This is a genomic window from Deferrisoma sp., assembly GCF_054681715.1.
On record NZ_BAAHFQ010000009.1, the window covers coordinates 1 to 56,396 of the forward strand.

At 69.5% G+C, this 56,396-nt stretch carries 51 protein-coding genes and 1 pseudogene; 2 read left to right on the plus strand and 50 right to left on the minus strand.

The genetic code is table 11. The features are described from left to right. The 3 genes from ACY0I8_RS02580 to ACY0I8_RS02590 all read right to left on the minus strand — a co-directional run. A partial coding sequence (locus tag ACY0I8_RS02580; protein ID WP_461393464.1) for an amino acid ABC transporter permease occupies positions 1-891 on the minus strand: 891 nt, incomplete at its 3' end. Between the two features lie 67 nt (positions 892-958). Beyond that, positions 959-1,762 carry a transporter substrate-binding domain-containing protein gene (locus tag ACY0I8_RS02585; protein WP_461393465.1) on the minus strand — a complete coding sequence of 268 codons (804 nt, stop codon included), beginning with the start codon at positions 1,760-1,762 and terminating at the stop codon, positions 959-961. A 53-nt stretch (positions 1,763-1,815) separates the two neighbouring features. Then, positions 1,816-1,971: a hypothetical protein gene (locus ACY0I8_RS02590; protein ID WP_461393466.1), complete on the minus strand. Its 156-nt coding sequence runs from the start codon at positions 1,969-1,971 to the stop codon at positions 1,816-1,818. A 138-nt stretch (positions 1,972-2,109) separates the two neighbouring features. On the opposite strand from ACY0I8_RS02590, the gene ACY0I8_RS02595 reads away from it, so the two are divergent. Further along, positions 2,110-3,024 carry a DMT family transporter gene (locus ACY0I8_RS02595; RefSeq protein WP_461393467.1) on the plus strand — a complete coding sequence of 305 codons (915 nt, stop codon included), beginning with the start codon at positions 2,110-2,112 and terminating at the stop codon, positions 3,022-3,024. Positions 3,025-3,049: 25 nt separating this feature from the next. Here the strand turns inward: ACY0I8_RS02595 and ACY0I8_RS02600 are convergent, their stop codons facing one another. The 36 genes and pseudogenes from ACY0I8_RS02600 to typA form a co-directional block, all read right to left on the minus strand. After that, positions 3,050-3,451, minus strand: coding sequence for a hypothetical protein (locus ACY0I8_RS02600; RefSeq protein WP_461393468.1), 402 nt, complete (start codon positions 3,449-3,451; stop codon positions 3,050-3,052). Positions 3,452-3,454: 3 nt separating this feature from the next. After that, a complete protein-coding gene (locus ACY0I8_RS02605; protein WP_461393469.1) occupies positions 3,455-4,150 on the minus strand; it encodes a zinc metallopeptidase in 696 nt (231 codons plus the stop codon). Positions 4,151-4,426: 276 nt separating this feature from the next. Continuing rightward, positions 4,427-5,035, minus strand: a complete 609-nt coding sequence (locus tag ACY0I8_RS02610) for a hypothetical protein (RefSeq protein ID WP_459939865.1) — start codon at positions 5,033-5,035, stop codon at positions 4,427-4,429. Positions 5,036-5,048: 13 nt separating this feature from the next. Beyond that, the gene (locus ACY0I8_RS02615; protein WP_459939864.1) at positions 5,049-6,002 is read right to left on the minus strand and encodes an ABC transporter ATP-binding protein; all 954 of its coding nucleotides are present in this window, start codon (positions 6,000-6,002) and stop codon (positions 5,049-5,051) included. Beyond that, positions 5,995-6,972: an ABC transporter ATP-binding protein gene (locus ACY0I8_RS02620; protein ID WP_459939863.1), complete on the minus strand. Its 978-nt coding sequence runs from the start codon at positions 6,970-6,972 to the stop codon at positions 5,995-5,997. The genes ACY0I8_RS02615 and ACY0I8_RS02620 overlap by 8 nt, the downstream gene beginning before the upstream one ends. A gap of 30 nt (positions 6,973-7,002) precedes the next feature. Next, positions 7,003-7,860 (minus strand): ABC transporter permease, encoded by an 858-nt coding sequence (opp4C, locus tag ACY0I8_RS02625; RefSeq protein WP_459939862.1) that lies wholly within the window; start codon positions 7,858-7,860, stop codon positions 7,003-7,005. Beyond that, entirely contained in the window at positions 7,860-8,543 is a 684-nt protein-coding gene (locus ACY0I8_RS02630; protein WP_459939861.1) for a GspE/PulE/PilB domain-containing protein, read from the minus strand. The genes opp4C and ACY0I8_RS02630 overlap by 1 nt, the downstream gene beginning before the upstream one ends. A 13-nt stretch (positions 8,544-8,556) precedes the next feature. Continuing rightward, a complete protein-coding gene (locus ACY0I8_RS02635) occupies positions 8,557-9,537 on the minus strand; it encodes an ABC transporter permease (RefSeq protein WP_461393470.1) in 981 nt (326 codons plus the stop codon). A gap of 3 nt (positions 9,538-9,540) precedes the next feature. Continuing rightward, complete coding sequence (locus ACY0I8_RS02640; RefSeq protein ID WP_459939859.1) at positions 9,541-11,208, minus strand: peptide-binding protein; 1,668 nt, start codon at positions 11,206-11,208, stop codon at positions 9,541-9,543. An 822-nt stretch (positions 11,209-12,030) separates the two neighbouring features. Further along, entirely contained in the window at positions 12,031-12,252 is a 222-nt protein-coding gene (locus tag ACY0I8_RS02645) for a hypothetical protein (RefSeq protein ID WP_459940687.1), read from the minus strand. Positions 12,253-12,433: 181 nt separating this feature from the next. Next, positions 12,434-12,880 carry a DMT family transporter gene (locus ACY0I8_RS02650; RefSeq protein WP_459940688.1) on the minus strand — a complete coding sequence of 149 codons (447 nt, stop codon included), beginning with the start codon at positions 12,878-12,880 and terminating at the stop codon, positions 12,434-12,436. 149 nt (positions 12,881-13,029) lie between these two features. Beyond that, positions 13,030-13,983, minus strand: coding sequence for a ketopantoate reductase family protein (locus ACY0I8_RS02655; RefSeq protein ID WP_461393471.1), 954 nt, complete (start codon positions 13,981-13,983; stop codon positions 13,030-13,032). Between the two features lie 21 nt (positions 13,984-14,004). Next, positions 14,005-14,448 carry an ACT domain-containing protein gene (locus ACY0I8_RS02660; protein ID WP_459940690.1) on the minus strand — a complete coding sequence of 148 codons (444 nt, stop codon included), beginning with the start codon at positions 14,446-14,448 and terminating at the stop codon, positions 14,005-14,007. Positions 14,449-14,529: 81 nt separating this feature from the next. Beyond that, positions 14,530-17,199, minus strand: a complete 2,670-nt coding sequence (locus tag ACY0I8_RS02665; RefSeq protein WP_461393472.1) for a CBS domain-containing protein — start codon at positions 17,197-17,199, stop codon at positions 14,530-14,532. A 21-nt stretch (positions 17,200-17,220) separates the two neighbouring features. Further along, entirely contained in the window at positions 17,221-18,126 is a 906-nt protein-coding gene (gene xerD / locus ACY0I8_RS02670) for a site-specific tyrosine recombinase XerD (RefSeq protein ID WP_461393473.1), read from the minus strand. Positions 18,127-18,140: 14 nt separating this feature from the next. Continuing rightward, positions 18,141-19,211: an ATP-binding response regulator gene (locus ACY0I8_RS02675; protein ID WP_459940693.1), complete on the minus strand. Its 1,071-nt coding sequence runs from the start codon at positions 19,209-19,211 to the stop codon at positions 18,141-18,143. A gap of 114 nt (positions 19,212-19,325) precedes the next feature. Beyond that, on the minus strand, positions 19,326-19,706 hold the full coding sequence (locus ACY0I8_RS02680; protein ID WP_461393474.1) for a response regulator: 381 nt from the start codon (positions 19,704-19,706) through the stop codon (positions 19,326-19,328). A 384-nt stretch (positions 19,707-20,090) separates the two neighbouring features. Next, positions 20,091-23,396 carry an ATP-binding protein gene (locus ACY0I8_RS02685; RefSeq protein WP_461393475.1) on the minus strand — a complete coding sequence of 1,102 codons (3,306 nt, stop codon included), beginning with the start codon at positions 23,394-23,396 and terminating at the stop codon, positions 20,091-20,093. A gap of 1 nt (position 23,397) precedes the next feature. Then, the gene (locus ACY0I8_RS02690) at positions 23,398-23,631 is read right to left on the minus strand and encodes a hypothetical protein (RefSeq protein WP_459940696.1); all 234 of its coding nucleotides are present in this window, start codon (positions 23,629-23,631) and stop codon (positions 23,398-23,400) included. Positions 23,632-23,677: 46 nt separating this feature from the next. Continuing rightward, positions 23,678-24,868 (minus strand): M24 family metallopeptidase, encoded by a 1,191-nt coding sequence (locus ACY0I8_RS02695; RefSeq protein ID WP_461393476.1) that lies wholly within the window; start codon positions 24,866-24,868, stop codon positions 23,678-23,680. Beyond that, a complete protein-coding gene (gene der / locus ACY0I8_RS02700; protein ID WP_461393477.1) occupies positions 24,865-26,199 on the minus strand; it encodes a ribosome biogenesis GTPase Der in 1,335 nt (444 codons plus the stop codon). The genes ACY0I8_RS02695 and der overlap by 4 nt, the downstream gene beginning before the upstream one ends. Then, positions 26,196-27,128: a GTPase Era gene (gene era, locus ACY0I8_RS02705; RefSeq protein ID WP_459940699.1), complete on the minus strand. Its 933-nt coding sequence runs from the start codon at positions 27,126-27,128 to the stop codon at positions 26,196-26,198. Before era ends, der begins: the two co-directional genes overlap by 4 nt. A 20-nt stretch (positions 27,129-27,148) precedes the next feature. Then, positions 27,149-29,845, minus strand: coding sequence for an MXAN_5808 family serine peptidase (locus ACY0I8_RS02710; protein ID WP_461393478.1), 2,697 nt, complete (start codon positions 29,843-29,845; stop codon positions 27,149-27,151). 147 nt (positions 29,846-29,992) lie between these two features. After that, positions 29,993-30,310 (minus strand): HNH endonuclease, encoded by a 318-nt coding sequence (locus ACY0I8_RS02715; protein WP_461393479.1) that lies wholly within the window; start codon positions 30,308-30,310, stop codon positions 29,993-29,995. Positions 30,311-30,374: 64 nt separating this feature from the next. Beyond that, positions 30,375-30,725 (minus strand): cytochrome c3 family protein, encoded by a 351-nt coding sequence (locus ACY0I8_RS02720; RefSeq protein WP_461393480.1) that lies wholly within the window; start codon positions 30,723-30,725, stop codon positions 30,375-30,377. A 156-nt stretch (positions 30,726-30,881) separates the two neighbouring features. Then, the gene (gene purE, locus ACY0I8_RS02725) at positions 30,882-31,409 is read right to left on the minus strand and encodes a 5-(carboxyamino)imidazole ribonucleotide mutase (RefSeq protein ID WP_461393481.1); all 528 of its coding nucleotides are present in this window, start codon (positions 31,407-31,409) and stop codon (positions 30,882-30,884) included. Positions 31,410-31,412: 3 nt separating this feature from the next. Then, complete coding sequence (gene purD, locus ACY0I8_RS02730) at positions 31,413-32,696, minus strand: phosphoribosylamine--glycine ligase (RefSeq protein ID WP_461393482.1); 1,284 nt, start codon at positions 32,694-32,696, stop codon at positions 31,413-31,415. A gap of 11 nt (positions 32,697-32,707) precedes the next feature. Next, positions 32,708-33,295, minus strand: a pseudogene (purH, locus tag ACY0I8_RS02735) (bifunctional phosphoribosylaminoimidazolecarboxamide formyltransferase/IMP cyclohydrolase); the annotation flags it as partial. Between the two features lie 99 nt (positions 33,296-33,394). After that, a complete protein-coding gene (locus ACY0I8_RS02740) occupies positions 33,395-35,131 on the minus strand; it encodes an MlaD family protein (protein WP_461393483.1) in 1,737 nt (578 codons plus the stop codon). A 27-nt stretch (positions 35,132-35,158) separates the two neighbouring features. Continuing rightward, complete coding sequence (locus ACY0I8_RS02745; RefSeq protein ID WP_461393484.1) at positions 35,159-35,917, minus strand: ABC transporter ATP-binding protein; 759 nt, start codon at positions 35,915-35,917, stop codon at positions 35,159-35,161. Positions 35,918-35,924: 7 nt separating this feature from the next. Next, complete coding sequence (locus ACY0I8_RS02750) at positions 35,925-36,695, minus strand: MlaE family ABC transporter permease (RefSeq protein ID WP_459940706.1); 771 nt, start codon at positions 36,693-36,695, stop codon at positions 35,925-35,927. Positions 36,696-36,735: 40 nt separating this feature from the next. Continuing rightward, on the minus strand, positions 36,736-37,236 hold the full coding sequence (locus tag ACY0I8_RS02755; RefSeq protein ID WP_459940707.1) for a hypothetical protein: 501 nt from the start codon (positions 37,234-37,236) through the stop codon (positions 36,736-36,738). Positions 37,237-37,394: 158 nt separating this feature from the next. Next, the gene (gene dsrP / locus ACY0I8_RS02760) at positions 37,395-38,633 is read right to left on the minus strand and encodes a sulfate reduction electron transfer complex DsrMKJOP subunit DsrP (protein ID WP_459940708.1); all 1,239 of its coding nucleotides are present in this window, start codon (positions 38,631-38,633) and stop codon (positions 37,395-37,397) included. Positions 38,634-38,645: 12 nt separating this feature from the next. Next, complete coding sequence (locus ACY0I8_RS02765) at positions 38,646-39,584, minus strand: 4Fe-4S dicluster domain-containing protein (protein ID WP_459940709.1); 939 nt, start codon at positions 39,582-39,584, stop codon at positions 38,646-38,648. Between the two features lie 39 nt (positions 39,585-39,623). After that, a complete protein-coding gene (locus tag ACY0I8_RS02770) occupies positions 39,624-40,184 on the minus strand; it encodes a hypothetical protein (protein ID WP_459940710.1) in 561 nt (186 codons plus the stop codon). 225 nt (positions 40,185-40,409) lie between these two features. Beyond that, a complete protein-coding gene (typA, locus tag ACY0I8_RS02775) occupies positions 40,410-42,221 on the minus strand; it encodes a GTP-binding protein TypA/BipA (RefSeq protein ID WP_459940711.1) in 1,812 nt (603 codons plus the stop codon). A gap of 177 nt (positions 42,222-42,398) precedes the next feature. On the opposite strand from typA, the gene ACY0I8_RS02780 reads away from it, so the two are divergent. Beyond that, positions 42,399-43,562 (plus strand): NAD(P)/FAD-dependent oxidoreductase, encoded by a 1,164-nt coding sequence (locus ACY0I8_RS02780; protein ID WP_459940712.1) that lies wholly within the window; start codon positions 42,399-42,401, stop codon positions 43,560-43,562. On the opposite strand, the gene ACY0I8_RS02785 is transcribed toward ACY0I8_RS02780, so the two are convergent. The 11 genes from ACY0I8_RS02785 to rfaE1 all read right to left on the minus strand — a co-directional run bounded on the left by ACY0I8_RS02785 (position 43,557) and on the right by rfaE1 (position 56,294). Beyond that, positions 43,557-44,081: a thioredoxin family protein gene (locus tag ACY0I8_RS02785; protein ID WP_461393485.1), complete on the minus strand. Its 525-nt coding sequence runs from the start codon at positions 44,079-44,081 to the stop codon at positions 43,557-43,559. The two genes, ACY0I8_RS02780 and ACY0I8_RS02785, sit on opposite strands and share 6 nt — an antisense overlap. A gap of 337 nt (positions 44,082-44,418) precedes the next feature. Further along, a complete protein-coding gene (gene rnc, locus ACY0I8_RS02790) occupies positions 44,419-45,117 on the minus strand; it encodes a ribonuclease III family protein (protein WP_459940714.1) in 699 nt (232 codons plus the stop codon). 12 nt (positions 45,118-45,129) lie between these two features. Continuing rightward, entirely contained in the window at positions 45,130-46,440 is a 1,311-nt protein-coding gene (gene mtaB / locus ACY0I8_RS02795; protein WP_461393486.1) for a tRNA (N(6)-L-threonylcarbamoyladenosine(37)-C(2))-methylthiotransferase MtaB, read from the minus strand. Continuing rightward, positions 46,433-47,482 (minus strand): tRNA 2-thiouridine(34) synthase MnmA, encoded by a 1,050-nt coding sequence (gene mnmA / locus ACY0I8_RS02800; RefSeq protein ID WP_461393487.1) that lies wholly within the window; start codon positions 47,480-47,482, stop codon positions 46,433-46,435. The genes mtaB and mnmA overlap by 8 nt, the downstream gene beginning before the upstream one ends. A gap of 188 nt (positions 47,483-47,670) precedes the next feature. Then, a complete protein-coding gene (locus ACY0I8_RS02805) occupies positions 47,671-48,810 on the minus strand; it encodes a cysteine desulfurase family protein (RefSeq protein ID WP_461393488.1) in 1,140 nt (379 codons plus the stop codon). Positions 48,811-48,835: 25 nt separating this feature from the next. Next, entirely contained in the window at positions 48,836-49,165 is a 330-nt protein-coding gene (locus ACY0I8_RS02810; RefSeq protein ID WP_461393489.1) for a hypothetical protein, read from the minus strand. 43 nt (positions 49,166-49,208) lie between these two features. Next, positions 49,209-52,703, minus strand: coding sequence for a DNA polymerase III subunit alpha (gene dnaE / locus ACY0I8_RS02815; RefSeq protein ID WP_461393490.1), 3,495 nt, complete (start codon positions 52,701-52,703; stop codon positions 49,209-49,211). A gap of 406 nt (positions 52,704-53,109) precedes the next feature. Further along, positions 53,110-53,994, minus strand: a complete 885-nt coding sequence (locus ACY0I8_RS02820; RefSeq protein ID WP_461393491.1) for a YicC/YloC family endoribonuclease — start codon at positions 53,992-53,994, stop codon at positions 53,110-53,112. Continuing rightward, positions 53,991-54,548 carry a DUF4416 family protein gene (locus tag ACY0I8_RS02825; RefSeq protein ID WP_461393492.1) on the minus strand — a complete coding sequence of 186 codons (558 nt, stop codon included), beginning with the start codon at positions 54,546-54,548 and terminating at the stop codon, positions 53,991-53,993. The genes ACY0I8_RS02820 and ACY0I8_RS02825 overlap by 4 nt, the downstream gene beginning before the upstream one ends. Next, positions 54,545-55,309: a lipopolysaccharide kinase InaA family protein gene (locus ACY0I8_RS02830; RefSeq protein ID WP_461393493.1), complete on the minus strand. Its 765-nt coding sequence runs from the start codon at positions 55,307-55,309 to the stop codon at positions 54,545-54,547. Before ACY0I8_RS02830 ends, ACY0I8_RS02825 begins: the two co-directional genes overlap by 4 nt. Further along, positions 55,284-56,294: a D-glycero-beta-D-manno-heptose-7-phosphate kinase gene (rfaE1, locus tag ACY0I8_RS02835; protein ID WP_461393494.1), complete on the minus strand. Its 1,011-nt coding sequence runs from the start codon at positions 56,292-56,294 to the stop codon at positions 55,284-55,286. Before rfaE1 ends, ACY0I8_RS02830 begins: the two co-directional genes overlap by 26 nt. Positions 56,295-56,396: the final 102 nt, after the last annotated feature.

The following is a 56,396-nucleotide window of genomic DNA, read 5'->3' on the forward strand; positions in this document are numbered from 1 at the left end:
ATACAGGGCCGCCACCGTGAACCAGATCTCGAAGGTGGCGAAGGTGGAGGTGATGACCTCCCGGCCGGCCTTCGTGAGATCGGTGATGGCGATGACCGACACGAGCGACGAGTCCTTGATCAGGCTGATGAACTGCCCGGCGAGCGGGGGCAAGATCCGCTTGAAGGCCTGGGGCAGGATGATGTAGCGCATGGCCTGGAACAGGGTCATCCCCAGTGACCGGGCCGCCTCCATCTGGCCCCGGGGGATCGACTGGATCCCGGCCCGGACGATCTCGGCCGTGTAGGCCCCCGCGAACACGGCCAGGGCCAGGATGCCCGCCACGATCCGGTCGAGGCTCAGCACGGTGCCGATGAAGAAGTAAAAGATGAAGATCTGAACCAGCAGCGGGGTGCCCCGGATGAGCTCGACGTAGAACACCGCGAGCCCCTTGAGGGTCGGGTTCTTGGAGATCCGGGCGAGCCCCGTGACAAGCCCCAGGACGAGACCGAGCACCCCCGAGAAGAACGAGATCCACAGGGTGGTCCAGAGCCCCTTCGTGAGCGGCCCCACCTTCCACTGGTGACGCGAGCCCACGATATCGCCCTCGAACAACTCCTCGCCCTCCGATACCCGAACGGTGTCGGTCTCTACCCGGATCTCCGATCGGTCGCCGGTGTCGCTCTCGAACACGATCACCGCGTCTGAGCCGGTGTTGCGGATCTCCACCACCCGGCCGTCGGCCGGGGCGTGCTCGTTGATCTCCGCGTGGTAGGCGAAATACTGGGGCACCCGGTTCCACCGCCAGGTGTAGTCCACCCGTTTGGTGGCCACCCAGATCCCGGCGGCGAGGCCGAGCAGGATGAGCCCGAGCAACAGGTTCCAGGGCCAGGTACGGGTTGTCTGTTTCACGGCGTCCTTCCGCCTTCGCACGAAGGGCCCCGGGGTACGGGGCCCTTCGGCGAGATTCGAGGTCGGGTTACTGCTGCAGATCCTTCAACCAGGCGTCGTCCTTGAACCACTTCTCGTAGATCTTGTCGTAGGTACCGTCGTTCTTGATCTGCCGCAGGAAGTTGTTGAGCCAGTTGATAAAATCGTAATCGCCCTTCCGGACGCCCCAGGCCAGCGGCTCGTAGGTGAAGGGCTCGTCGAGCCACACCACCTTGCCCTCGCCCTTCTGCTTCACGGCCAGGGCGCAGTAGGGGTGGTCGTACACGAAAGCGTCGGCCTTGCCCCGTACCACCTCCATCAACCCCTCGTCCTCGCGCTCGAAGGAGATATAGGTGGCCTTGGGGATCAGCCGCTTCACGGCCTGCTCGCCCGTGGTGCCGAGCTTCGACACCACCTTATACTTGGGGTCGTTGAGGTCCTTGTACGACTTGACCTTCCCCGCGAGTTCTTTGCGGATCACGATGGTCTGCCCCACCACGATGTAGGGGTCGGCGAAGTTGATCTGGAGGTTCCGCTGCTGGGTCACGGTCATGCCGCTCATGATGATGTCGAACTTCTTCGTCATGAGCGAGGGGATGATACCGTCCCAGGCGGTGCTCACCAACTCCAGCTTCACCCCCATGGCCTTGGCCATGCGCTTCGCGATGTCCACGTCGAAGCCGACGATCTCGCCCTTGCGGTTGGTGAGCTCGAAGGGCATGTAGCCAGGCTCCATGCCGACCCGGAGCGAACCCCGCTCCAGGATCTCGTCCAGCGTGCCCGCGGAGGCCGCCGGAACCAGGGTGGCAACGGCAAGGGCCACAACCGTCAGGATGGACAGAAGTCGTTTCATGGGACTCTCCTTTCGCGTAACGTGGGGGAAGAGAGAAGGAGAAGACAGGGCTCTCAGTACGACTTGCCCTCGTCCAGGAGTTCCTCGATCACCATCCGGGTGCCGCACTCCGGGCACCGGGGAAGGTCCTCCACCGGAAGGTAGATGATCTGGGTAAACCGGCACCTCGGGCAGAGGATCTGGACCGGTTCTTTCTCCCCGCGCTCCATCGGTACCCCTCGTGAAGGTGTGGCACGGCGAAACTGGATTTGGTAAAAGGGAAAGCGCTTATACCACACGCACTCCGCCCCGGCAAGAACGGGGCGGCTTTTCTTTGGGCTCGAAGGGCGCGAGCGTCAGGAGGAGGGGTGAACGGAATCAACCGTACACGCCAGCTCTGGGCCGAGTTCCTGCTGGCCACGGTGACCGTGTTCTGGGGGGGCACCTTCCCGGTGGTCAAGGACGCCATCGGCGAGGTGCCCGTGCTGTGCTTCCTGTGGATTCGCTTTGCCCTGGCCGCGGCGCTCCTCGCCGGGATGGCCCGGGGCCAGATCCTGCGGCTCGGCCGCCGGGGCTGGGGCCGGGGGATGTTTCTGGGTACTCTGCTCTTCCTGGCCTACCTGTTTCAAACTTTCGGCCTCGCACGCACCACCGCCGCCAACGCGGGCTTCTTGACCGGGCTCAACGTGGTGTGGGTGCCCCTGCTGGCGGGCCCCCTCCTGGGGAAACGTCCGGGCCCGGGGGCCAAGCTGGGCACGGTGCTTGCGGTGGTGGGCCTGTGGCTGCTTACGGGAAGCGCCCCTTGGAACCTCGGGACCGGGGATCTCCTGGTGCTCCTGTGTTCCGTGTTCGTGGCGCTTCACGTGCTGGGGCTCGACGCCCTCACGGCCGGGGTGGACGCCCGGGCGCTCACGTTCGTGCAGGTGGCCACTATGGCGGTTCTGGCCGGGGCCGGAAGCCTGGCCTTCGAGCCGGTCACCTGGCCTCGGGCGTGGTCGGCCGGCCTGGCGGGGGCGGTGGTGATCACCGCGGTGTTCGCCACGGTCTACGCCTTCTGGATCATGACCACCTACCAGCGCTACACCACCCCGGCCCGGGCGGCGCTGATCTACACCCTGGAGCCGGTGTTCGCCGCCCTTTTCTCGGTGTGGCTCGCGGGGGAGCGGCTCACGCCGGCGGCATGGGCCGGCGGCCTCTTGATCGTGGCGGGCACCCTGGCGGCCGAGCTCTGGCCGGCGGCCGCGAACGGGACAGCAGCGCCAGCGGAACCCGAAGCCGGCTGAGGGCACGGCGGCGGCCGGGGCGGCCCTACGCCCTCGGACGCCTGGGCGGGGGGATCGGGTAGAATTCGTCCAGGATCCGGTGGTTCCGAAACCCCAAGGCCTCCCGGTGGATCACGAGCTCCCAGAGCCGCTGCCGGGCCTCCCGGCGCTTGGCGTTGAACCGAAGGACCGCCTCCGCGAGGTCCTCCGCCCCTTCCGCCTCGAGCCGGTCCACCTGCCGGCCCAGGAGTTCCAGCTCCAGGAGGGCCACCAGCACCTTCTCCTCGGCCCGACCCAGGGCCGCCGCCATCTCCTGGAGGATCTCCTTCTCGAGCTCCCGCTGGGCCTGGTACACGCCGAGCCGCCGGCGCAGCCGGTCGAGATACGGGCTCTCGTAGCCCTCGTCGGTCAGCTGGTCGACCAGCCGTTTCCAGGCCGGAGCCCTCACGGCCTACTCGTCCCTCCCCCCCAGGAGTCCCGAACGAAGGAGGAAGTAGAGGAGCTGCATCACCGCCGTGACCGCGGCCGCCACGTAGGTGAGGGCCGCGGCCGTGAGCACCTGGCGGGCCCCCGGGAGCTCGTCGGGCCCCAGGATCCCCACGCTCTCCACGGCCGCCAACGCCCGGCGGCTCGCGTTGAACTCCACCGGGAGGGTCACGAGCTGGAACGCCACCGCTGCGGCGAAGAGGACCACCCCGAGCTTCACCAGGGCCATGGTCTGCAGGAGGAACCCGAAAATGAGAAGCGGCCACGCGAGTTGCGAGCCGATGGAGGCCACCGGCACCAGGGCCGAGCGGAGTTGGAGCGGCGCGTACCCTGCCGCGTGCTGGAGCGCGTGGCCGGCCTCGTGGGCCGCCACTCCCACGGCGGCGAGGCTGGGCTTCGCGTACACATCGGGGCTCAACCGCAGCACCCGGGATCGCGGGTCGTAATGGTCCGACAGAAACCCCTGGGCCATCTCGATCCGCACGTCGTGGAGCCCCGACCGGGCGAGGATCATCTCGGCCGCCTGGGCGCCGGTGATCCCCCTGCGGTTCATCCGCTCCCCGTAGCGGTGGAACGCGGACTGGACCCACATCTGGGCAGCGAGCGACAGCAAAAACGCCGGCGCGATGAGCAGGAAATAGAGGGGATCGAAGTAGAACATGGCCAGTTCTCCGCAGTGTTAGGGTGAATCAACGCTCCCCGGATACATGAGCGCCGGGATCGCCGGCCCGGTCCCGGTGCCGTCGATCCCGGCGAATCGCCCCTATCGTAACCACGCCCCCCCGGGGTGCCAAGGCCCCTTGCCCCGGCCGGCGGCGTGCTCACCGGTCGGTGCGCCGGACCGCGCCTCCTGTAGACGGACACGGGCCTCCCTGCTTTCTGGCCTCTCGGCCTCCCAGCCTTCTAGCCTTCCAGCCTCCCAGCCTCCTCGCTGGCGTCACCCGTCGAACCACCGGGCCCGGTGCAGCAGGTCCGCGGCCGAGAGTTTCCCCGCCCGGAACAGCCGGCAATCCATCGTTTCCAGGGCCACCCGGCCGGCGCCCTCGGGGGCCTCGACGTGGATCCAGAGGCGGTGGGACCCGAAATCGCTCTTCAAGGTCCCCTCCCCCACGAGGTAGGCAAGCCGAAGGAACGGCTCGGCGCCCGCTCCGGCCTCCCACCGCACCCACGCCCGGATGTCCCACCGGCCCTCCCGGGCCCGCTCGGCGTCGAGGGCCCGCACCAGGTCGCAGTCCGAGAGCGGCACCCCGACCTCCTGGGCCACCCACTGGAGGGTCTCGGCCATCTCCACCCGCTGCCACCCGGCGCGTTTCACCCTGGCCAACGAGGCTTCCAGCTTGGCCCGATCCGCGGCGTCGAGGTCGGTGGCCGCGTTGACCGCCGCGGCGAACCGTTCGGCCAGGGGCGCCGGGGTCTCCTTCGAGGGGCGGGCGCCCCCGGGCGCGGCCAGCCACACGGCCAGGGCGTGGACCACGAGGCTCACCCCGACACACAGGGCAAGCAGCCGCAGTTCCTTTGCATCCATCGGCCGCAGGACGCTTTGCATGGCTTCCCTCGGCTCAGGCGTGAAGGTGGCACCGGACCCGGTGGCCCGGTTCGGGCTCGGAGACGACCGGCACCTCCCGGTCGCAGGGCCCGAACCGCCGGGGGCACCGGGGGTGAAACGGGCAGCCCGGCGGCGGGTCGATCGGGTTCGGCACGTCCCCTTCCGGGACCCGGGGCTCCCGGCGTCGTTCGGGGTCGGGCACGGGCACCGCCGTGAGCAGGGCCTCGGTGTAGGGGTGCAGGGGGCGGGCGAACACGGCCTCGCTCGGGCCCTCCTCCACCACCCGGCCGAGGTACATCACGGCCACCCGGTCCGAGATGTGCTCCACGACCCGCAGGTCGTGGCTGATAAAAAGGTACGTAAGTCCGTGTTGTTCCTTCAGATCTTGGAGCAGGTTCAGGATCTGCGCCTGCACCGACACGTCCAGGGCCGAGACCGGCTCGTCGGCCACCACGACCCGGGGCTCCACGGCCAGGGCCCGGGCGATGCCGATTCGCTGGCGCTGCCCCCCGCTGAACTCGTGGGGATAGGCCTCGGCCGCCTCGGGGGGCAGCCCCACCTGCTCCAGAAGCCGCGCCACCCGTTCCCGAAGCTCCACGCCCCGGGCGAGCCGGTGAATCACCATGCCCTCCCCCACGATCTGGCCCACCCGCATCCTGGGGTTGAGCGAGGCCTGGGGGTCCTGGAACACCATCTGGACCTGCCGCCGGAACCTCCGGATTTCCTCCCGGTCCATGGCCCAGAGGTCCCGGCCGGCGTACCGGATCTCCCCGGCCGTGGGGGGCTCGAGCCGCAGGAGGAGCCGCGCCAGGGTGCTCTTCCCGCACCCCGACTCCCCCACCAGGGCCAGGGTCTCCCCCTGGGTCAGGGTCAGGTCCACCCCGTCCACCGCCCGAAGCCACCGGCGCTTCCCGAAGGCCCCCCGCTTCACCGGGTAGCGCCGCTCCACCGCCCGTACCTCAAACATCTCGGTCCACCCGGATGCAACGGGCCCGGTGCCCGGGCCGCTTCTCCTCGAGGGCCGGCACGGCGTCCCCGCAGGCCTCGATGGCCAGGTCGCACCGGTCCCGGAACGGGCACCCCGACGGAACCCGGCTGGGGTGGGGGACGTTTCCGGGGATGGCCCGCAACCGCTCGCCCCTGCGGATCCCGCTCGCCCCGGGGATGGAGCCCAGGAGGCCCCGGGTGTAGGGGTGCAGGGGGTCGCGGAAGAGCTCTCGGGTGCTCGCCTCCTCCACCGCGTACCCGGCGTACATCACCACCACCCGGTCCACATTTTGGGCCACGAGCCCCAGATCGTGGGTGATGAGGAGGAGGGCCATGCCCCGCTCCCGCCGCAGCCGGCCCAGGAGCCCCATGATCTGGGCCTGGATCGTGACGTCCAGGGCGGTGGTGGGCTCGTCGGCGATCACCAACTGGGGCCGGCAGGCCACCGCGATCGCGATCATCACCCGCTGGCGCAGCCCCCCCGAAAGCTGGGCCGGGTAAGCGCGGAGCCGGTCCTCGGGAGCGGGGATGCCCACCTCGGTAAGAAGTTCCACGCACCGGCGCCGCACCTCGTCGCGCGGCAGGTCGAAATGGGTCGTCAGGGCCTCGGCCACCTGGAACCCCACGGTGAACACCGGGTTCAGGCTGGTCATGGGCTCCTGGAACACCATGCCGATTTGCCGGCCTCGGATTCTGCGGTACTCCTCGTCCGGAAGCCCCACCAGTTCCCTTCCCTCCAGCCGGATGGAACCCGCCTCGATCCGGCCGGGATCCGGCACGAGGCCCATGAGGCTCAGCGCGGTCACGCTCTTGCCACACCCCGACTCGCCCACGAGCCCCACGGCCTCGCCGTGGCCCACGGTCAGGTCCAGGCCCCGCACGGCCGGCACCTCGCCGGCGCGGGTGTGGAACGAAACCCGTAAGTTCTCCACCTCGAGAAGATGGGGCAACGAACGCTCCTATGGCTCTGCCGGCGCGGGTCAGTCGTTGATCTTCGGGTCCAGGGCGTCGCGCAGGCCCTCGCCCAGAAGGTTATAGCCCAGCACCGTCAAGAAAATCGCCATCCCGGGAAACACGGTGACCCACCACCCCCCCTCCAGGTTGTCCCGGGCCTGGGCCAGCATGTTTCCCCAGGAGGGCTGGGGCGGCTGCACCCCGAGGCCCAGGAACGACAGGCTCGACTCCACCAGGATCGCCCCGGCGATGCCCAGGGTCGCGGACACGAGCACCGGCACCATGGCGTTGGGGAGCAGGTGCCGGAACAGGATCCGGGCATCCCCCGCGCCCTGCACCCGGGCCGCCAGCACGAACTCCCGGTTCTTGAGGCTCAGCACCTCGGCCCGCACCAACCGGCACACGCCCATCCAGCCGGTGGCCCCGATGATCACCATGATGAGCCAGATCGAGGGCTTCAAAAACGCGATGGCCGAAAGGATCAGGAAAAACGTGGGGATCGACTGCATGAGGTCCACGAAGCGCATCACCAGGCTGTCCCACCACCCGCCGTAGTAGCCGGCGGTGCAGCCCAGCACGGTGCCGATGGCCACGGCGATGCCCACGGCCACGAACCCCACGAGGAGGCTGATGGGGGCGCCGTAGAGAAGCCGCGAGAGCACGTCGCGTCCGAGTTCGTCGGTGCCGAACCAGTGGCGGCTGCTCGGGGGCTCCAGGATGTGCCGGATGTCCACCTGGGCGGGGTCGTAGGGGGCGAGCCACGGGTGGAGCACGGCCACCACGGCCAGGGCCGAAACGATGACAAGCCCCGCCATGGCCTGGCGGTTCCGCCGGAGGCGGAGCCATAGGGTCCGCCACGGGCCCACGTGGGTCGGCTTCCCCATCACTCCGAGCGCAGGGCGGCCAGGAGTTCCTCCCGGGTGACGACGCCCTTCTTCTCGAGCACCCGAAGGAGGAGTTCGAGGAGGTCCTTCGCGTCCAAACCGTCGAGCGAACCGACCCGCCGTTCCTCCCCCTTCTGGAGGATCACCATCTCCTCCTCGGGTTCGGCGGCGGGCGGGGCCGCGGTGGGGGTCACGGGCCCCGGCCTCGGTGGGCCTCCTCCGGCCGGGTCGGGCCCCTGCTTGCGGTAGTAGTAGTTGATGGCCCGGGTGATGCCCGACTCGGTGGCCACCACCGGCCGCACGTTCACCCCGGTCTGGAACTCGATCTCGCTGATGGCGTCCAGGTTCGTGGGATCGGCCATGGCCAGGATCACCGACTTCTTCCCCGACTCCTCCTTCAGGGCCACCGGGATCACGTGGTACTTCTCGGCGATCCGCAGGGGTACGGCGGCCAGGGCCCGGGGGGAGATGCGGACCTTGCGGAAGTCCACGGCCGGAAGCCGAAGCTGCGCCGAGAGGCACCGCAGGATGTCCTCCTCCTTTACGAACCCCATGCGCACCAAGGTGGAGCCCAGCTTCCCGCCCCAGGTTTTCTGGCTGCTCAGGGCCGCCTGGAGCTGGGTCTCGGTGATGAGGCCGGCGTCCATCAGGATCTCGCCGAGGCGTCTGCGTCGAGGAGGCACCGTCTTCCCCTTTCTACCCCCGGCCGAACCGGATGCGGGGATCCACCAGGGCGTAGGTCAGGTCGGCCACGAGGTTCCCCACCAGGGTGAGCCCGCTTCCCAGGAGCAAAATCCCCTGGATCACGGGGTAGTCCCGGGCCATCACGCTTTGATAGAAGAGCTGTCCCATCCCCGGAATGGCGAAGATGGTCTCGAAAATCACACTCCCCCCGATCAGCGCCGGGATCCAGAACCCCATCAGGGTCACGATGGGCAGAAGGCTGTTCCGGAGGGCGTGCAGGTAGATCACGCGCCACTCGGGCAGCCCCTTGGCCCGGGCGGCGGTGATGTAATCCTGCCGTACCACCTCCAGCATGGACCCGCGCATGTACCGGCTGATCCCGGCAAGCCCCCCCACGGCCGAGACGAACACCGGCAGGATGAGGTGCTGCACCCGGTCCCAGAACCGCGCCAAAGGCGGCAGCCGGTCGGCCCCCAAGGACTCGAGCCCCGAGATGGGCAGCCACCCCAAATCCACCCCCAGCCATTTCATGAGGAGGAGCGCGAGCCAGAAACTCGGGATCGAAAACCCGGCAAACACCAGAACCGTTGTCGTCCGGTCGAACCGGCTCCCCCTTCGCACCGCCGAAAGCACCCCGAGGGGCACGGCCGAGGCCAGGATCACCACGAGGCTCAGGAGGTTGATCAGGATCGTGATCGGCAGACGCTCCCGGATCTTGTCCCACACGGGCCGCTTGTCGGGGCTGAAACTCACCCCGAGGTCCAGCCGCACCACCCGGCTGAGCCAGGTCACATACTGCACGGGAAGCGGCTTGTCGAGCCCGTAATATCGCTCGAACCGCTCCCGAAACTCGGCCCCCACCTTCGGGTTGAGCTCGGTGTAGAGTTCGGTCGGGGACCCCGGGGCCATGTGCATCAGCGCAAACGAGATCACCGTGATCCCCAGGAGCATGGGGACCATGAACGCGACCCGCTTGGCCACGTACGCGAGCATGGATCAGGGCGTCTCCGTGTGGCGCTGGAGGGCCTTGGGCACGTACCAGCGCTCGAAGTTATAGGTGATGCCCGCCGGGGCCGGTCGGATGCCGTGCACCCGGTTCGACACGGCCACCAGGGCGTAGGGCACGTACAGAAACGTGTACGGCTGATCCTCGGCCAGGATCTCCTGGAACCGGTCGTAGAGCCGCTTTCGCTCCTCCCGATCGAAGGTCTTGCGGGCCCGCACCAACAGGTCGTCCACCTCCGGGTTGCGGTAGTGGGTGTGGTTGAGCCCGCCCGGCACCGCCTTCGACGAGTGCCACACGTCGTAGAGATCCGGGTCCTGGGTGATCGTCCACCCCAAGATCACGGCGTCGAACTTCCCGGGCTTCACGAACTCGTTGATGAACGCGGCCCACTCGAGCACCCGGATCTCGATCTCCACCCCCACGGCCTTGAGCCGCTGCTGGATGATCTCGGCCGTTTTGAGCCGTTGGTCGTTCCCCTGGTTTGTCAGCACGGTGAACCGAAACGGCCGCCCGTCCTTGTCGAGCACCCCGTCGCCGTCGGTGTCGGTCCAGCCGGCCTCGGCCAGCAGCGCCTTGGCTCTCTCCGGATCGTAGGGGTACTTGGGAACGTCCGGATTGTACACCCAGGTGCCCGGCTTGTAGGGGCCGGTGGCCGGCACCCCGAGGCCCAGGAGCACGCCCTCCACGATCTCGTTCTTGTCGATCGCGTGGGTGAGCGCCCGGCGCACCCGTACGTCCTGAAACATCGGCTTTTCGAGGTTGTAACCTAAATACGTGTACGCGTTGGCCAGGTATTTGTACTTGTTGTACTGCGACCGGAACCGCTCCGAATCGGTTTGGCGCACCCACTGGAGGGGCTTCAACCCCATCATGTCGATCTTCCCGGCCAGAAGCTCGTTGAACTGCACCCCGAGGTCCGGGATGATCCGGAACACGTACCGATCGAAATAGGGAAGGCGCATCCCGGTGTCGGGATCCACGTCGAAGTAGTCGGGGTTGCGCTCCAGCACGATGCGCTGGCCCGTGGTCCACTCCACGAACCGGAACGGGCCCGTCCCCACGGGATGCCGCCCCAGTTCCGAGGTGTTGATGTCCTTCCCTTCCAGGAGGTGCCGCGGCAGCACGGCCGCGCCCCAGGAGATCAGGGCCGGGGCGAAGGGCTCCTTGTAGCGCACCCGCAGGGTGTGGTCGTCCAGCACCTCCACCGAGTCCACCGGTTCGAAATCGCCCCGGTAGGCCGTGAGCGTATTCGGGTCCATGGTGACCCGGTAGGTGAACTCCACGTCCCGGGCCGTGAGGGGGGCGCCGTCGTGGAATCGCACCCCCTTCTTGAGATAGAAGGTGATCGTGAGGTTGTCCTCGCTCACCTCCCAGGACTCGGCGAGGTCCCCCACCACGTTGTACTCCCCGTCGTATTTCACGAGCCCGTTGTAGATGAGGCCCGCCACGGAATGGGAGGCGGAGTCGGTGGCGAGGATCGGGATCAGGGTGGAGGCGTCGCCGATCGAGGCGTCCACGAAGGTGTCGCCGTAGGCGGGCGAGAGATCGACCTGGGCCTGCGGCTCCTTGGGGGCTTCAGGTTTCTCGGATTCCTGGGATCCCTGGGTGCAGGCCGCCAGGGCGGCGAGAAGAACGGCCAGCCAGATTCGCTTCGACACGGTTTCCCCTTCGAGTTCCAGGATGGTTTCGGCGCACGGCGGGTGCCGCGGAGAATCGCCCGGAACCGGCGGCGGCGTCAAGCCGGCTGGAACGCTGGGACGGGATTCCCCCGGCGCCAAGAGAGGCGCGCGAGGAGATCACGCGGGCATGGGGCCCGCTTCCGGGCGTGCCGATTGAGCCGCCGGAGCATTAGGAGGCTCGAAAGCTATTGGAACCAACGGAAGTATTGTCAGATTCCCGGCGGTTTAGCGGAAACCCGCGGGCGGGGGGCTGGTGGAGAGCCGGGTGCGGCCCCTTGCCTCGCCGCGCCCCCACCGCGCCCGGATCGCTTTGGAAGCTCCCGTAGGCCGCGGCCCGTTTGCAAAAACAATAACTTCCGCCACGGCCACACGGTGCGCCGCGGCCGTCTGGACCACGGCACCGACGACCGTGCCAGGGGCCAGAAGACAGACGACAGAGGCCAGGCGGGTCTCTGACCTCCGACTTCTGAATTCCGGCCCCTGATACGGCAGCCGCTCCCACGGGTTGGCCGACGCGATGACGCCGGATTCCCGAAGGTTCTTAGCCGCCTAGCTGCCGAGCCGCCCAGCCGCCTAGCCGAAGTTACTTGGAAGCTCCCGTAAGCCGCGCGGGGCGCGGCCTGTTTGCAAAACAATAACTTCCGCCTCGGCCACACGGTGCGCCGCGGCCGTCTGGACCACGGCACCGACGACCGCGAGACCGGAGACGGTGGACCGAAGTTAAAAAGGTCTTCGGCCGGGACCGTCGCCCAAGGGCCGCTCCCGCCCGTCGTGGGAGGCGGACCGCCACGGAGCTCCCCGCTACCCGTCCCGCCGGGGCCACTCCGCGTCCGGGCGCTCCTCCACGAAGCAGGCGAACCGGTCCCACTCCACCTCCTTGCCCGACACGGGGCAGCGAAGCCTCATTTTCCGGTCGCCCACCTCCACCACCTCCCAGTCCCCCGACCGGGGTCCCCCCTCGATCCGGATCTTCTGACCCGGTACCAGGGGGTACGGTTTGAACACGGTGACCCGGTGCCCCATGGGTCGATCCTCTACTATCACTCCGGGGGTCAAATAGAAGCGCTTCGGGGCGTGGGGCCTGCCGGAGCGCTGGGCGTGGCTCCTACAGTGGCCGGATGCCGCACTCACGCACCGCCGGAAGCCGGCCCCCCACCCGCCTCAGTCAATACTTTCGAAGGTATTCGTATCTCTCGGTTTCGTTTCAGCCCTTCCGCAGAACCAGCACGGTGCCCAGGATCAGGAGCCCCACCCCCACGAGCCGGGAGGGCCCCAGGGGGATCCGCTCGAACCCGAACGCCCCGGCCCGGTCGAGGAGCAACCCGGCCACGAGTTGGGCGGCGATCACCGAGGCCATGCCCGCCGCGGTCCCCAGCCGGGGGAACACCACGATGGTGCTCGCCACGTACACGGCGCCGATCAGCCCTCCGGTGAGCTCCCACCACCGGGCGTCGGCAAGGCCCCAGAGCCGGGGCAGCCGGCCCGACGCCGTCACCAGGGCCAACAGCGCCAGAGCCCCCACCGAAAACGACACCAGCGCGCTCGGCAGAAACCCGCCGACCCGGTCGGCCAGCCGGGCGTTCACCGAGGGCTGGAGCGCCGAGAGCCCGCCCACAAGCGCCATCCATAGGGCGAGAAGCGCGCGCGACATGGTTCAATCCTCGCATGTAGGCTCAAACCCCGAACCCGGCCCATCATCGCGAACCGGGGCCCCCGGCGCAAGGGTGCCGACGCAGTGCGGCCCCGCCCTCCGTCTCGGAAAGCGGGGCCGCCGACGCCTCGCCGCGGAGGCCGATCCCCCTACCGGAGCGTCTCCTCCCTGCCCTTTACGAGGGCCTGGATCATTTGGTTGTACGGGGTGGGGATGCCCGCCATCTCACCGTACTCCACGATCTTCCCGTTGATGTAGTCGATCTCGGTGCGGCGCTTGGCCTCCACGTCCATTAGCATCGAGGGCTTGTGGTTGCCCGCGGAGCGCAGGTAGTTCATGCAGTACCGGTAGTAGTCCCAGCCCAGGGAGATCTCGTTGGCCCGGGCCACCTGGATCCCCTCCTTCACGAGTTGGTCCACGATGCCGGCCACGAACGGGTCCTGCATGGCCTGGGCCATGGTCATGCCGGTCAGCGCGCACACGGGGTTCATCGAGGCGTTCATGATCGTCTTTCGCCACACCATGCTGACGAGCTGGTCCGTGTGCTCCGTGGGAAGCCCCGCCGCCGTCAGCGCTTGGGCGACCCCCTCGGCCGCCGCCCGGCCCGCCGGGTCGAGCTCCTGCACGTAGTGGGGCGGGTGGTGAAAGGCCATGTGCACCCTTCCGGGGCCCGCGAGTCCCACCCCCATGTTCACCACCGCCCGCATGACCCAGGGCCGGCCCAGGGCCTCGGCCAGCACGAGCTCCGTGTCGATCCCGTTTTGCCAGCTCACCACGTACATGCCCTCCCGGTGGAACCCCTGGATCGCCGAGGCCAGGAGCGGAAGGGCCGTGGCCTTCGTGGTCACGAAGATCACCTCGGGGTCGAAGTCCCCCAGTTCGTCCACGTGGGTCGTGACCCGGGTCACCTTGGCGCCCGAAAGCGAGTCGGCCCCCTCGATCTCGATCCCCGGATCCAGGGCCGGACGGAGAAGGTCCTCGACGATGTCGCACAGGGTCACCTCGAAGCCCTTGGCCGCCAGGTGCCCGGCCACCACGCTCCCCACCGGGCCGGCGCCGATCACGGCAAAACGGGTCGGGCTAAAGTCCGCAGATCCTCCCATGGCTTCCTCCTTTCGCGCGGCCTACGCGCCCTCGAGCATGCCGAAGGCCTCGGCGTCGAGAACCCTCACGCCCTGTTCGTTCAGAACCCGGATGGCTTTGTCGTTGTCGCTGAACCGGAACACCATGACGGCGTTCTCCGAGGAGAACCCGGTAAACGCGTACATGTACTCCACGTTGATGCCGGCCTGGTTGATGGGGGCCAGGACGGCCGCGAGGCTCCCGGGTTTGTCCGGGATCTCCACGGCCACCACCTCGTCCACCCGGGCCGGGAGGTGGAGCCCCATGACCACCCGGCGGGCCTTGGCCACGTCGGACACCAGGAGCCGCAGAACCCCGAACCCCGCCGTGTCCACGAGGCTCAGGGCCCGCAGGTTGATGCCGGCGTCCCCGAGGGCTTTGGTGACGGCGTAGAGCCGCCCGGGCGAGTTCTCCAGGAATACCGAGATCTGCTTGAGCTTAGGCATCGTTTCTCCTCCTCCTTTCCCCCTGGTTCCCCAACCTGTCCGCCGACTCTCAACCGTCCGGTCGGTAGATTGCTGTTTACCCTATCGGCCGCGTCTCCCGGCGTCAACCCCCGAGGGCGGTCCCCGGTCCGTCCAGCGCCGCCGGACCCAGGCCTCTTCGTCGGCTCGGGTGCGGACCTCGCCGTCCAGCCGGGCCCGCAGGAGTCCGTCCAGGATCTCCCGGTACACAGGCCCCGGCGGGATCCCCATGCGCTGGAGGTCGCGCCCCTGGAGAACGGGTCGAACGTCCGCGAGCCGGGTGTAGTACCGGCTGATCAGCCTGCGCTTCCGGTCGTCCTCGGTCTTGGCCATCATGAACAGGCGCGCCTCGTCCCCGCAGGGGTGGAGGATCGCGTGGACCCGGCTGTCGGGAACCGCGCCGCTTCCCTGGTCCAGGGCCTTTCGCAACTCCCCCAGGGCCCTGTATGCGGCCTCCCTCGCCGCCAGGAGCCGCCGGCCCTCGCCCTGGGCGATGCCCATGGCCAACACCCACTGCTCGGCCTGCCCCTCCTTGAGCGGGTCCAGAAGCGCCAATTGGTAGACCCGCCAGTCGTCCAACTCCGATTCCCGGTAGAGGAGCCGGAACCACGTCAGGACCCCCCGCACCCTCTCCACCAGCGCCTCGAGCCGTGGGTCGTACCGGACCCCGGGGAGGAGGGCCTCGAGCACCCCGTGCTCCTCGGCCAGCGCCAGGCTTTCGGCCCCGTCCCCCTCCGAGAGAAGGGCGACCCACTCCTGGAACATCCGTTTCCCGCGGGCCTCGGTGAGGAACCCCTCCCGGACCGCGGTCCGCAGCAGCTTCTCCGTCTGGCGGCCCAGCCGGAACCCGAACCGCCGCTGAAACCGTAAGGCCCGGAGGATGCGGGTGGGGTCCTCCACGAACGACAGGTTGTGGAGGACGCGGATGGTGCCCTCCTTGAGATCCCGGAGGCCGCCGAAGAAGTCCACCACCTCGCCGAACCGGGCGGGGGAGAGCCGAACGGCCAGGGTGTTGATGCTGAAATCCCGGCGGTAGAGGTCCAGCTTGAGGCTCGACCACTCCACGGTGGGCAGGGCCCCGGGTCGCGCGTAATACTCGGTGCGGGCCGTGGCCACGTCGAGGCGCACCCCGTCGGGGCACACGAGCTTGGCCGTGCCGAACGGCCGGTGGGGCCGCACCCGGGCCCCCCACCGCTCCGCCGCCTCTTCGGCCAGGGCCACGCCGTCGCCCTCGACCACCAGATCGAGATCCTCCACCGGCCGCCGGAGCAGGAGATCCCGGACCCCTCCCCCCACCAGGTACGCCTCCATCCCCCGCTCCCGCGCCAGGGCCCCGAACTCCCGGAGCCGATCGAGCACGTCCGGCGACAACCGCTCCCGGAGCATGCGGGACACGTCGCGCTCCTGGGGGTCCCGGGCGCCGGAGTCCACCGGCCCGAACTCGGCCGTCAGGGAGCGCAGGAGGTCCGTGCGGGTGATCACCCCGGCGAGGGCTCCCCTCTCCACCACCGGCACCAGCCGGTGGTTCTCCCGGACCACGAGGCGCCGCACCTCGTCCAGGGGAGCGTCGGGCCCCACGGTTTCCACCTCGGTTGTCATGTAGTCGCCCACCGGCGCCTCGGCCAACCCGTGCCGGATGGCGCGCTCCACGATCATCCGGGTCACCACCCCCACGACCCGCCCCCCGTCGTCGAGCACGGGCATGGCGTTCAGGTGGTACCGGTTCAGGGCCTCCTGGACCTCCCGGAGCTTCGCGCCCGAGCGCACGAACTTCACGGGGGCGCTCGCGATGTCCCGCGCCGTGACCGGCGGGCGCACGATCTTGGGCAGGAGCCCCAGGATCCGTTCCCGCACCTGCACCAGGGTTTCGTCCCGGATCGAGGCCGAGGCCGCCTCGGGATGGCCCCCTCCCCCCAAAGCCCGGGCCAGGGCGCCCACGTCCACCTGGGTGGGGATGCGGCTCCGGGCCACCACCTGCACCTGGTCCCCCAGCCGCACCGCGGCCACGACCACGTCCAGGTTCTCCATGTCCCGGACCTTGTGGATGAGGAAGGCGACGTCCCCCACGTAGTGATCGGCGCTCGCCTCGGTCACGGTGACGTCCACGCCGTAGATGCGGTGAACGGTCTGGTTTCGAAGGAGCGCCTCCAAGAGCCGCACCTGCTCCAGGCTGAGGTCCGGGGTCAGAAACGAGGACACGATGTTCAGGTCGCCCCCCTGCCCCAGGAGATAGGCCGCCGCCTCCAGGTCCCGGGGGGTCGTGGTGGCGAACACGAGCCCGCCCGTGTCTTCGTAGATCCCCAGCAGCATGGCCGTGGCCTCCTCGGGGGTGATCGGTAGACGTCGCTCCCGCAGGATCTCCACGAGGAGGGTCGTGGCCGCGCCCACCGGCTCGATGTGCCGCACCCGGGCCCGGATGGCCCTGTCCGGGTCCGGGTGGTGGTCGTACACGTGGACCTCCACGTCGGGGCGGTCCAGCAGCTCGGCGAACCGCCCGATCCGGTCGGGCTGGGACACGTCCACGAGCACGAGCCGGCGAACGGCGGAGAGGTCCACATGGCGGGCCTTCCGGAGGTCCATGGCGTACAGGGCGCTCTCCAGGAGGAACTGCCGGAGGCTTCGCTCCTGGCTCCCCGAAAAGGCCAACACGGCGTCGGGGTACAGGCGTTTCGCCGCCACCATGGCCCCGAGGCTGTCGAAATCGGCGTTGATGTGGGTGGTGATGAGGTCCACGGGCTCCGGCGCTCCCGGCGCTCAGCGCCGCGGATGGTGGCGGCGCACGAGATCGGCCAGCCGCTTGCGGGTGACGTGGGTGTAGATCTGGGTGGTGGAGAGGTCGGCGTGGCCGAGCATCATCTGGACGCTCCGCAGGTCCGCACCGCCCTCCAGGAGATGGGTGGCGAACGAGTGCCGCAGGGTATGGGGGCTCGTGGAGGCGGGAAGCCCCAGTTCCCGGCACCGCCGCTTCACCAGCGACCACACCGACTGGCGCGAGATCCGCCGGCCGAATCGGTTCAGGAACACGTGGTTCGTGCGAACGCCGGGCTTGGCGAGCCGAGGCCGCCCCCGCTCCAGGTACGCCCCCAGGGCCTCGGCCGCCCGCTCGCCCAGGGGGACGACCCGCTCCTTGCTGCCCTTCCCCAGGAGGCGCACGTATCCCACGGAGAGGTCGATCTGGTCGAAGGTGAGATCGCACAACTCCGAAACCCGTAGCCCGGAGCCGTACAGGAGTTCCAGGATCGCGCGGTCCCGCAGGGCCTGGGCCGAGTCCCCGGGGGGGCCCTCGGCGAGCGCCGCCGCCTCGTCGGCCGACAGGGTGTGGGGGAGGGTTTTCCAGACCCGGGGGGACTCCAGGCGGGTGAAGGGGTCCGCGGAGAGAACTCCTTCGCGCACGAGGAACCGGAACACCCCCCGCAGGGCCGACATCCGGCGGGCCAGTGTCCGGCTCGACACCCCCCTGCCCTTCTCGGCCCGCAAAAACCCGAGGATGTCGGCCCCCCGCACCCGGCCGAGGTCGGACGCCCGGGATCCCAGATACGCGGCAAACCGTCGAAGATCGCGGCCGTAGGCGTCCAGCGTGCGGGGGCTCACGCCCCGCTCCACCGCCAGGTGCTCGAGGAACGCGTCGAGCCAGGGGACCGCTTCCGGCCCATGGGACACGGCCGCTTCCTTCCTCAGATCCCGTTGGGCTGGCGCTTGGGCAGCACCAGGTGCACCGCGGTTCCGCGGCCCACCTGGCTCTCGATGTCCACCGCACCGCCGTGGCGCGTGACGATCCGGTGGACCATGGTGAGCCCCATACCGGCCCCTGCGGTCTTCGTGGTGTAGAACGGGTCGAAGACGTTGGCGATCTGGTCCTTGGGAATCCCGCGGCCCGTATCGGCCACCACGAGCCGCACCCGGTCGCCCAGGTCCTCCAATCGGACCGAGATCGTGCCCCCCGGTGGGGTGGCCTCGATGGCGTTCTGGAGGAGGTTCTCCAGCGCGAGCCGGAGATTCTGGGGGTCCCCCTGGATCGCCCCCACCTCCCCGTAGTCCCGCTCCAGCCGCAACCCCGCCTCCTCGAGGGTACCCGCATAGCGGTCGAGCACCTCGTCGGCCAGTTGCCGCAGGTCCACGCTCTGGTACGGGGAGATCATCAGGGTCTTGAACCGGACGATCTCCTCGACCATCGACTCCAGCCGCTTCACCTCCTGGAGAATCCGTTCCGCGTAGTCCCTCAGCGGGCTATCCTCGGGCAGTTTGTCCCGGATGCGGCGGGCGAACCCGCCGATCGCCACCATGGGGTTTCGGACCTCGTGGGCCACCCCCTCCGCCATCTGCCCCAGGGCATCGAGCCGCTCCTCGGTGAGGCGTCGCTCTTCCGAGAACCGGCGCTGGAGGAGGCTCTTAACCCGGGCCATGAGCTCCTGGGGGTTGAACGGCTTTGTGATGTAGTCGTCGGCCCCGATGTCGAGCCCCCGGATCTTGTCGGGGACCTCCCGCTTCGCCGTGAGCATCAGCACCGGGATCGACCGGGTGGCGTCGGAGGTTTTCAGCCGCTCGCACACCCCGTAGCCGTCGAGCTTGGGCATCATGACGTCGAGGATCACGAGGTCCGGATCCTCCGCCGCCACCTTTTCGAGGGCCTGTTCCCCGTCGTACGCCTCGCAGGTGCGGTACCCGGCGGCGCGGAGCCGCTTGACCAGCAGTTCCACGTTGTCGATGTTGTCGTCCACCACCAGGATCTTCGGCGCCGTGGTCACGGTCGTCTCCTCATCGCCCTGGAAATCGCCGCTCCCCCAGCGGCCCCGGCCCTCGGAATGTCCCGTTCCCGTTGCAAGGCCCCGTGGGGCGAGGCCGCGGGCCCTCCCGGCCCCTTAGCGCGCTTCCCCCTTCCGGAGAAAATCGGCGACCTGGTCGGGGAGGGCGCGCACGTCCACGGGTTTCGCGATGTACCCGTCGCATCCGGCCTCCAGGGCCCGTTCCCGGTCGCCCACCATGGCGTAGGCCGTGATCGCCACCACCGGAACCCCGGCAACCCCCGGCAGCGCCTTGAGCCTCCGGGTGGCCTCGAGCCCGTCCATCCCCCCGAGGCTGATGTCCATGAGGACGAGGTCCGGACGGACCCTGGGGGCCAGTTCGAGGGCCTCTTCCCCCGACGTGGCCTCCACCACCTCGTACCCGTGGCGGGAGAGCACCTTGACCAAGAGGTCCCGGTTGTCGACGTTGTCCTCTACCACCAGAATCTTCGGGGCCACTCGAATCCTTCACTTCCCGCCAAGGCGGCGCAGTCGCTTGGCGGTTTGGGGGCTGGAAACCGTAACAACATGGCCGGCGTCGGCCAGCCCAACCCGTGGGCACCGGCGCGGGGCAACCTTGCGGAAGAAAGCCGGCAGACCATCACTCCGACGGGTGGAGGGAGGCGTCGGGGGCGAGGTGCGCCCCTCGAAGGCCTCGGGTCGACAACCCCCACCTCCCCCTTCGATTCCGGACGGTTCCCCCGGCCAGCCCCTGGGGGAATGGTCGTCCGAGCCGCGACGGCTGATCCCCGCAGGCCTGGAAGCCCGGATCGCCGCCGGGAGCCCCCACTCCCGCCGCTTCCGACCCCGTGGAACCCGGTTGGTTCCTGCGGGCGGCCCCGCCTAGGGGCGGCAGGTCTCGCCCGTTTCCGCGCCCGGCCGCGGCGTCGCCTCCGGTCCTTCCCGTGGGAGCCACACCGTGAAACAACTTCCCTCGCCCACCCGGCTCACCACCGTGATCTCCCCGCCGTGGAGCTCCACCAGGCGCTTCGCAATGCTCAGCCCGAGCCCCGTGCCGCCGTGGGCACGGGTGGTGGACCCGTCGAGCTGTTTGAACGCCTCGAAGATCACCGCGAGACCGTCCTCGGGGATGCCGATCCCCGTGTCCTCCACATCGACGGCCACGCCGTCGGTGGCACGCGGTTCCGGCCGCACCCGGATCGTGACCCGGCCCGCGTCCGTGAACTTGATAGCATTGTTCACAAGGTTGTTCAACACTTCCCGAATCTTGTTCGGGTCGGCCACGACCCTGAGGTCGCCCTCCTCCCGGCGCACCACGAGCCGCAGGTTCTTCGCCTCGGCCATGGTGCGTTGGTCCTCGGCCACCTCCTCGGCCAACGACCCCAGGTCGAACCGGTGGAGTTCCAACTCCATCCGGCCGGCCTCGATCTTCGAGAGATCCAGGATATCGTTGATCAGCTTCAAGAGATGCCGGGCGTTCTTCTCGACCCGTTCCAGGCTCTTGCGCTGCTCGTCCGTGAGCGGCCCGTCCACCTCGTCGAGAACGAGCTGGGTGTACCCGAGGATCGAGTTCATCGGGGTCCGGAGTTCGTGGCTCATGTTGGCCAGAAACTCGCTTTTCAACCGGTCGAGTTCCTGCAAGTTGCGGTTCGCCTCCTCGAGTTCCCGGGTCCGCTCCCGGACCTTCTCCTCGAGGGTGCGGTTGAGCTCCCGGATCTCCTCGTAGAGCCGGGCGTTGGCGAGGGCGAGCGCGAGCTCGGTCGCCAGGGCCTCGAACGCCTCCACGAACTTCTCGGAGAAATAGCCCTTTCGCCGGCTGCTTCCGGCCACCAGCACCCCGATCACCTGGTGTTCATGTACGATGGGCGTGGCGATCAACGAAAGAAGCCCGGGATCCGCCGTGACCTCCAGGGGAAGGGGCTGGGGCGCCAGGGCGGAGTCCGACAGGAACACGGTCCGCCGGTCCCCGAGCGCCTGGACCACGTACGAGGGCCGCCGGGATCCACGAGAAATCGCGGAAAGATACTGCTGGGGAAACCCCTCGGCCCGGGCCGGGTGGAGCCTTCCGTCCCGCACCAGGAACACCGCCCGGCGATCCATGCCGAACTCGGAGCCCACCAGGTCGAGCACGGCCCGGATCGCCTCGTCTTCGTCCAGGGTGGCCGCGACCCGCTTCGACGCCTCGAAAAGAACCGAGAGCTCGCGCACCCGGGCCTGGAGTTCCTCGCGGCTCTCTTCGAGGCTCAGGGAGACCGCGCCGAACACGTCGAAGATCTCCTCCAGGGTCGTGCCCTTGAGATCCAGATACCGCTGGACCACTCGGCTTGCGGCCACCGGACCCAGGGCCCCCGCGAGGCTCCGCTCCACGTGGGCCTGGAGCTCGAGCATCCGGTCGTCCGAAAGAACGGCCTTGCGGTCGTACCCCGAGTCCCCGAAAAACTCCCCGAGCCGCTGCCGGGCCTTCGCGGCCCCGAGGAACTTGGCCAGGAGCTCCTCGAACTCGCCCACCGACGGGGCCCGGGCCATTCGCAGATCGGGCCGCGCCCGGGGAGCGGGCCCCATGGCGTCCAGGAACCGGGGGATCTGCTCCTGTTCGGCCCGGGATGGCCGGGTGAGCAGGCTCACGGCCAGGAACGCCACGGCGTTCAGGAGCAGGGACCAGAACAGGCCGTGGCTCCAGAGATCCAGTCCCTCCAGACCCAGAAACGCGTCGGGCCGGAGGATCCGGATCCCCCAGGGGCCGTCCCGGAGCACCGACAGGGGGATCCAGCCGGCCTTTGCCAGGGACGGGGTGAGGAAGAAGTAGAGCCACGAGGCAAACCCGGCCAGCAACCCGGCCGCGGCGCCCCGGCCGGTCGCCGGCCGCCAGTAGAGCCCCCCCAGCACAGCCGGGGCGAGCTGCGCCGCCGAGGCGAAGGACAAAAGCCCGATGTCCACCAGCATGAACCGCTCGCCCAGCAGCCGGTAGTACGCGTACCCCAGGAGGATCACCCCCACGATGATGGCCCGCTTGCAGTGGAGCAGCAGGGGCGCCATGCGCCGCGGCCAGCCCACCCGCAGGAGCACCGGGACGACGAGGTTGTTGAGGACCATGGTAGAGATGGCCACCGAGGAGACCACCACCATCCCGGTGGCCGCAGAAAGCCCCCCGAGGAACGCGGCCAGGGCCAGGAGGTTGTGCCCCGTGCGCAGGGGGATCCGCAGGACGAAGGTGTCGGCGAGCGCCGGGCTCTGGAAGAGTAGGAGCCCCCCGAACGCGATCGGGGCGACGAACAGGTTGATCAGAAAGAGATACAGGGGAAAGAGCCACATGGCGTGGCGGATGTGCTCCTCCTTGCAGTTCTCCACGACCATGACGTGGAACTGCCGGGGCAGCAGCATAACGGAGCAGGCCGAGAGCACGAGCAGGGTGAACCAGGTGGAGTAGGAACGCCCGGGCGCGGCCCCCAGGGTCAGCAGGTGGGAGAAGAACTCGTGGTCAGCGATCTGGGCGAAGATGTCGGAGAACCCGGAGAAGAGCCCCCACGTGACGAAGCCGCCCACGGTGAGGAGCGCGGCGAGCTTCACCACGCTCTCGAGGGCCACGGCCGCCACCATCCCCTCGTGGCGTTCCGAGGGGTCCAACCTCCGGGCCCCGAACATGCCGCCGAACACGCCCAGGACGAGGGCCACCGCGAACGCCGTGTCCTGTACGAACCACTCGGGGTGGCCCACGATCCGAAACGGGGTCTCGGGGGACACCTGGGTCAGAATCTCAAAGGTCGTGGAGATGGCCTTGAGCTGGAGCCCGATATAGGGGGTGTTCCCCACAAGGATCATCACGGTGACCAGGGCGCCCAGCCGCCCGCTCTTTCCGTACCGGGACGCCACCAGGTCGGAGAGCGAGGTGATGTGGTTCTCCCGGGACACCCGCACGAGTTTCCGGAGCAGGGTCCACCAGGAGAACGCGATCAGGGTGGGCCCGAGGTACACGGCCAGGAACTGAAACCCCGAAACCGTGGCCCGCCCGACGCTCCCGTAGAAGGTCCAGGAGGTGCAGTAGACGGCGGTCGAGAGGGCGTAGACCAGGGGGTTGGAGATGATGCTCCGGCCCCGGTCTTTGCGCCGCTCGGCCCAGTAGGCCACCCCGAACAGAAGCAGGAGGTACGCAAACGCGATCGACGCAACCCACCCCCACGTGAGCGGCATCTCAGGAACCGTCCTCCGGGGGGCCGACCCGGCGCAGGAGGTGGGCGTAAAGGGCGATGGCCGCGATGCTCACGGCCCACCCGCCCATGAGGTAGAGGAACAGGAGGGGGATCCGGCCCACGGTCACGGGCCGGTCGAAGATCATGAGGAACGGGTAGTTGATCATGAGGGTGCCGAGGACGAAGGCGATCCACCACCACTGCCGCAGGCGGGCCGCGCTCCATCCCCCCTTCACGGCGCCCCTCCCGGGTTCCCCGTCGTCCCCGGCATCGCGGACCTCCCTACACCCGGATCAACTCCCTGGGAGAAACGGTGAGCGGTTCCACCCCCGTCGCGGTGACCCGAAACGTGTCCTCGACCCCCACGGCCCCCACGCCCGGGATCACGAATTTGGGCTCCAACGCAAACACCATACCCTCCTCCAGGGGCACCCGGAAGCCCCGGGCCAAGAACGGCGGTTCATCCACCTCGAGCCCGATGCCGTGGCCCACGAACGTGACCGGGTTGCGGTGCCCCAGGAAGGTTCGGGCGAAGGGGGCGTCGTCGGCCTTCGCCCGGGCGACCCGGTAGAGGTCGTCCCCCGTCACCCCGGGCCGGGCCATCGCCGTCACGGCGTCCTGGACCGCGCAGGCGGCCGCGAACGCCCGGGTTACGGTTTCGGGGGGCTCGCCCAAGCAGAAGATGCGGGTCTGGTCGCACAGGTACCCCTGGTTGTTCCCCACCAGGTCCACGGTGATCGGTTCCCCGGGCCCGATGGGCCGGGGGCTCGCCCCCTGGGGAAGGGCGGCCCCGAGCCCGGCTCCGCCCGTGGGCGCGTCGAGGAACGACGGCTCGGCGGCCGTGGGCCCGGCCATCACGTGCCCGTAGAAGATCTCCTGGTTGAAGCCCCGCATCCGCAGGAGCCCCCCGTGCCCCCGTCGGCGCAGTTCGTACTCGACGGCCGCGGCCAACTCGACCTCCGGGATCCCGGGACGAAGGAGCCCGGGCACAGCCGCCACGGCCTCGGCCACCACCCGGGCGGCGCCCCGGATGCGCTCGATCTCCCACCGCGTCTTGACGGCCCGGGCCAGCGAGAGGGGCCCCGAGACGTCGGCGAGGTCCACCCCCTCGAGGAGGGCCTCGAACCGCCGGAACTGGTTCACCGGCAGGACGTCCAGCTCGAGCCCCAGGGGCTGGGGGATCTCCCCCAGCGCCTCCCGGATGGCCGATGGCAGCGCCCGCTGGCTCTCCAGCTCGACCACCCGGCACGGGGTTTCCCGGCGGGCCCGTTCGGCGTCCTTCCGGCAGAACACCACCGGATCCCCCGAGGCGGCCACGACGACCGCCCCGGCCTGCATGGTGCCGGAGGCCCAGTACCTCGAGGCGTTCGCCAGGAGCAGGGCGCCTCCGAGCCCCTGGCGGGCCATGCCCCGCTGGAGCCGGGACACCCGGACACGAAGATCTTCGATCGGGACCCCTTGCGCTTCGGTCATCTCGTCTCCTCCCCGGGGCGGGACCGGCGTCGGAACTCCAGCCGCACGGGCACCCCTTCGAATCCAAAAGTCTCCCGCAGGCGGTTCACCAGGTACCGCCGGTACGACTCGGTGATCCCCTCCGGAAAGCTCGTGAACGCGGCAAACGTGGGCGGCGCGGTGTCCACCTGGGTCATGTAGTAGATGCGGGTGCGCTTGCCCACCTGGACCGGCGGCGGGAGCTCCCGAATCGCCGCCTCCAGGAACGCGTTCACCTGGGAGGTGGGGATCCTGCGAGTCCACTCCCCGTGGAGCCGGTCCACGAGCTCGAACACCCGGTGCACCCGCTGGCCGGTCAGGGCCGACAGGCTCACCACGGGCACGTGGCCGTGGGGCCCGAGCCGGCTGCGGAGCTCCGCCACCGTGCGGTCGAACGTCTTTTCGTCCTTCTCCACCAGGTCCCATTTGTTGAGCACGACTCCCAGGGCCCGCCCCCCCTTGAGGACCAGGTTCAGGATGCGGGCGTCCTGGTCGGTGAGCCCTTCGGTGGCATCGAGGAGCACGAGGCACACCTCGGCCCGGTCGATGGTCTTGAGGGCCCGGACCACGCTCCATCGCTCGACCCCCTGCTCCACCTTGCTTTTCCGCCGGATTCCCGCCGTGTCGATGAGCAGATATGGCCGTCCTTCGTGCCGGACCAGGGTGTCGATGGGATCCCGGGTGGTCCCCGCCCGGGCGCTCACCACCACCCGCTCCCGGCCCACGAGCCGGTTCACCAGCGAGCTCTTCCCCACGTTGGGCCGGCCCAGCACGGCCACCCGGACCGCGGACTCCCCCTCCGGTTCGGGTTCCTCCGGCGCGGGCGGCAGGCGTTCCCGCAGGGCGTCCTCGAGGGCGTCCACGTCGCGGCCGTGCTCGGCCGACACCGGGAACACGGCGTCAAACCCGAGGGCGTAGAACTCGGCGGCCGCGGCCTCCCACCGGGGCCCGTCCACCTTGTTCACCACTAGAAGCACGTCCTTGCTGCGCCGCCGGAGGACCTGGGCGATCTCCTCGTCGGCCGGCAGCACCCCCTCGTGGGCATCGGTGACGAACAGGATGAGGTCCGCCTCCTCCACGGCCTGGAGGGCCTGCCGGGTCATCCCGTCCTCCACCTCGTCGGCCGGTTCCGGGGCGAGGCCCCCGGTGTCCACCAGCGTGACCCGCCGGTCACCCCATTCGACCGGGGCGTACCGGCGGTCGCGGGTCACCCCCGGCACGTCCTCCACGATGGCCACCCGTCGGCCCACCAGGCGGTTGAACAGGGTGGACTTGCCCACGTTGGGCCGGCCCACGATCGCCACCAGGCTCATCCGCGCACCTCATAGCCGAACCGCCGCAGCGCCCGGGGATCCTTGGTCCAGTTCCGGTCCACGGTGACGTGGAGATCCAGGAACACCCGGGCCCCGAGAAGGGCCTCCAGATCGAGCCGCGCACGGCGGCCCACCTCCTTGATCAGCCGACCCCCCTTGCCGATCACGATGCCCTTCTGGCTCGGCCGCTCCACGTGGATCGTGGCGTGGATCACCACGAGATCGGCCTCGGGCCGCTCTTGCCACGACTCCACGGTCACGGCCACGCTGTAGGGGATCTCCTCCCCCGTGAGCTCGAAGAGCTTCTCCCGGATGAACTCCTCGGCCAGGAACCGCTCCGGCCGGTCGGTCAACTGGTCCTCGGGAAAGTACGCCGGCCCCTCGGGCATGCGGGCCGCGAGGTCGTCCAGCAACCCGTCCACCCCCTCCCCGGTGAGCGCCGAGATGCGGTGTACGGAAACCGGGGTCACGAGGTCCAGGAACGCCTCCGTGGCCGTGCGGCCCTGGTCGGCCTTGTTCACGGCCAGGATCACCGGCTTCCCCGATCGGCCCAGGTGCTCGGCCAGGACCTCGTCGTCCCGGTGCCGGCCGGTCACGGCGTCCACCAGGAAGAGGGCCACGTCCACGTCGGGCACGCAGGCGAGGGCTTCCTTGAGCATGTACCGGTTCAGGAGCTTCTCCCCCTCGTGGACCCCCGGGGTGTCGAAGAACACCATCTGGACCCCGTCGCGGGTCAGCACGCCGGCCACCCGGTTGCGGGTGGTCTGGGGCTTGGGACTCGTGATCACCACCTTCTGGCCCAGGATGCGGTTGAGCAGCGTCGATTTGCCCACGTTGGGCCGACCCAGGATGCCCACGAACCCCGAGCGCGTCACGGCCTGCCCTCCGGGCCGGGCCTCGCCGTCCCCTGCGGAAGTCTCGTCTCGCATTCTTCTTTCCGGTTGCGGCGTCAGGGGTTGGATTGGAGGTTCTGGGTGAGCTCCGTGCCCGGTTCCCCGGGTTTCGTCCGGTACACGAAGAACGTTCGGGTCGCCACGATCTTCTTTTCGTCGCGGGCCACCACGGTGATCCGGTTCGACCCCTCCTCCAACGGCACCTCCACCCGCACCTTCATCCGGTCGGAGTCGTCCGGGTTTCGGCGATACACCACCTTGTCCCGCTCCCTGTACGCGTACACGTCGCGCACCGCACCGTCGTCCGAGACCTCGATCTCGAAGGCGACCCGCTCGGCGTCGGTGCGAAGGGGCGGCCCCTCGGCGGCGAGCCGGGGCGGCTCCCGCGGCTCCCGGGCCGGATAGGGCTCGCCTACCCGGAACTCGAGCTCATCCGAGAAGAACGCCCCGAAATCCCGGTCGGTGATGCTCACCCCCACCTTCACGTCGCCGCTTTCCTCGGCTCGCACCAGCCGAAACTCCATGGGGGCGTTGATCACCTCTCCCGGGGCCAGGCCATCGAACCGGTGGCGGGCCTTCTCCAGGTAGAGCTGCTCCTTCTCCTCGCCCCGGATGTTCACCTCCACCGGCCCGCTCGCCCCCTCGCCCCGGTTCGCCACCTCGAGGACGAGCTGGATCCGCTCGCCCTCCTCGATCCGGCCGTCCCCCGACCGGGCCGGAACGGCCCGGTTCTCGTCGCGCATCCGGTACCGGTACGCGAACTCCGGCCGGGGAACCGGCACCACGTGGGCTGCCCCCGCGCCGGCGCCGGCCTCGTCGGTGCCGGCCGCGTGGAGCTTCAGGGTCACCGTGTCCCAGCGCGGGAGCGCCGACTTCGGCACCTCCACCTCGGCCACGGCCTCCTTCCGCTCCCCCGGGCCGAGGCGGCCGAACACGAAATCCAGGTTCTTGAGCAGGAGGTTCTCGGAGTCGGTGCGGCCCCACACCCGGTGAACCGGCTCCGTGCCGGGGTTTGCCACGGTGAACCGGAGGGTCACGGTCTCGCCGGGCACGAGCTCGGTGTCCTGGGGCGCCACCACGAGGAGGCCCGCCCCCCCCGGGCCCTCGGACCAGTCGATCCCGAGGGCGGCCAGGGCCTGGGAGATCTTCCGGTCCTCCTCGGCCCGCACCACGGGGATCACCCGCTGGGCCGCGGCGAGAAGGGCCCCGCGATCCCGTCCCTCGGCCGCCGCGAGCACCCGACGGGCGAGGCCCACCTCGAAGTCCTTGGCGAGCCGCTGGGCCTTTTCCTCCTTGGAAAGCTCCGAGAAGGGCTTCTCGTCCTCCTCCGGTTCCGGGGCCAGGTACTGGAGTTCGGCCCAGGGTTTTTCTGAGGCGTTCCCCCAGTCCTTGAAGGCATTTTCGAGATCCGCCTCGGCCACGTGGGCGGGGGGCGGGCCGATCCGCATCCGGCCCTTCTCGATCCGGGCCGGGTAGACCACGACGTCGGGCTGGATGCCGATGGACTGGATCGACACGTCGCCCGGGGTGAGGTACTGGGCCACCGTGAGCTTCAGGGCCCCGCCGTCGGTCAGGGGATAGAGCTTCTGCACCGATCCCTTGCCGAAGGTCTTCTGGCCGATCACGAGGGCCCGTGAGGCCTTGAGGGCCCCCGACACGATCTCGGACGCCGAGGCGCTTCCCTGGTTCACCAGGAGGGCCACCGGCCCCTCGAAGATCTCCGGGTCGTCGTCCCCGGCCTCGGCCCGGGAGTTGGCGTCCTTCTCGGGCCCGCGGGTGCTCACGATGGTCCCCTGTTCCAGGAACGCGTCCGAAAGCTCGATGGCCTGGTCCAGGAGACCCCCGGGGTTGTTCCGCAGATCCACCACGAGCCCCTTGAGGTCGGGGTGGGCCTTCAGGGCCTCGGACACGGCCTTTCGCAGTTCGTCGGTCGTGTCCTTCTGGAAATTCTTGACCCGGGCCACCAGAACGGGCGCCCCTTCGCCCTCGGTCAGCACGTAGCTCTCCACGCTGTCCACGTGGATCACCTCGCGGGTGAAGGTGATCGCCCGGGGTTCCGGCCACCCCTCCCGGTCGATGGTGAGGGTCACCTGGGTGCCCGGCTCGCCGCGCATCTTGTTGGCCGCCACGTCCACCGGCATGTTGATGGTGGGCTCGCCGTCGATGTAGAGGATCCGGTCTCCCGACCGCAGCCCCCCCCGTTCCGCGGGGGTGCCCTCGATCACGCTGATGATGGTCATCTCGCCGTCGCGGATGCCGAACACGAACCCGATGCCCCCGAAGGTGCCCCGGGTACCGATCATGAACTCCTTGAACATCTTGGGGCTGAACGCGCTCGAGTGGGGATCGAGCTTGGTGAGGGCACCGTTTAGGGCGGCGTAGTAGAGATCCTGTTCCTCGACCTCGTCCCCCAGGTTCTGGTGCACGAACCGAAGCGCGGTGGCCAGGATGTCGGCGGCCTTCCGGTACTCCCGGGCCTGGGTGAGGTCGAAGGTCTTCTCCGCCCGGTCCACCCGGATTCGGACCCGGCCATCGCCCGCCGGCTCCACCAAGACCTCCGGGTACTGGTTCTCCAGGGCCTCGAACGCGCCGTCCAGAAGGGCCCGTGGCGAGGCACGCTCCGGCTCCACGTACTTCTTCTCCACGTAGTAGAAAACCTGCTGGACGATGCGGGGATAGGGGTCGCCCAACCGGTGGAAAAACCCGGTGGCCCCAAGGGCTTGTCGGGGGAAGCAGATCCAGGCAGCGGTCACCAAAACCGCAAGAATCGGGATCAGGGCGCGGGACGTTCGGCAGACGGATCGCAAGCGTCACCCTCCACGACGGGGTTGGGATGGGGGCGCGGCCCCGGTGGGCCGCCGTGACGCTAGCATACACGAAGGCGGGGGGAAAAGCCGAGCCTACCCTTCGCCGGCAGGGTCTCCCTTTCGGAGCCGCTCCAGGTACTCGGCCCACTCCACCGGCAGGAGGTAGCGCTTCTTGCTGTTACAGTCCTTGCAGGCGGGCACCACGTTGGACCGCACCGACCGGCCACCCCGGGCCAGCGGCACCACGTGGTCCATGGTGAGTTCGGAAGGGGGCACCCTTCGGCCGCAGTAGTGGCACACCCCGGCCGCGACCCGGCGCTTCCACCACCCGGTTTTCCGGAGCTCCCGGGCCCTCGCCTTCTCCCGGGCCACGTGTTCCGGTGAGGCCGATGCGAAGAAAACGTCGTCCACCGTGGTCCTCACGAAAAAAGGGCGGCCCGCGGGCCGCCCTTCCGGTCGTCCGGAGAGGCCGGAGTTACTTGTGGCACTCGTTGCACTTCATCTTCTTCTTGGCGTCGTTGGCCCGGTGGCAGCTCCAGCACTTGCCCACTTCCTTCTTGTGGGCGGCGTCCTTGAAGCTGAGGGCGTTGCCCTCGGCCTCGGCCTTGTGGCACTCGCCGCACTTGTACTTCTCTTCCTTCTTGTTGTGGTGGCACTCTTCGCACTTCACGTCCTTGTGCTTGGAGTGGTCGAAGGTCACCACACCCTTCTTCCCGAAGTTCGTGACCTCGATGGGCCCCGCCGGGGCATCGTCGGCCTGGGCGGCGCCCAGGGCAAGACCCAGCGAGAACACGGCGGCGGCGGCGAACAACACGAGCTTCTTCATCTGGCACTACCTCCCTTTGGGTGTTGAAGTGGCCCCACGAACCGAGCCTTCCCGAATGAAAACCGGGCGCCTGTATACCACGGGAGCCCGGTGCCGCGTCAAGGGGGGGGTAACCTCGGTCCCCGGTCCTTGGCCGTCCGGCGGCGACCCGGCGGCTCAGGTGGTCCCGCCGCGGCCCAGGGCGTCCGCGACCTTCCGGTCCTTCTCGTCCACCTCCCGGGCCATGGCCTCCTTGAGGGCCTTCAGGCGAAGGGCCAGGTCCGGGTCGGAGAGCGCGAGGATCTGGCAGGCCAGCACCGCCGCGTTCCGGGCTCCGGCCTTGCCGGCGGCCACCGTGGCCACCGGAATCCCCGGCGGCATCTGCACGGTGGACAAAAGGGCGTCGAGTCCCCGAAACGGGCCCGCATCCACCGGAATCCCGATCACCGGTCGCACGGTCTCGGCCGCCACCACCCCGGCCAGGTGGGCCGCCATGCCGGCCGCGCACACGAACACCTCGACCCCCTGGGCCTCGGCCTCGGCCACGAGCCGCCGGGTGCGCTCGGGGCTCCGGTGGGCCGAGCTCACCCGCACCACGTAGGGCACCTCCATGCGGTCCAGAAACCCGGTCGTCTCCTGGACCACGGGGAGGTCCGAGTCGCTGCCCATGAGGATCAACACCTTGGGCGCCTTCGCCCCGGACATCCCTCAGCCCTCCCCCAGGCGGCGAAGGGCCTTCCGGCCGATGTCCCGGCGGTAGTGGCACCCGGGCCAGGAGATCCGCTCCACGGCCTCGTAGGCCCGGCGGATCGCCGCCGGGATGTCGGCGCCCAGGGCGGTGACCCCGAGCACCCGGCCCCCGGCCGTGACCACTCGGCCGTTCTCCCGCCTGGTTCCGGCGTGGAACACCACCACGTCTTCCAGGGCCTCGGCCTCGTCCAGGCCCCGGATCTCGAGGCCCTTCTCGTAGGCCCCCGGGTATCCCCCCGAAGCCATCACCACGCACACGGCCGGCCGCGGATCCCAGTCCAGGGTCACCCGGTCCAGGGCGCCGTCCACGCAGGCCTCCAACACGGGCACGAGGTCTCCCTTCATGCGTAGCACGATGGGCTGGCACTCGGGGTCGCCGAACCGGCAGTTGAACTCCAGGACCTTGACCTCGTCGCCCCGGATCATGAGCCCGGCGTAGAGCACCCCCGTGTAGGGGGTCCCCTCGGCCGCAAGCCCCTCGACCACCGGCCGGATCACGGTGGCCACGATCCGGTCGAACAGTTCCGGGGTCACCACCGGCGCCGGGCTGTAGGCACCCATCCCCCCGGTGTTGGGGCCCCGGTCGTCGTCGAACACCGGCTTGTGGTCCTGGCTCGAGTCCATCGGCAGGACGGTTCGGCCGTCGCAAAACGCGAGGAAGCTCGCCTCCTCCCCCTCGAGGCACTCCTCCACCACGATCCGGCCGCCGGCGTCCCCGAACTCCCGGGCCACCATCATGGCGTCCACGGCCGAGAGGGCCTCGTCCACCGTGCGGGCCACGGTCACGCCCTTCCCGGCCGCCAGGCCGTCGGCCTTGACCACGATCGGAGCCCCCTGCTCCCGGATGTAGGCCTTGGCCTCGGCCGGATCCGTGAACTCCCGGTACGCGGCCGTGGGCACCCCGAACCGCTCCATCACGGCCTTGGCGAACGCCTTCGACCCCTCGAGCCGGGCGGCCGCGGCCGTGGGGCCGAAGATCCTGAGGCCCCGCTCCCGGAACCGGTCCACGATCCCGAGGACCAGGGGCGCCTCGGGTCCCACCACCGTAAGGTCGATCCCCTCGGCCTCGGCGAACGCGGCGAGGGAGTCCACGTCGTCGGCCGCGATGGGCACGTTGCGGGCCACCTTCTCGGTGCCCGCGTTCCCCGGCGCGGCGTACACGGCAGTCACCTTGGGGCTCTGGGCGATCTTCCAGGCGAGCGCGTGCTCCCGGCCCCCTCCTCCCACCACGAGGACCTTCATGCCTCCACCCCCCTTCCCTTGAGCCACCCGGCGATGGCCGCGTCGTAGGCCGAGGTGCGGCTGAAGGCCTTGGCGGCCAGCTCGTAGCGCAGCTCGGGCCCCACCTCGCCGCCGTTTCGATCCATCTCGTCCAAGACCCGGCCGTAGTCGGCCGGATCCACCACCACCGTGACATACTTGTGGTTCTTCGCGGCCGCCCGGATCATGCAGGGCCCCCCGATGTCGATCTGCTCCACGGCCTGCTCGCGGGTGCAGCCCGGTTGGGCCACGGTCTTCTCGAAGGGGTAGAGGTTCACGGCCACGAGATCGATCGGCTCGATCCCGTGCTGGGCCATCTGGTCCCGGTGCCGGGGGTCGTCCCGGAGGGCCAGGATGCCGCCGTGGATCTTGGGCACCAGGGTCTTCACCCGGCCGTCCAGGATCTCGGGAAACCCGGTGTAGGCGCTCACCTCGGTGACCGGGACCCCGGCCTCCCGGAGCATGCGGGCCGTCCCGCCGGTGGAGAGGATCTCCACGCCCCGGTCGGCGAGGCCCCGGGCGAACTCCACCACCCCGGTCTTGTCGGACACGCTCACGATCGCCCTTCGAATCGGTGCCATGGCTTGGTTCCTCCGTAACGGCTGGAAGGCTGGAAGGCCAGAACGCTTGAAAGCTTCCGTCGTCGGCCGGCGGTCCCCGGTTGGGGACCCTAGACCGGATCACTGCGCCAGGCTGGCGGCCGGCGAAAGGAGGTATTTGAGGTCCTCGTCCACGAACCGGATGCCGCCCCCCACGAAGTAGTCGGCCCGGCCCCGGTCGTCCAGGAAGTCGTCGAGGCCGGCCGTGAGGTAGAGGTGCTTCCAGAACAGCCACCGGGCCGAGGCCTTCAGGTGCACCGGCCCCTCCTCCCGGGCGAAATCGAAGGCCTCCAGCGTCAAGCGGAGCCGGTCGGACCACAGGTCCAGGTCGGCCCCCACCCCGCCGGTGGACTCGAACAGCCCCCCCCGCAGGGTCAGGAACGAAAACCGCTTGCCCACCTGGGCCGAAAACTTGAACCGGTCCTCGGTGACCGATTTCTCCTCCCGCACCCGGTGGGTCCCCGTGTCGTCTGTGACCAGCCGCTCGGTCACCCGGGTCGTGGTGTCGCCCCGGGGGTCGTCCACCAAGGCCAGGTAGTAGAACCGGTCCTGCCGGGGCTGCACGGTGAGCCCAAAGTAGTTTTTGGCCTCGCCGAGATCCGCCAGGTACTCTCCCGTGTAGGAGAGCTCGAGCCGGAACCGGTTCGCCCCGGCCACGAAGTCCGTGATGCCGGTGAGGGTCTCGTTCAGGTTCTCGTGCACGCTCTCGTCGTTTACGAGCTTCCCGATCGTGCCCTGGCCCCGGTCCACCTTGTCGGTGATGCTCCGGAGGTTCCCCAGGGTCTCGGTGAGCTCGGCGTACACGGTGTCGTCGGTGAGGAGCTTTCCCAGCGTGCCCTCCCCCCGCTCGATCTTCCCCACCACCGAGCGAAGGTCCCCCAGGGTCTCCTGGAGCTCCACGTAGAGGGAGTCGTCCTTGAGCAGCCGGCCCAGGGTCCCCTCCTCGCTCTGGGCGGCCTCGGCCACCCCCCGGATCGAGGCCAGGGTGGCGTCGAGCTCCTCCGTGGCCTTCCGGAGGTTCGCGAGGCTCGCCCGAAGATCCTCGCGGTTCTCGGCCACCACCTCGTCGAGCCGGCCGGTGAGCCGCTCCAGGTTCTCCGCGATGGCCGGGGTGCGCTCGGCGAGCGTCCGGGTGAGGGCCCGGGTGTTCTCCACGGTTTCGTCGATGCCCTCCCGGTTCGCGGCCAGGAGATCCCGGAGGTCGGCCGTGAGCCCCCGGAGGTTCGCCAGGGTCTCCCGCAGGGTCTCCCGGTTTTCCTCCACCACCTCCCGGAGCCCCACGGCCGTGTCCCGCAGCCCCTCGATCAGGTCCCGGAGGTTCTGCTCCCCCTCCGGGGTCCCGAGCACGTTGGCGAGCCGTTCGGTCACCTTCTTGACGTCGTCGCTCACGGCGTTGAGGCTCGTGACCAGGCGATCGAGGTCTCCGGGGGGCACCCCCGGGCGCACCTCGTCCCCGTCGGCCAGGAGCCGCGACGACGAACCCGGAATGAGCTCGATGTACTTCTCCCCCAAGACCCCGTGGGTCCGGAGGCTCCCCACGGTGTCGGCCGGGAGCTTTACGTCGTCGCGGATGCGCAGCACGAGCGCCGCCTGCCCCCCCTCGAGCCGGATGTCCTCCACGATCCCCACCGGGATCCCGGCCACCAGGACCTCGCCCTCTTTCGCCAGGCCGGTGGCGTTGTCGAGCCGGAGCACCACCTGGTACCCCCCGCCGGGACCGAACCCCACCTTGCCCAGCTTCAGGGTCATGTAGGTGAGGAGGACGACGCCGGCGAGGACCAGCAGGCCCACCTTTGCCTCGGGCGACATTCGCTTCATGGGCGTCCTCGGATCATCGCCTGGGCCTCACTGCACCTGGATCGGCCCCTCGGCCGAACCGCGCAGGAACTGGACGAGGATGGGGTTCGGGTTCTCGCGGATCTCCTCGGGGGTGCCCTCGGCGATGATCCGCCCCTCGTAGAGCATGGCGATCTTGTGGGCGATCTTGAAGGTGGCCGGGATGTCGTGGCTGATCACCACATAGGTCCGGCCGGACTCCCGCTGGGTCCGAAGGATCAGCCGGTCGATCGCGTCCGCCATGATGGGGTCGAGGCCCGAGGTGGGCTCGTCGAAGAGCACGATCTCCGGCTCCAGGATGAGCGCCCGGGCGAGCCCCACCCGCTTTCGCATCCCGCCCGAGAGCTCCGAGGGCATCTTCTCCTCGGTTCCGGGAAGCCCCACGGTGGCCAGCATCTCGGAGACCCGCCGTCCGATCTCGGCCCGGTCGAGCTTCGTGTGCTCCACCAGAGGGAACGCCACGTTCTCCCCCACGGTCATCGAGTCGAACAACGCCCCCTCCTGGAAGAGCATCCCGAACCGGCGGCGCACGGCGTTCATCTCGTAGCGGCCGAGCCGCGTAATGTCCTGGCCGTCCACCAGGATCCGGCCCCGATCGGGCCGCATGAGCCCGATCATGTGCTTGAGGGTCACGCTCTTTCCCCCGCCGCTGCGCCCGATGATGACCGTCGTCTTCCCCCGGGGGATCTCCAGGTTCAGGCCGTCCAGGACCTTCTGTCCCCGGAACGACTTGTGCACCTCCTCGAACACGATGATGGGGTCGGCCATGGGGACGTCAGAACATGATGGCGGTCAGGAAGTAGTCGCTGATCAGGATGAGCACCGAGGCCAGGACCACGGCCTCGGTGGTGGCCCGGCCCACCCCCTGGGCCCCGCCCGTGGCGTGGAACCCCTTGTAGCAGCCCACCACCGCCAGGATGAACCCGAAGCAGGCGGCCTTCACGAGGCCGTTTAGGACGTCGGCGAGTTCCACGTATTTGACGGTGTTCTCCACGTACACCCCCGAGTTGATCCCGAGGAGCTTCACCCCCACGAAGTACCCCCCCACCACGCCGACGAAGTCGCTCACGATACAAAGAACCGGCACCATGAGAAGCCCCGCCAGGATCCGGGGCACCACCAGGTACCGGATCGGGTCCACGGCCATCACGACCAGGGCGTCAATCTGCTCCGTGACCCGCATGGTGCCCAGCTCCGCGGCGATCGCCGACCCCGCCCGGGCGGTGACCATGAGGCTCGTGAGCACCGGCCCGAGCTCCCGGGCCATGGAGAGCGCCACCGTGGTGCCCACCAGACCCTCGGCCCCGAATTTCCGAAACCCGTAGTACGCCTGGAGCGCGAGCACCATGCCCGTGAAGGTGCCGGTCAGCACCACCACCGACACGGATCGCACCCCCACGAACTCCATCTGCCGGAAGGTCTGGCGCAGCCGCAGGGGCGGCGTGACCGCGGCCCGGCCGGCCTCCATCAAAAAGAGGAAGTTCCGGCCCACCTCCTCGATCCGGCTCACCACGAGCCGGCCGAACCACTCGAGAAACGCGAGCATGGGGGCCTGGTCGCTGCGGGATCCGCGGGGCTCGTCCCGACTACTTTTTGGCCTGGGGTTGGAGCACCCAGCGCTCCCCCTTGCGCAGCCAGGTCATCCAGACCTCGGACCGCTCGGGCACCACCGAGTGGCGGGGAATCAGGGTGCGCACGACCCGCACCTTGGCCATCACCCCGTCGGGCTGGGCGAAGAGCTGATAGCTCGCGGCGTCCGCGCTCACGATCTCGTAGCGCGCCACGAGATCCCACAGGCTGTCGATGTGGGCTTGCCGGTGGGCCTCCTCCACGTACTGGGCGGCCTGCTCCACGTTTTTTTCCTTGAGCAGCCGATGATACTCGTCCACGTCCCGGAGGAGCTCGTTCAGGAGCCGGCGCTCCTCTCGGGGGTCGAGCTGGGCCGCCGGGGGGGCCGGGGGCGGCTCCGGTTTTTTGGCCTCGGCGGCCGGAGCCGGCGGCTCGACCTGTCGGGCCGGGGGAAACCCTGCGCAGCCCCCCCCCACCAACGCCACGGTTACCAACCACACGAACCCCACACGACGCATCCGAACTCCTCCTGTTCAGCAGGGAAACAACCGTGAACCGATCCCCCTTCCGGGGTCGGTGGATCATAGTCAAGCCCCGGCCGGCGTTTCAACCGCCCATGGCCAAAAGAAAAGGGGCCGCACGGTGGCAGCCCCTTTCGTCCCCTTCGGTTTCTCCCCTACTGGGCCGAGGTGATCCCCCGGAGTCGGTCCTTGATCTGCCGGAACTCGCCCACCTCGATCGGGATCGCCACCTTGAGGAGCAGGGTGTAGATGATGAGCCCGATGGCCCAGATCCCCAGGGTGATCAGCACCTCGGGCAGGGTCGGGCTGTACGACCAGATCTCCCCCAGCGGGGTGGGCACGAACCCGGGCAGGATGAGCCCCGGCCCCTTCTCGATCCACACGCCGATGAACATGAGCACGCAGCCGAGGTTCAGGGTGAAAAAGTTCTCCCGGGTCTTGGGGGTCAGGAACAGGAGGAACGCGATGGTGTTGAACGCAATCGCGGTCCAGATGAACGGCACCAGTTCGTTGTGGCCGTGGAGCCCCTGGAAGAGGTACTGCATCGGTGCCAGGTGCACGGTGGCGCTGTAGTACTCCTTGAACACCTCGGCGATCAGGAGGAACAGGTTGATCCCCATGGCGTAGGCGATGATCTCGGCCAGCTTGAAGATGGCCCGGTCCTGGATCTTGATCGGCGTGTGCTTGCGGATCAACTGGAAGGCCAGGATGATGAAGCTCGGCCCGGAGCAAAACGCCGAGGCGATGAACCGGGGCGCCAGGATCGAGGCGTTCCAGAACGGCCGGGCGGGAAAGCCGTTATAGAGGAACGCCGTGACCGTGTGGATCGACACCGCGGCCGGGATCGAGAAGATGATGAGGGGCCACAGGATCTTGTGATTCGGCTCCCGGCCCTGGTAGGCGTTGTACAGGATGTACACCGGCACGATCAGGTTGAGCGCCAGATACGTGTTCAACACCACCACGTCCCAGGAGAGCATCGAGATCGGGAAGTTCAGGATCCCCAGCCCGGGGATGAGGTGCCAGAACCGCTCGGGGTGCCCCAGGTCGAAGGTCACGAACATAAGGCACATGGCGATCGCGGCCACGGCCAGGAGCTCCCCCAGGAGCACGATCTCCTTGATGGGACCCCATTTGTAGATGTAGGCCGGGATCACCAGGAGCACGGCCGCCGCGGCCACGCCCACCAGGAACGTGAAGTTCGCGATGTAGAGCCCCCAGCTCACGGGATCGCGCATGCCGGTGATCCCGAGGCCGTGCTCCAACTGATAGACCCAGGCCCCCAGGCCCACCAACGCGATCACCACGAGGGAGCCCATCCAGGCGTAGTACTTCTTGCCGCCCCGGAAGGCCAGAATGAAGGTCCCGACCAGAAACTCCATCAGCGTGTTCATCGCTACACCCCTCTAGCCGAAGAAGTAGTAGAACTTGGGCTCGGTGAGGAGATCCTCCTTGAGCCGGAACACCCGGTGGTTCTCCAGCACGTAGCGGACCTCGGACTCGGGATCCAAGAGGTTCCCGAACTTCCGGGCGCCCACCGGGCACGCCTCGACGCAGGCCGGGTACCGGCCCTCGCGGCTGCGCTGGACGCAGAAGGTGCACTTCTCCACGACCCCGCGCATCCGGGGCCGGTTGCCCAGGTAATGGGTGTCGGGGTTGAGTTCCTCGGGGGGCAGTTTGGGGTCGAGCCAGTTGAAATAACGGCCCTCGTAGGGACAGGCCGCCATGCAGTACCGGCAACCGATGCACCAGTTGTAGTCCACCACCACGATGCCGTCGTCCTCGGTCCAGGTGGCCCGCACCGGGCAGGCCTTGACGCACGGGGCCTTGCGGCAGTGCTGGCACTGGACCGGCACGTAGTAGTGGCCCTCCTCGGGCACCCGCTCGGGGTTGTAGTAGCGATCGGCCTTTTCGAACTCCATCTCGCCGTTTTCGAACCGCAGCACCCGGATGTAATGGATCTGCGGATCCCGGCGGGACTGGTTGTTCTCCTTGACGCAGGCGTAGACGCACCGCCGGCACCCGATGCACCGGTTGAGGTCGAGGGCGTACCCGAACAGCACGTTTTCCATCGGCGGGGTGGCCTTCACGGTCACCTTCTTGCCGTACTGCTTGGTGTACTTCTCCTCGAGCCGCTTGAGCGTCGCCTGCACCTCCTCGGGGGTCATCTCCTGGAAGTTCTTCTGGAAGTACTCCTCCCAGGAGCCGTAGGTCAGAAACCCGCTGTCGCCCTGGGCCAGGGCCTTCACCGGCAGCGTCGCCGCCGCCCCGGCCGCCAGCCCCCGGAGAAATTTCCGGCGGCTCGCCGTTTTCGGGTCCACCGTGCACGCGTTCTTCTTGGACATGGATCGCCTCTCCTTGCCGTTGTCCCGAACCGGCCGGTCCTAGTGTTCCTTGCCGCCGTGGGGTTCTTCCATCACGTGCTTCTTCGCCTTCTGCGACCCCAGCGTCCCGGAGCCGGGAACCGCCGGCGGGGGCTCGGGCTTCAGGTGCTCGAACCGCGGGCTGTGGGGGTTGTGGCAGTGGGCGCACAGCAGATACTGCTTCTTGCCGTTCCAGTAGCCCGTGCGCTTGCCGTGGATGCCCCGCTTCCAGTCGCGGTACTTGTCGCCGTGACACTGGCCGCACAGGCGGTACGACTCGGCGAAGTCGATCTTCTCGCCGCTCTGGAGGTGGAGCTTGTCGCGGTTGTCGGCGTCGTGGCAGTCGAGACACCACCGAAACTGCTCGGCGTGGTGGAGCTGGATCTCCGTGTGCTCCTCGAGCTCCCGGGGCGTGGGATCCGTCTCCTGGTCGTTGTGGCAGTTCTCGGCGCAGGGGTAGTAGTCCTCGCTCAACGGCGGAGGCGGCACCGCAAACACGTCCTCCTCGGCCCCGGCCGCCCGCAGCCCCGGCCTTGCGCACAGGCACACAAGGGCGACCACCAAAACCCAGCGGCGTTTCATGCTCCCAATCCCTCCTGTTTGGGGTTGGCGGGGTGAAAAACGTTGAAACAGTCAGAAACGAAAGGGGCGTCCACGCCCCGGGGGAGCGGAAGGGCGGATCATAGGAAAGCCGATTTCATCGTGTCAAGCGGATTTCCCGGAGGCCACCCAGAAAACGAAACCGGGTTCGGAAAGTCCGCCCCCCTACCGGGGTTTCGCCCAATGTTTCTCTTGTTGCATCGTGTTTCAAGCCCCCGCGGTTTCCCGCCGGGGGCGTTGATTCGCCGCAAGTACCCTTTTTCGCAACCGCACGGATTTCGGGGTCACCTCGACGAGCTCGTCCCGGTCGACCCATTCCAGGGCCCGGTCCAGGGTCATCTCTCGGGGCGGAACAAGCCGGAGCGCCTCGTCGGCGCCGGCGGCCCGGATGTTCGTGAGCTTCTTCTCCCGGGTCACGTTGACGTCCAGGTCGTTCTCCCGGGAGTGCTCCCCCACGATCATCCCCTCGTACACCTCGGTGCCGGACCCGATGAACAGGACACCCCTGGGCTGGAGATGGAAGAGCGCGTAGGTGGTGGCCCGGCCGGCCCGGTCCGACACCAGGGCGCCGGTCGTGCGGCCCGGAACCGGCCCGGCCCAGGGGGCATACCCCTCCAGGAGCCGGTTCAGGATGCCGGTCCCCCGGGTGTCGGTGAGGAACTCGCTCCGGTACCCGATGAGCCCCCGGGACGGGATCCGGAACTCCAGGCGCACCCGGCCGGCTCCGGCGGGATCCATCCGGGTCATCTGGCCCTTGCGGCGGCCGAGCTTCTCGGTGACGGCGCCCACGAACTCCTCGGGCACGTCCACCAGGGCGACCTCCCAGGGCTCGTGGACCTCGCCCCCCACCTCCCGGGTCAGGATCTCGGGCTTCGACACGCTCAGCTCGTACCCCTCGCGCCGGAGCGTTTCGATCAGCACGGCCAGCTGGAGCTCCCCTCGGCCGGCCACCTGGAACTGGTCGGTGTCGAGGATCTCGAGCCGGAGGCTCACGTTGTGGATCACCTCCTTCTCGAGCCGGGCCCGGATCTGGCGGGAGGTCACGAACCGGCCCTCCCGGCCCGCGAACGGGCTCGTGTTGACCGAGAACACCATGGCGATGGTCGGGTCCTCCACCCGGATCCGCCGGAGCGGCCGGGGCCGCTCGGGGTCCACCAGGGTGTCGCCGATGGTGGCTTCGTCGATCCCGGCCACCGCCACCACGTCGCCGGCCACGGCCCGCTCGGTCTCGACCCGGCGCAGCCCCTCGTGGGTGTACACCGTGGCCACCCGCCCCCGTACCACGCCTTCCTCGGTGGCCACGCCCACCTCCTGGCCCGGCCGCAGGCTCCCGTTCACGATGCGGCCCACGATCAGCCGACCCACGTAGTCGTTGTAATCGAGGGTGGTCACGAGCATCTGGAGGTCGCCCTCCGGGTCGCCCGCGGGCGGCGGGATCCGTTCGAGGATCGCCTCGAACAGCGGCCGGAGGTCCCGGGAGCCGTCGTCCAGGCTCCTGTGTGCCACCCCCCGGCGGGCGTTCGTGTAGAGCACCGGGAACTCGAGCTGCTCGTCGGTGGCATCGAGGTCAATGAACAGCCCGTAGACCTCGTCCAGCACCTCCTGGGGCCGGGCGTCGGACCGGTCGATCTTGTTGATCACCACCACCGGCGGGAGACCGAGTTCCAGGGACTTCTGGAGCACGAACCGGGTCTGGGGCAGCGGGCCTTCGGCCGCGTCCACCAAGAGGATCACCCCGTCCACCATCTGGAGCGTGCGCTCCACCTCGCCCCCGAAATCCGCGTGGCCCGGGGTGTCGACGATGTTGATCTTGACCCCCTCGAACCAGACCGCCGTGTTCTTGGCGAGGATCGTGATGCCCCGCTCCCGCTCGAGGGCGTTGGAGTCCATGACCCGCTCCTCCACCCTCTGGTTCTCCCGGAAAACGCCGCTCTGCCAGAGCATGGCGTCCACCAGGGTGGTCTTGCCGTGGTCCACGTGGGCGATGATCGCCACGTTGCGGAATCGATTCGGTTCCATCGGATCTCCGTGGGGAAGCTGGGAAGCCAGAACGCTCGGAGGGCAGAGCGTAGCGCCCTGCCCCCTCGCCGCCAGCAGGTTTCGGCGGCCTCCGCCCGGGCCGTTTGCCAGGAAGCCGCGTCTTGTAGCACCCTAGCCCGCCGCAGGTAAAGCCCGATCACCGGAAGGAGGCGCGGGGTGCCAACGTACGACGCCATCGTGGTCGGGGCCGGCCCGGCCGGCGGCGCCGCCGCCCTGATGCTCGCCCGGACCGGGGCCCGGGTGCTTCTGGTGGACCGCTCCCCGCCGCCCCGGGAGAAAACCTGTGGGGACGGGCTCCTCGACGACGCCTGGGAAGAGCTCGGGGACCTCGGGCTGACCGCACTCCTCGGCCGGGCCGCCCATTCGGTGGAGGAACTTCGGATCTGGAGCCCGGGGGGCCACGGGGTGGCCCTCCGGGTCCCGATCCGCACCCTGTCCCGCTCCACCCTCGACCGGATCCTGGTGGAGGCGGCCGCGGCGGAGGGGGCGCAGGTGGAACCGGCCCGGATCGTGGCGGCGGTTCCCGAGCCGCCCGGGGTGCGGGTCACGGCCGCCGACGCCCGGACCTGGCGGGCGCGGATCGCCGTCGTGGCCACGGGCGCCCTTCAGGCCCTCGCTCCCCGAACGGCGCGTCCTTTGGGGCGCCCCGCCCCCGACGCCGTGGCCCTCCGGGTTTATGCCACGGGCCCGGCCGACCTCCCGTTCGCGGCCGTCACCTACGACCGCAGCGTGCTCCCGGGCTACGGGTGGGTGTTTCCCCTGGGCGGCCGGCGGTTCAACGTCGGGTGCGGCGCCTTCCGCACCCGACGGGCCGATGCGCCCCTCCACCGGACGCTGGAACGGTTGTGCGCCACCTCCCCCGCTCTCGGGGAACTTCGGGGGCGCATCGCCTGGGACGGGCCGCCCCGGGCCGCCCCCATCCGGTGCGGACCCCCGGCACGGCCGCCGGTGGACCCGGGTCCGGTGGTGTGGGCCGGGGAGGCGCTCGGCACCTCGTATCCGTTCACGGCCGAGGGGATCGGCCCGGCCCTGGAGTCGGGACGGAAGGCGGGGGAAGCCGCCGCCGGATTCCTGGCGCACGGCGCCCGGGCACTCGAGGCCTACCGCCGCTGGGTCCGCACCGAGCTCGCCCGGCGGTACGCGTCGTACCGGGTGGCCGAGCGGTGGCTGGCGCGACCCGGCCTGTGCGATCTCCTCGCCCGCCGGGCACAACAAAGCCCGCGGCTTCGGAAACTGGCCGCGGGCATCGTTGCCGGCACCACGCCCCCCAGGGCCCTGTTCAGCCCCTGGGGCCTCGTGCGGGTCCTTCTCGGTCTATGAACTCCCCCCGGCCACGCGCCGCCGGTTCTCCTCCACGGCCCGGGCCAGGTACTGCTTGAACCACTCGGGTTCGATGAAGTCGGCAAAACACATGCGCTTTCCCGAAAGGTCCTCGATCACCTCGCCCCGGTAGTCGAGGAACACCAGGAGGCAGTCGTAGTTGTAGTCGTATTTGCGCCCCAGGGCGATCTCGTCGCGGGTCATGTTCCCCATGAGGTTGATCCGCACCAGCACGAAGTTCTCGGTGATGTACCGACCGATCTCCGGGTTGTTGTAGATGTGCTTGGCGAACCGGTCGCACCGGCTGCACCCCTCCGGGGCGTAGAAGTCCACGATGATCGGCCGTTTCTGCTCGGCGGCCAACCGCTTCCCCTCTTCGAGGGAATAGAACGGGATCGCGATGTCGCTCGCGAGGGACCCCTCCACCCGCTGGTGGGCCGTGCCGTGGTGGGCCATGTGGCCGCCGGTGGCGCAGGCGCCAAGCAGAAGAGCCGCAAACAGGGGGAACCAGGGACGCATGCCACACCTCCGGGAGGGTTGGGAGATCTTGGAAGCTTCGCTACGCCGCGGGGCGGCTTGTTCGCAGGAACAATAACTTTTCGCTTCAGCCACACGGCGCCATAGCTTAGGTCAAAGGACCGGAGACCGCGGACCGACGACCTTAGACCGAAGTTACTCGGAAGCTGCCGTAGGCCGCGCAGCGCGGCCTGTTCGCGACCCACTGACACGCGTAAGCGGGCGCGCGCGCTGGCGGGCGGGGCAAGGGACCGGGGACCGCAAGGCCGGTGACCGACGACCGAGGTTTCTTAGAACGGCTCCAGGGTATCACGACTTCGCCGGTGCGCAAACCGGAAATTCATTCCAACACGTCCAGCGCGCCCTGGGCGGCCCGCTGCTCGGCCTCCTTCTTGCTGCGGCCCCGCCCCCGGCCGAGCACCCGGTTGCCCAACCGGATCTCCACCTCGAAGGTCTTGTCGTGGTCGGGCCCCCATTCGCCCACCAACCGGTAGGTGGGGGCCGTGCCGTACCGCCCCTGGCAGTGTTCCTGAAGCCTCGTCTTGAAATCCCGGTCCAGCCCGCCGGGGCCCTCGGCCTCCAGGAGCGGCCGGAACACGGCGTCCACGAACTCCCGGGCCAGGTCGAACCCCCCATCCAGGTAGATGGCAGCCACCAGCGCCTCGAAGGCGCCCGAGAGGATCGAGGGCTTCTCCCGCCCCCCGGTCTGCTCCTCCCCCTTCCCGAGCAGCAGGTACCGCCCCAGCCCGAAGGACCGGGCGACCTCGGCCAGGCTCGGCTCGCTCACCAAGAACGCCCGAACCTTTGACATCTTCCCCTCGGTGAGGGGCGGCCGGAGCTCATAGAGCAGGTGGGACACCACGAGGTCCAGCACGGCGTCCCCGAGGAACTCCAACCGTTCGTTGTCGCGGATCCCGCTGCCCCGTTCGTTCGCGTATGACTTATGGGTCAGGGCCTGATCCAGGAGGTCCGGGGTCTCGAACAGGTACCCCAGGGCTTCCTCCAGGTCCCGCAGGTTCTCTCGGCGTTCCATGTCCATGGTCGGTGCTCCTCAGCTGGGCTCCACCCCGTCCGCAACCACACGTCCCCGCACGACCGTCTTCCCGGCCCCCTCAATGCGCACCATTACCTCTTCCCGGGGCGGCGTTCCCTCCCACGCCACCTCCACCGGCAGGTAGTTGCGGGTGCGCAGGCGAAGCCGCCCCTCTGCCGCGGCCCTCTCGGCCAGGGCGGGCAGGGTCCGCCCCACCTGGGAGGCCCAGAACGCCCTCCGCTTCCCCTCCCCGACGGCCCGCAAGGCCGCGGCCCGCCGCTTGATCTCGGCGGCCGGCACCCGTTCGGGCAGGTCCCAGGCCCGGGTGCCCCGGCGGGGGCTGAAGCGGAAGACGTGGAGGTAGGCCACGGGCAGGTCCTCCACCAGCCGGAGGGTTTCCCGGAAGTCCTCCTCGGTCTCGCCGGGAAACCCCACGATGAGGTCCATGCCGACGCACAGGCCCGGGATCCGCTCGGCCGCCCGGGCGACGCGCTCCCTCACGAGCTCCGCCCCGTAGGGCCGCCCCATCCGTTGGAGGATCCGGTCGGAGCCGGACTGGACCGGCACGTGAAGATGGGGGCAAAGCACCCCCGACCGCGCCAGCCGCTCGAGGAGCCCGTCGGTGATCTCCCCGGGTTCCAGGCTGGAGAGCCGGATCCGCGGGATCCCCGCGGCCTCGGCCGCGTCCAAAAGGGCGGCGAAGGGTTGGGGCGGCGAGAGATCCCGGCCCCACAACCCCAGGTGGACACCGGTCAGCACAACCTCCCCATACCCCCCTTCCCGCAGGCGCGCAAGCCCGCGGCGGACCCGATCGAGCGGGAGGCTCCGGGAGCGGCCCCGGGCGTAGGGCACGATGCAGTAGGCGCAAAACGCGTTGCACCCGTCCTGCACCTTGAGGTAGGCCCGGGCACGGCCCCGGAGCCCCCCGACGGCCGGGAACCGCTCGCCCCCCTCGTCCCCACACGGCTTTCGGATCCCGGTGGCGCCGTCCCGCAGGAGTTGGGGCACGGCGAACTTGCCGCCGGTGCCCACCACCAGGTCGGCCCCGGCCGCCAGGGCCTCCTCGGGGGAAACCTCCGCGTAGCAGCCCGTCACGACGATCCGGGCGCCGGGGTTCTGCTGGCGCGCCCGCCGCACCAGGGCCCGGGTGTCGCGGTCGGACCGGTGGGTCACGGTGCACGAGTTCACGATCACCACGTCGGCCGGCTCGCCGGGCGGCACCACCTCGTACCCGTTCCGGCGCAAGGCCTCCTCCAGGGCCTCGGACTCGAACCGGTTGACCTTGCAGCCCACCGTGGCCACGGAAACCCGCTGGCGCTCCTCACCCACGGCCGCCGGCCTCCCGGATCCACCCCCCGCCCAGGACCACGTCGGCCCGGTAAAAGACGGCAAACTGCCCCGGGGCCACCCCGAACTGGGGGGTCGCAAACCGCACCCGGGCTCCCGCGCCCCGCCTCCGGACCCGGCACGTGACCTCCGGCGCGGTGGACCGAATCTTGACAGAACACTCAAACTCTTTGGGCAAATCGTCCTCCAACCAAACGGTTTTATCCACATCCATATCCCGGCACAGGAGGGCCTCCCGGGGCCCCACCACGATGCGGTTCCCCGGCCCGTCCCGTCGCAGGACGTAGAGGGGAACCGGGGCCGAGATCCCAAGCCCCCGGCGCTGCCCCACCGTGTAGGCCCTCTGGCCCCTGTGCGTGCCCAGAACCTGGCCCTTTAGGTCCACGATCTCGCCCCGGGGCGAAGGGCCGAGCCGGCGGTCCAGGAACCCCGCCACGTCCCCGTCAGGCACGAAACACACGTCCTGGCTCTCGGCCTTTCGGGCCACCGGGAGGCCAAGCTCCGCGGCCTTGCGCCGGACCTCCTCCTTGGTCCATCCCCCCAGGGGGAACCGGATGCCCTCCAGATCCTCGGACCGCTCGGGCACCAGGAAGTAGCTTTGGTCCTTTTTGGGGTCGAGCCCCTTCCGGAGCCGAACCCCACCCCCGGGGCGCTCCTCCAGCCGCGCGTAATGCCCGGTGGCCACCCAGGCGCACCCCAGGAGCCGGGCCCGCTCCACCAGCCACCGGAACCGCACCCGTCGGTTGCACACCACGCAGGGGTTCGGGGTGAGCCCGGCCTCGTAGCCCCGGGCGAACGGCTCCACCACCTCCCGGTCGAACACCCCGTGGGCGTCCAGCACGAAGAACGGGATCCCCAGCCGGGCCGCCACCCGCCGGGCGTCCTCCACGTCGTCGGCCGAGCAGCACCGGGCCCGCTCCCACACCTTGAGCGTAAGGCCCACGACCTCGTGTCCCTGCTCTTGGAGAAGGGCGGCGGCGACGGACGAGTCCACCCCGCCGCTCATGGCCACGGCAACGCGCACGGGTTACAAACGCCTCCGAACGGGCTGGAGTGGGGGTAGAAAGGCTGCGCCGGTGGGCCGAGCCGGCCCCGCCCCGACGGGGGCAGCCGCCCGATCACCCCCGTGTGGGGTCTGGCCCCCAGTTCGTTGCGCTTCGGGTCGCGGGAGGTTGCATCGCCCGGGCATCTCCCGGTCGAGCTCGCCGGGGATCAGCCCGCGCGCCCCGGGCCGAGCCGGCCCCACACGGCGGCGAGCGCCTCCAGGAACCGATCCACGTCCTCCGGGCGGGTGCCGGGGCCCAGGCTCACCCGGATCGCCCCCTCCACCCTCCACGCCGAAAGTCCCATGGCCCGCAGCACGGGCGACGGCTCGGTGACGCCGGATGCGCAGGCCGACCCGGCCGACACCGCCACTCCCTCGAGATCCAGGGCCTGGACCAGGACCTCCCCGGCCACCCCCGGCACGCTCAGGTTCACCGTGTTGGGCAGGCGCCGGTCGGGCTCCTCGGGACCGTTTCGCGCGGCCAGGGGGCAAATCCCGCGCAGGCCGTTCCACAGCCGCTCGGCGAGCCCCCGCATCCACCGGGCGTCGGCCTCCCGGTCCCGGAGGGCCGCCTGGCAGGCGGCCCCCAGGGCCGCGATGCCCGGCACGTTCTCCGTGCCGGCCCTCCGTCCCCTCTCCTGGCCCCCGCCGCGAAGAAGGGGCTCCACCGGGGTGCCGTTGCGGACGAACAGGGCCCCCACACCCTTGGGAGCCCCCAGCTTGTGCCCGGAGAGGCTCGCCGTGGCGCAGCCCAACGCCCGCAGATCGAGCGCGATCCGGCCCCAGGCCTGCACCGCGTCGCAGTGCCAGGGGGTCTCGCCCAGGGCGGCGGCGAAGGCCTCCAGCGGCTGGAGCGCCCCGGTTTCATGGTTCGCGGCCTGGAGCACGCCGAACCCCTCGCCCCGGAGGTCGGGGGGGATCTCGGCGACCCCCTCCGGTGTAACGGGGAGCCACCGGGCCTCCCACCCCCCGGCTTCCAGGTGCGAAAGCGGCGCGAGCACGCTCGGGTGCTCGATGGGCGCGGCCACGAACCGCTGCACCCCAACGTGGGCCGCGAGGCTCCCGATCGCCAGGGCGTTGGCCTCGGTGCCCCCGCTCGTAAACACCACCTCCGCGGGGTCGCACCCGAGAAACGCCGCCACCGCGTCCCGGGCCCCGTCCACCACGGCCCGGGCCTCCCGGCCTTCGGCGTGGACGCTCGAGGGATTTCCGAACCGATCCAGGGCCTCGAGCAAGGCCTCCCGGGCCTCGGGCCGCAGCGGCGCCGAGGCGTTCCAGTCGAGATAGGCGCGGGGGCGGGAGTTCACGGCCACGGCCCGGGGGAAGGCAGCCTTACCGCGGGCGAGGCAGGTCGGCGGGGCCGGCCTCGATGGGGGGGCCCCACAACTCGTCCCAGAACCGGGCGGCCCAGGGAGGCAGCACCACGAGGCGGCGGTACCGGAACCCCGGACGCTCCACCACGGCCACCCGGTCGCCGCCGTTGCGGAGGCGGAACGTCACCCGGGTGCCGGGCCGTCCGGCCTCGGCCCGAAGGCTTCGCAGCGTCCGGTACATGCGCCAGGCCCGGCGAAGGGCCGGGTCTCGGAAGCGCTCGAAAAGCCGGTTTCGGCTGAGGCCGTCGCGGTACAACTCGTACAGGAGTTCCAGATGCCGATCGTCCATGGCCGCCGATCCTACCCCAGCGGCCGGGCGCCCTCAAGCCGGCTCACCGGAACTGGACCACGTCGGCCCCCATGAGGTCGCGCACCCGGGCTTTGAGGTCGCCCGAGGCCCGAACCGAGTACGCCTCCGGCAGCCGCACCACGGCCTCGGCCTTCTCGGGCACGACGATCCGCAGCAACGTGGGGGTGGCGCCGCGCATCTCCGGGGACGAGAGGATGCGCTTCAGGGCCTCCAGGTCTCCCCGGCCGTGGAACGCCGCGTTCACCTGGATGTGGACCTCCCGGGTCAGCCGTTCCGGGGCCTCCTCCAGGGGAAGGACCTCGTCGGCCAGTACCTTGGCCGTCTCCTCGTTTTTCTCGAGGGTTCCCCTGACCACGAGGGGCACGTCCTCGGCCTGGATGAGGTCCTCGGCCCGGGCGAACACCTCGGAGAACGCCACCACCTCCACCGCCCCGGTCAGGTCCTCCAGGGTGAAGAACGCCATTCGTGACCCGTTCTTCGTCCGGATGACCCGGCGGGCCGCCACCATGCCCCCTACGGTGACCTGGGCCTTGTCGGCCTGCTCCCCGAGCTCGCCGATGGGGGTGTCGGTGGCCGAACGCAGGAGATCCTCCCACTCGGCCAGGGGGTGCCCGCTCAGGTACATGCCGAGCACCTCCTTCTCGGCCCGGAGATCTTCGGCGGCGCCCAGGGGCGGCACGTCGGGGAGTTCGTCCTCCACGGCCGAAGCCCCGCTTTCGGGCGCCGCGGCCGCGAGCGCCTCGAACAGGTTCGTCTGGCCCCGGGCCCGGTCCTTCTGGAGCGCCGAGGCCTCCTCCATGCATCGGTCGAGGTAGGCCAAGTACTGGGCCCGGGTGCCGCCCAGGGAGTCGAAGGCCCCGCACCGGATCAGGCTCTCGATCACCTTCCGGTTCACCTTCTGCAGATCCACCCGGCGGCAGAAGTCCCTGAGCCCCCGAAACGGGCCGTCCTTGCGCCGCACAGCCAGCACGTTCTCGATGGCCGCTTCCCCCACGTTCTTTACCGCGGCCAGCCCGAACCGGATCGCGTCGCCCACCACCGTGAAATGGAGATCCGACTCGTTCACGTCGGGCGGCAACACCCGGATGCCCATATCGCGGCACTCGGCGATGTCCTTCACCACCTTGTCGGTGTTGGCCCGGTCGTTGGTGAGGAGCGCGGCCATGAACGCCACCGGGTGGTGGGCCTTGAGGTACGCCGTCTGGTAAGCCACGAGGGCGTAGGCCGCCGAGTGGCTCTTGTTGAACCCGTACTCGGCGAACTTGGCCATGAGGTCGAAGATCTTCTCGGCCTTCTTGGGGTCGATGCCCTTCTTGCGGGCGCCCTCCAGGAACCGGTCCTTCTGCTTGGCCATCTCCTCGGGAATCTTCTTCCCCATGGCCCGCCGCAGGAGGTCGGCCTCGCCCAGGCTGTAGTCGGCCAGCACCTGGGCGATCTGCATCACCTGCTCCTGGTACACGATAACGCCGTAGGTGTCCCTGAGGATGGGCTCGAGCTCCGGAAGTTCGTACTCGATGGGGATCTGGCCGTGCTTGCGGCGGATGAAATCCTCGACCATGCCCGACCCTAGTGGCCCCGGCCGGTACAGGGCAACGAGCGCGATGATGTCCTCGAAGGTGCTCGGGCGGAGCTTCACCATGAGCTCCTTCATGCCCGAGCTTTCGAGCTGGAACACCCCGGTGGTCTCCCCCCGGCACAGGAGCTCGTAGGTCTTCGGGTCGTCCAACGGGATCGCGTCGATGTCGAGCCTGTGCCCCTCGGGACGGCCCTTGTTCACGATCCGCACGGCGTCGGTGATCACAGTAAGCGTCTTGAGGCCCAGGAAGTCGAACTTCACGAGCCCGATCGCCTCGACGCTTTTCATGGCGAACTGGGTCACGAGTTCGCCGTTCTGCCCCCTGTACAGGGGGAGGTAGTCCACGAGCGGGCGGTTTCCGATCACGATGCCGGCCGCGTGGGTCGAGGCGTGGCGGTTGAGGCCCTCGAGCTTAAGCGCGTGGGTCACCAGCTCCCGGATCCGCGGGTCCGCCTCCATCGCCTCCCGGAGCCGCGGCTCCTCCTCGAGCGCCTCCTTGAGCGTGATCCCCAGACGGGCCGGCACGAGCTTGGCGATTCGGTCCACCTCCCCGTAGGGGAGCCCCATCACCCGCCCCACGTCCCGGATCACCGCCCGGGCCAGCATCTTCCCGAACGTGGTGATCTGCGCCACCTTGTCGGCCCCGTACCTCTCGGTCACGTACCGGATCACCTTGTCGCGGTTCTCGAAACAAAAATCCACGTCGATATCGGGCATGCTCACCCGCTCGGGGTTTAGGAACCGCTCGAACAGGAGCCCGTACGGAATGGGGTCCAGGTTCGTGATCCGCAGCGCATAGGCCACCAAGCTCCCGGCTGCCGAGCCCCGGCCCGGCCCCACGGGAACCCCGTTTCGCTTGGCCCAGTTAATGAAGTCCTGCACGATCAGGAAGTACCCCGGAAACCCCATCTGCCGGATCGTGGCGAGCTCGGTTTCGAGCCGATCAAAATACTGCCGCCGGACTTCGGCCTCCTCCTCGGGGCTCGCGTAGGCGCGCACCCGGAGCCGCTCCTCCAGCCCCTCCCGCGCCATCCGGTCGAGGCAGTCGGCCAGGGATTCCCCCTCGGGCACCTGGTACTCCGGGAAGTGATAAGTTTTGAGGTCGAGTTCCACGTTGCACCGCTCGGCGATCTCCACGGTGTTCGTCACCGCCTCGGGGCAGTGGGCGAACTCCCGGGCCATCTCCTCGGGGCTCTTCACGTAGAAGGCGTCCGTGGACATCTTCATGCGCTTCTCGTCCCCGAGGGTCTTGCCGGTCTGGATGCACACCAGCACCTCGTGGCTCGCCGCGTCCTCCCGATCCAGGTAGTGGCAGTCGTTCGTGGCCACCACCGGCACCCCCAGGGTCCGGCCCATCTCGATCAGGACCTCGTTCACCTGCCGCTGCTCGGGGATGCCGTTTTCCATGAGCTCGAAGTAGTAGTTTCCCTCCCCCAGGATCGACAGGTACTCCTCGGCGAGCCGGCGGGCCCCGTCCAGGTCGCCTCGGAGCACGGCCCGGGGCACCTCGCCCTTGAGGCAGGCGGACAAACCGATGAGCCCCCCCGAGAACTCCCGCAGGATCTCCTTGTCGATCCGGGGCTTGTAGTAGAACCCCTCGGTGTACCCGGCGGTCACGAGCCGGCAGAGGTTGCGATAGCCCTCGAGGTTCCGGGCCAGGAGGATCAGGTGGTAGTTCGTCTCGCCGTGGACGTTGGGTTTCCGGTCGAACCGGCTCCCGGGGGCCACGTAGACCTCGCACCCGAACACGGGCTTTACCCCGGCCTTGAGGGCGGCCTTGTAGAACTCCACCGTGCCGTACATGGCCCCGTGGTCGGTCACGGCCACGGCTGGGAGCCGGTGCTCCTTGGCGCGGGAGAGGAGATCCCCGAGCCGGATGGCGCCGTCGAGGAGGCTGTACTCGGTGTGGACGTGCAGATGGACGAAGTTCGCGTGGGACATGGGGTTCTCGGCTTTGAGGCTAGAAGGCTGGGAGGTTATTACTCCGGCGGCAGAATAGACACGGTCGGGGGCATGGGGCCTGCTGGAGCGCCGGGCGTGGCTCCTACAGTCGCTGCATCCGGCACTCAGCCAACGACCAGGACTCTTTCGGCCAAGCAGACTGACGAAAACGCCCAGAGTTCCTGAATGGTTCCGTCCCTCCGGCTGAGTGCCGGATGCAGCGTAAGCCGGATGCCGCACTCACGCACGGCCGGAAGCAGGCCCCATGCCCCCGCGATCTCCTTGCGCGCCTGTATTGGCGCCGGGTTAGTAGGAAGCTGGAAAGCCGGAAAGCGCGCCGGCGCCGTTTTCGTCGGGGTCGGTGGCTGCCGGCCGCGGACCGAAGACCGACGACCGAAGACCGCCCCTACTCCACGTTCTGGACCTGCTCGCGGATCTTCTCGAGCTCGGACTTGATCTCCACCACCAGGCGGCCCACCTCGGCGTCGGAGGCCTTGGACCCGATGGTGTTGGTCTCCCGGTTCATCTCCTGGAGAACGAACTCGAGCTTTCTACCTACAACCCCTCCGGCATCCAAGAGTTTTCGGAATCCGTCGATGTGGCTTCGGAGCCGGACCAACTCCTCCGACACGTCGCACCGGTCCGCCAGGATCGCCACCTCCATGGCGAGCCGCGCCTCCAGGTCGGCCTCCGGGACCTCCCGGGCCAGCTCCTCGACCCGCCGACGCAGCCGCTCCCGGTACGACTCCACCACCCGGCCCCGCAGGGCGTCGATCTCTCCCACCCGCGCCTCGATCGCCGACACCCGCTCGGCCATGTCCCGGGCCAGGTCCTCCCCCTCCCGGCGGCGGAACGCCTCCAGGTCCTGGAGGGCCCGGTCCAGGACGGCGCAGACGGCCTCCCACAGGGCCTCGGCGTCGGCCGCCAGGGTGGCCGGCTCGGTCACGGCCGGGAACGCAAGGAGATGCTCTAGGCGCACCTCGGCCTCTATGCCGGCCTCCCGGGCCACCTCCCGCAGGAGTTCCGCCGCCCGCTTGGCGGCCTCCCGGTTCACGGTGACAGCCGGCGTGTCCGGCCCGCCCGCGTCCCACCCGGCGAACAGGTTCACCTGCCCCCGCTGCAGGGTTTCCTTGACGCGGGCCAAGATCCGGTGTTCGAACCGCTGGAGGTCCCCCGGCAACCTGGCGTTGAAGTTCAGGAACCGATGGTTCACCGTCTTGATCTCCACGGTGAGCCAGCGGCCCAATACCTCGGCCTCGGCCCGGCCGTACCCGGTCATGCTGCGGATCATGTGGGCGTCCCTTCCGAAGACGGCCCGGGAGCCTTTCGCCAGCGGCGGTAGGCGTCCCGGACCCGGTTGAAAAACGCGATGGTCTCGGGTTGGCGGTAATCGGGGTAGGTCCACTCCAGGGGCCGGAACGAGCCCCGCTCGAACCGGTACTCCACCTCGGCGTAGATGCCCCGGCCCAGGTACACCCGGTGGGCCGCCGGCTTCCCCGTGGCGAGCACCAGGTTCGTAAGCCCCAGGAGCCCGGGGTCGAGGTTGGCCCGCCGACGGCCGGACCGGTCGGCCCATTCGGCCTCCAGGCGGTTTGTGCGCTCCTTGATCTCGGCAAGCGCCGCCGGGTCCACCGGGTCCCCCAGCCAGAGGTAGCACCGCCGGATGCCGGGCCCCATCTCCCGGTCGTAGTAGCGCGTGCTCGTAAAGGGTTCCCAGGCCGTGGCGTCCCGGATCGGTCCGAAGCTCTCCTGGACCCGGCCCAGGACCGCCCCGGGGTCCTCCCCCGCGGCCAGGAGGATCCCCATCACCAGAAACGCGGGCGGCGGCGGGGAGGGGCGGCTCACGGCGCCCTCCTCTTCTTCGCCATCCTCCGGATCTGCGCGGCGCGCCCCTCCCGCCAGAGGCGCCGCAACTCCGCCCTCCCGAGCCCGAGCACGCCCCCGTAGGCCCGGAGCGCCCACCAACGCCCCCGGAGGCCTAAGTCCTCGAGCCGGATCCCCCGGCCCAGTTCCTCAAGGTTCTTGATCCTTCGGCGCCGCGTGAGGGGCCGGCGCAACCCGTCCAGATCGACCAGGAACGGCCGCATCCCACGGCCGTCCTCCCCGAAGAACACGTTCCGCGACAGGTCCCCGTGATAGTACCCGAACCGGTGGAGCTGGCCCACCAAGGCGCCGACAGCAGCGGCCGCCGCAAGAGGGTTTCCGGCCCCCTGGCGGACATGGACCGCCCACGGGGTGAACCCGGGCACCCACTCCGTGACCAGGATCGCCTCCCGCGGCCAGAGGAGGCCCCGGACATAGAGCCCCAGGGGCGCGGGGGTCGCGAGCCCCTTGGCGAGCAAGGCTCGGCCCCTGTGAAACGCGCGGGCCGGAACCCTCTGGAGCCCCAGGAGATACACGGCCCGAAGGCCACCTTCCGGCCGGTAGTGCTTGGCGAAAAAGGGTCCCCGGGGGGTCTCCACGCGGTAGCAGATCCGCCCCGGCTGCCGGTGAATGGGGTGCCAGTCCCCCCGCTCCAGGAGCGACCTCAGTCCCGGCGCCGAACCCCTGGCCGCCTTCCAACTCGGCCCGAGGGGCCCCTCACCCCGCGCGTTCGGCCGCGACAAGGGCCTCCTCGATCTCGCCGGGGCTGACCGTGGCCGTTCCGAGCTTCCCGACCACGATCCCGGCCGCGACGTTGGCGAGCGCGGCGGCCTCGATCACGCCGGCGCCGGCCGCCTTCGCCAGGGTAAACACCGCAATGGCCGTGTCCCCGGCGCCCGTCACATCGAACACGTCCCGGGCCCGGGTGGGAAGGTGCGTCACCCGCCCCGGTTCCACCACGGTCATCCCCCGCTCCCCGCGGGTCACCACCACCGCGCGGAGCCCGAGGCGCTCCAGGAGCGCCCGGCCGGCCTCTTCGGCCTCCCCGTCGTCGTGGGCCGGGCGCCCGGCCATGGCCTCCGTTTCCTTGGTGTTGGGGGTCATGGCATGCACCCCCGCGTAGGCCGCAGCGTTCACCGGCTTGGGATCCACCGACACCCAGGCCCCGCTCCGTTCCGTCCACCGAAGGAGCCGTTCCACCAGATCCCGGTCCACCACTCCCTTGCCGTAGTCCGACACCACGATCCCGTCCCAGCGGAGCGCCAACTCGTCCACCCGCGCCCCCAGCTTGGAGCGCGCGCCCTCGGGAAGGGGGCCCCGCCGCTCCCGGTCGAACCGGACCACCTGCTGGTGGCGGGCGATGATCCGGGTCTTGACCGCGGTGGGCCGATCGGGAGTTGAGACGAGGCCTTCGGCCGAGACCCCGTTGGCGCCCAGTTCGGCCGCGAGCTCCTCGGCGGCGCCGTCGGCGCCCACGACCCCGACGAGATCTACGGCGGCCCCGAGGGCCCGCAGGTTATGGGCCACGTTGGCCGCGCCGCCCAGACGCACCACCTCGCGCTCCACCTCTACCACCGGCACCGGCGCCTCGGGGGAGATGCGGTCCACGTCGCCGTAGACGAACCGGTCGAGCATGAGGTCGCCCACGACGCCGATTCGTCGCTGCCGGTCGGCCACCCTCTCCCACGCCGCCCGGGCCAGGCCGTCAAACCAGGGGATCGTGCCCATCCGAACACCGCTCCGGAAAAAGAAACGCGAGGTGGCGCCGTGCGCACCCCTCGATCGTGAACCGTTCGAGTACCCTCCGCCGGGCCGCATCGCCCCACGCCC

Excerpts from the sequence above, each read along its gene's own strand:
- ACY0I8_RS02585 (WP_461393465.1), bottom strand. The coding sequence starts at position 1,762 with ATGAAACGACTTCTGTCCATCCTGACGGTTGTGGCCCTTGCCGTTGCC.
- ACY0I8_RS02590 (WP_461393466.1), bottom strand. The coding sequence starts at position 1,971 with ATGGAGCGCGGGGAGAAAGAACCGGTCCAGATCCTCTGCCCGAGGTGC.
- ACY0I8_RS02605 (WP_461393469.1), bottom strand. The coding sequence starts at position 4,150 with ATGTTCTACTTCGATCCCCTCTATTTCCTGCTCATCGCGCCGGCGTTT.
- ACY0I8_RS02610 (WP_459939865.1), bottom strand. The coding sequence starts at position 5,035 with ATGCAAAGCGTCCTGCGGCCGATGGATGCAAAGGAACTGCGGCTGCTT.
- ACY0I8_RS02615 (WP_459939864.1), bottom strand. The coding sequence starts at position 6,002 with ATGTTTGAGGTACGGGCGGTGGAGCGGCGCTACCCGGTGAAGCGGGGG.
- opp4C (WP_459939862.1), bottom strand. The coding sequence starts at position 7,860 with ATGGGGAAGCCGACCCACGTGGGCCCGTGGCGGACCCTATGGCTCCGC.
- ACY0I8_RS02635 (WP_461393470.1), bottom strand. The coding sequence starts at position 9,537 with ATGCTCGCGTACGTGGCCAAGCGGGTCGCGTTCATGGTCCCCATGCTC.
- ACY0I8_RS02645 (WP_459940687.1), bottom strand. The coding sequence starts at position 12,252 with ATGGGGCACCGGGTCACCGTGTTCAAACCGTACCCCCTGGTACCGGGT.
- ACY0I8_RS02650 (WP_459940688.1), bottom strand. The coding sequence starts at position 12,880 with ATGTCGCGCGCGCTTCTCGCCCTATGGATGGCGCTTGTGGGCGGGCTC.
- ACY0I8_RS02655 (WP_461393471.1), bottom strand. The coding sequence starts at position 13,983 with ATGGGAGGATCTGCGGACTTTAGCCCGACCCGTTTTGCCGTGATCGGC.
- ACY0I8_RS02660 (WP_459940690.1), bottom strand. The coding sequence starts at position 14,448 with ATGCCTAAGCTCAAGCAGATCTCGGTATTCCTGGAGAACTCGCCCGGG.
- ACY0I8_RS02685 (WP_461393475.1), bottom strand. The coding sequence starts at position 23,396 with ATGCCGCTCACGTGGGGGTGGGTTGCGTCGATCGCGTTTGCGTACCTC.
- ACY0I8_RS02695 (WP_461393476.1), bottom strand. The coding sequence starts at position 24,868 with ATGACCGAAGCGCAAGGGGTCCCGATCGAAGATCTTCGTGTCCGGGTG.
- der (WP_461393477.1), bottom strand. The coding sequence starts at position 26,199 with ATGAGCCTGGTGGCGATCGTGGGCCGGCCCAACGTGGGCAAGTCCACC.
- era (WP_459940699.1), bottom strand. The coding sequence starts at position 27,128 with ATGCGAGACGAGACTTCCGCAGGGGACGGCGAGGCCCGGCCCGGAGGG.
- ACY0I8_RS02720 (WP_461393480.1), bottom strand. The coding sequence starts at position 30,725 with ATGAAGAAGCTCGTGTTGTTCGCCGCCGCCGCCGTGTTCTCGCTGGGT.
- purE (WP_461393481.1), bottom strand. The coding sequence starts at position 31,409 with ATGTCCGGGGCGAAGGCGCCCAAGGTGTTGATCCTCATGGGCAGCGAC.
- purD (WP_461393482.1), bottom strand. The coding sequence starts at position 32,696 with ATGAAGGTCCTCGTGGTGGGAGGAGGGGGCCGGGAGCACGCGCTCGCC.
- ACY0I8_RS02740 (WP_461393483.1), bottom strand. The coding sequence starts at position 35,131 with ATGAAGCGAATGTCGCCCGAGGCAAAGGTGGGCCTGCTGGTCCTCGCC.
- ACY0I8_RS02745 (WP_461393484.1), bottom strand. The coding sequence starts at position 35,917 with ATGGCCGACCCCATCATCGTGTTCGAGGAGGTGCACAAGTCGTTCCGG.
- ACY0I8_RS02750 (WP_459940706.1), bottom strand. The coding sequence starts at position 36,695 with ATGCTCGCGTTTCTCGAGTGGTTCGGCCGGCTCGTGGTGAGCCGGATC.
- ACY0I8_RS02755 (WP_459940707.1), bottom strand. The coding sequence starts at position 37,236 with ATGCGTCGTGTGGGGTTCGTGTGGTTGGTAACCGTGGCGTTGGTGGGG.
- dsrP (WP_459940708.1), bottom strand. The coding sequence starts at position 38,633 with ATGAACACGCTGATGGAGTTTCTGGTCGGGACCTTCATTCTGGCCTTC.
- ACY0I8_RS02765 (WP_459940709.1), bottom strand. The coding sequence starts at position 39,584 with ATGTCCAAGAAGAACGCGTGCACGGTGGACCCGAAAACGGCGAGCCGC.
- ACY0I8_RS02770 (WP_459940710.1), bottom strand. The coding sequence starts at position 40,184 with ATGAAACGCCGCTGGGTTTTGGTGGTCGCCCTTGTGTGCCTGTGCGCA.
- typA (WP_459940711.1), bottom strand. The coding sequence starts at position 42,221 with ATGGAACCGAATCGATTCCGCAACGTGGCGATCATCGCCCACGTGGAC.
- ACY0I8_RS02785 (WP_461393485.1), bottom strand. The coding sequence starts at position 44,081 with ATGCGTCCCTGGTTCCCCCTGTTTGCGGCTCTTCTGCTTGGCGCCTGC.
- rnc (WP_459940714.1), bottom strand. The coding sequence starts at position 45,117 with ATGGACATGGAACGCCGAGAGAACCTGCGGGACCTGGAGGAAGCCCTG.
- ACY0I8_RS02810 (WP_461393489.1), bottom strand. The coding sequence starts at position 49,165 with ATGGACGATCGGCATCTGGAACTCCTGTACGAGTTGTACCGCGACGGC.
- dnaE (WP_461393490.1), bottom strand. The coding sequence starts at position 52,703 with ATGTCCCACGCGAACTTCGTCCATCTGCACGTCCACACCGAGTACAGC.
- ACY0I8_RS02820 (WP_461393491.1), bottom strand. The coding sequence starts at position 53,994 with ATGATCCGCAGCATGACCGGGTACGGCCGGGCCGAGGCCGAGGTATTG.
- rfaE1 (WP_461393494.1), bottom strand. The coding sequence starts at position 56,294 with ATGGGCACGATCCCCTGGTTTGACGGCCTGGCCCGGGCGGCGTGGGAG.